This is a genomic window from Eisenbergiella porci (genome assembly GCF_009696275.1).
GTDB classification, from domain to species: Bacteria; Bacillota; Clostridia; order Lachnospirales; family Lachnospiraceae; genus Eisenbergiella; species Eisenbergiella porci.
The window spans coordinates 1-57,671 of the sequence record NZ_VUMI01000028.1 but is presented as its reverse complement, the minus strand read 5'-3'; the positions used below and the strand labels follow the sequence as shown (position 1 = coordinate 57,671).

49 protein-coding genes (1 of these 49 running past the window's edge) are annotated in these 57,671 nt (G+C 48.9%); 41 read left to right on the top strand and 8 right to left on the bottom strand.

The annotated features are described in order from the left end of the window. The 4 genes from glgA to FYJ45_RS16745 form a co-directional block, all read left to right on the top strand. On the top strand, positions 1-1,098 hold the 3' portion of the coding sequence (gene glgA, locus FYJ45_RS16760) for a glycogen synthase GlgA (protein WP_021636689.1). It extends 348 nt beyond the left edge of the window; only the last 1,098 of its 1,446 coding nucleotides appear in the window; its start codon lies off the left edge, out of view; the stop codon is at positions 1,096-1,098. Between the two features lie 141 nt (positions 1,099-1,239). Beyond that, on the top strand, positions 1,240-2,157 hold the full coding sequence (locus FYJ45_RS16755) for a DUF3298 and DUF4163 domain-containing protein (protein WP_154465941.1): 918 nt from the start codon (positions 1,240-1,242) through the stop codon (positions 2,155-2,157). 82 nt (positions 2,158-2,239) lie between these two features. Continuing rightward, complete coding sequence (locus tag FYJ45_RS16750; RefSeq protein WP_025491128.1) at positions 2,240-2,425, top strand: hypothetical protein; 186 nt, start codon at positions 2,240-2,242, stop codon at positions 2,423-2,425. A gap of 18 nt (positions 2,426-2,443) precedes the next feature. Beyond that, positions 2,444-2,698 (top strand): spore coat protein, encoded by a 255-nt coding sequence (locus tag FYJ45_RS16745; RefSeq protein ID WP_025491129.1) that lies wholly within the window; start codon positions 2,444-2,446, stop codon positions 2,696-2,698. Positions 2,699-2,849: 151 nt separating this feature from the next. On the opposite strand, the gene FYJ45_RS16740 is transcribed toward FYJ45_RS16745, so the two are convergent. From FYJ45_RS16740 to FYJ45_RS32750, 3 genes are all read right to left on the bottom strand, one after another. Beyond that, complete coding sequence (locus FYJ45_RS16740) at positions 2,850-3,545, bottom strand: GNAT family N-acetyltransferase (RefSeq protein WP_154465939.1); 696 nt, start codon at positions 3,543-3,545, stop codon at positions 2,850-2,852. Between the two features lie 19 nt (positions 3,546-3,564). Beyond that, positions 3,565-5,301, bottom strand: a complete 1,737-nt coding sequence (locus tag FYJ45_RS16735; protein ID WP_154465937.1) for an Rqc2 family fibronectin-binding protein — start codon at positions 5,299-5,301, stop codon at positions 3,565-3,567. A gap of 185 nt (positions 5,302-5,486) precedes the next feature. Continuing rightward, complete coding sequence (locus FYJ45_RS32750; protein ID WP_235930854.1) at positions 5,487-6,128, bottom strand: TraX family protein; 642 nt, start codon at positions 6,126-6,128, stop codon at positions 5,487-5,489. A 688-nt stretch (positions 6,129-6,816) separates the two neighbouring features. On the opposite strand from FYJ45_RS32750, the gene FYJ45_RS16725 reads away from it, so the two are divergent. From FYJ45_RS16725 to FYJ45_RS16645, 17 genes are all read left to right on the top strand, one after another. Continuing rightward, entirely contained in the window at positions 6,817-7,695 is an 879-nt protein-coding gene (locus FYJ45_RS16725) for a YicC/YloC family endoribonuclease (RefSeq protein ID WP_154465933.1), read from the top strand. A 15-nt stretch (positions 7,696-7,710) separates the two neighbouring features. Further along, complete coding sequence (locus FYJ45_RS16720) at positions 7,711-7,971, top strand: DUF370 domain-containing protein (RefSeq protein ID WP_154465931.1); 261 nt, start codon at positions 7,711-7,713, stop codon at positions 7,969-7,971. After that, on the top strand, positions 7,961-8,593 hold the full coding sequence (gene gmk, locus FYJ45_RS16715; RefSeq protein WP_154465972.1) for a guanylate kinase: 633 nt from the start codon (positions 7,961-7,963) through the stop codon (positions 8,591-8,593). The genes FYJ45_RS16720 and gmk overlap by 11 nt, the downstream gene beginning before the upstream one ends. Positions 8,594-8,595: 2 nt before the next feature. Beyond that, a complete protein-coding gene (rpoZ, locus tag FYJ45_RS16710; RefSeq protein ID WP_035322025.1) occupies positions 8,596-8,841 on the top strand; it encodes a DNA-directed RNA polymerase subunit omega in 246 nt (81 codons plus the stop codon). 58 nt (positions 8,842-8,899) lie between these two features. Further along, positions 8,900-10,237, top strand: a complete 1,338-nt coding sequence (gene rimO / locus FYJ45_RS16705; RefSeq protein WP_154465929.1) for a 30S ribosomal protein S12 methylthiotransferase RimO — start codon at positions 8,900-8,902, stop codon at positions 10,235-10,237. After that, positions 10,221-10,754, top strand: a complete 534-nt coding sequence (gene pgsA / locus FYJ45_RS16700; RefSeq protein WP_154465927.1) for a CDP-diacylglycerol--glycerol-3-phosphate 3-phosphatidyltransferase — start codon at positions 10,221-10,223, stop codon at positions 10,752-10,754. The genes rimO and pgsA overlap by 17 nt, the downstream gene beginning before the upstream one ends. Positions 10,755-10,770: 16 nt before the next feature. After that, positions 10,771-12,048, top strand: a complete 1,278-nt coding sequence (locus FYJ45_RS16695; RefSeq protein ID WP_154465925.1) for a competence/damage-inducible protein A — start codon at positions 10,771-10,773, stop codon at positions 12,046-12,048. 80 nt (positions 12,049-12,128) lie between these two features. After that, positions 12,129-13,595, top strand: a complete 1,467-nt coding sequence (locus FYJ45_RS16690; protein ID WP_154465923.1) for a zinc ribbon domain-containing protein — start codon at positions 12,129-12,131, stop codon at positions 13,593-13,595. A gap of 516 nt (positions 13,596-14,111) precedes the next feature. Next, positions 14,112-15,245, top strand: a complete 1,134-nt coding sequence (recA, locus tag FYJ45_RS16685) for a recombinase RecA (RefSeq protein ID WP_021636669.1) — start codon at positions 14,112-14,114, stop codon at positions 15,243-15,245. Next, positions 15,242-15,880: a regulatory protein RecX gene (locus FYJ45_RS16680; protein WP_021636668.1), complete on the top strand. Its 639-nt coding sequence runs from the start codon at positions 15,242-15,244 to the stop codon at positions 15,878-15,880. Before recA ends, FYJ45_RS16680 begins: the two co-directional genes overlap by 4 nt. Before the next feature lie 179 nt (positions 15,881-16,059). Next, complete coding sequence (gene rny, locus FYJ45_RS16675) at positions 16,060-17,607, top strand: ribonuclease Y (RefSeq protein WP_021636667.1); 1,548 nt, start codon at positions 16,060-16,062, stop codon at positions 17,605-17,607. Between the two features lie 66 nt (positions 17,608-17,673). Then, positions 17,674-18,216, top strand: coding sequence for an NUDIX domain-containing protein (locus FYJ45_RS16670; protein WP_154465921.1), 543 nt, complete (start codon positions 17,674-17,676; stop codon positions 18,214-18,216). Positions 18,217-18,433: 217 nt separating this feature from the next. Further along, positions 18,434-19,033 carry a stage II sporulation protein M gene (locus FYJ45_RS16665; RefSeq protein ID WP_195841856.1) on the top strand — a complete coding sequence of 200 codons (600 nt, stop codon included), beginning with the start codon at positions 18,434-18,436 and terminating at the stop codon, positions 19,031-19,033. A gap of 186 nt (positions 19,034-19,219) precedes the next feature. Further along, entirely contained in the window at positions 19,220-20,104 is an 885-nt protein-coding gene (gene xerD / locus FYJ45_RS16660) for a site-specific tyrosine recombinase XerD (protein WP_154465917.1), read from the top strand. 241 nt (positions 20,105-20,345) lie between these two features. Next, positions 20,346-21,932: a DUF1538 domain-containing protein gene (locus FYJ45_RS16655; RefSeq protein ID WP_154465915.1), complete on the top strand. Its 1,587-nt coding sequence runs from the start codon at positions 20,346-20,348 to the stop codon at positions 21,930-21,932. An 11-nt stretch (positions 21,933-21,943) separates the two neighbouring features. Beyond that, on the top strand, positions 21,944-22,630 hold the full coding sequence (locus FYJ45_RS16650) for a P-II family nitrogen regulator (protein ID WP_021636662.1): 687 nt from the start codon (positions 21,944-21,946) through the stop codon (positions 22,628-22,630). A gap of 123 nt (positions 22,631-22,753) precedes the next feature. Further along, positions 22,754-23,155, top strand: a complete 402-nt coding sequence (locus FYJ45_RS16645; protein WP_154465913.1) for a hypothetical protein — start codon at positions 22,754-22,756, stop codon at positions 23,153-23,155. A gap of 52 nt (positions 23,156-23,207) precedes the next feature. Here the strand turns inward: FYJ45_RS16645 and FYJ45_RS16640 are convergent, their stop codons facing one another. Together FYJ45_RS16640 and FYJ45_RS16635 are read right to left on the bottom strand one after the other, a co-directional pair. Further along, positions 23,208-24,236, bottom strand: a complete 1,029-nt coding sequence (locus FYJ45_RS16640) for a 3-deoxy-7-phosphoheptulonate synthase (RefSeq protein ID WP_154465911.1) — start codon at positions 24,234-24,236, stop codon at positions 23,208-23,210. A 340-nt stretch (positions 24,237-24,576) separates the two neighbouring features. Continuing rightward, positions 24,577-25,956, bottom strand: coding sequence for a putative polysaccharide biosynthesis protein (locus FYJ45_RS16635; protein ID WP_154465909.1), 1,380 nt, complete (start codon positions 25,954-25,956; stop codon positions 24,577-24,579). 209 nt (positions 25,957-26,165) lie between these two features. Between FYJ45_RS16635 and nifS the strand changes: the two genes are divergently transcribed. From nifS to FYJ45_RS16605, 6 genes are all read left to right on the top strand, one after another. Beyond that, complete coding sequence (gene nifS / locus FYJ45_RS16630; RefSeq protein ID WP_154465907.1) at positions 26,166-27,347, top strand: cysteine desulfurase NifS; 1,182 nt, start codon at positions 26,166-26,168, stop codon at positions 27,345-27,347. Positions 27,348-27,380: 33 nt separating this feature from the next. After that, positions 27,381-27,824: a Fe-S cluster assembly scaffold protein NifU gene (gene nifU / locus FYJ45_RS16625; protein ID WP_154465905.1), complete on the top strand. Its 444-nt coding sequence runs from the start codon at positions 27,381-27,383 to the stop codon at positions 27,822-27,824. Positions 27,825-27,827: 3 nt separating this feature from the next. Next, positions 27,828-28,904 carry a tRNA 2-thiouridine(34) synthase MnmA gene (gene mnmA / locus FYJ45_RS16620; protein ID WP_154465903.1) on the top strand — a complete coding sequence of 359 codons (1,077 nt, stop codon included), beginning with the start codon at positions 27,828-27,830 and terminating at the stop codon, positions 28,902-28,904. 195 nt (positions 28,905-29,099) lie between these two features. Next, on the top strand, positions 29,100-29,504 hold the full coding sequence (locus tag FYJ45_RS16615; RefSeq protein WP_154465901.1) for a hypothetical protein: 405 nt from the start codon (positions 29,100-29,102) through the stop codon (positions 29,502-29,504). Next, entirely contained in the window at positions 29,501-29,995 is a 495-nt protein-coding gene (locus FYJ45_RS16610) for a DJ-1/PfpI family protein (RefSeq protein WP_154465899.1), read from the top strand. Before FYJ45_RS16615 ends, FYJ45_RS16610 begins: the two co-directional genes overlap by 4 nt. A 136-nt stretch (positions 29,996-30,131) precedes the next feature. Further along, on the top strand, positions 30,132-30,656 hold the full coding sequence (locus FYJ45_RS16605; RefSeq protein ID WP_021636651.1) for a hypothetical protein: 525 nt from the start codon (positions 30,132-30,134) through the stop codon (positions 30,654-30,656). A gap of 142 nt (positions 30,657-30,798) precedes the next feature. Here FYJ45_RS16605 and FYJ45_RS16600 read toward each other — a convergent pair whose 3' ends face one another. After that, positions 30,799-31,617, bottom strand: coding sequence for a histidinol-phosphatase HisJ family protein (locus FYJ45_RS16600; RefSeq protein ID WP_154465897.1), 819 nt, complete (start codon positions 31,615-31,617; stop codon positions 30,799-30,801). Between the two features lie 403 nt (positions 31,618-32,020). On the opposite strand from FYJ45_RS16600, the gene gap reads away from it, so the two are divergent. From gap to FYJ45_RS16580, 4 genes are all read left to right on the top strand, one after another. Then, complete coding sequence (gene gap, locus FYJ45_RS16595) at positions 32,021-33,040, top strand: type I glyceraldehyde-3-phosphate dehydrogenase (protein ID WP_154465895.1); 1,020 nt, start codon at positions 32,021-32,023, stop codon at positions 33,038-33,040. A gap of 91 nt (positions 33,041-33,131) precedes the next feature. Then, positions 33,132-34,340 carry a phosphoglycerate kinase gene (locus FYJ45_RS16590; protein ID WP_021636647.1) on the top strand — a complete coding sequence of 403 codons (1,209 nt, stop codon included), beginning with the start codon at positions 33,132-33,134 and terminating at the stop codon, positions 34,338-34,340. A gap of 82 nt (positions 34,341-34,422) precedes the next feature. After that, positions 34,423-35,172: a triose-phosphate isomerase gene (tpiA, locus tag FYJ45_RS16585; protein WP_021636646.1), complete on the top strand. Its 750-nt coding sequence runs from the start codon at positions 34,423-34,425 to the stop codon at positions 35,170-35,172. Positions 35,173-35,981: 809 nt separating this feature from the next. Continuing rightward, complete coding sequence (locus FYJ45_RS16580) at positions 35,982-37,991, top strand: 2-isopropylmalate synthase (RefSeq protein WP_154465893.1); 2,010 nt, start codon at positions 35,982-35,984, stop codon at positions 37,989-37,991. A 180-nt stretch (positions 37,992-38,171) separates the two neighbouring features. Here FYJ45_RS16580 and FYJ45_RS16575 read toward each other — a convergent pair whose 3' ends face one another. After that, positions 38,172-38,732: a TetR/AcrR family transcriptional regulator gene (locus FYJ45_RS16575; protein WP_195841854.1), complete on the bottom strand. Its 561-nt coding sequence runs from the start codon at positions 38,730-38,732 to the stop codon at positions 38,172-38,174. Between the two features lie 395 nt (positions 38,733-39,127). Here FYJ45_RS16575 and FYJ45_RS16570 point away from each other — a divergent pair, with 395 nt between their 5' ends. Both FYJ45_RS16570 and FYJ45_RS16565 read left to right on the top strand, forming a co-directional pair. Continuing rightward, entirely contained in the window at positions 39,128-39,508 is a 381-nt protein-coding gene (locus FYJ45_RS16570; protein ID WP_021638553.1) for a MerR family transcriptional regulator, read from the top strand. A gap of 162 nt (positions 39,509-39,670) precedes the next feature. Further along, entirely contained in the window at positions 39,671-42,208 is a 2,538-nt protein-coding gene (locus FYJ45_RS16565) for a glycoside hydrolase family 2 protein (RefSeq protein ID WP_154465889.1), read from the top strand. A 188-nt stretch (positions 42,209-42,396) separates the two neighbouring features. Here the strand turns inward: FYJ45_RS16565 and FYJ45_RS16560 are convergent, their stop codons facing one another. After that, complete coding sequence (locus FYJ45_RS16560) at positions 42,397-42,561, bottom strand: hypothetical protein (RefSeq protein ID WP_154465887.1); 165 nt, start codon at positions 42,559-42,561, stop codon at positions 42,397-42,399. A gap of 180 nt (positions 42,562-42,741) precedes the next feature. Between FYJ45_RS16560 and FYJ45_RS16555 the strand changes: the two genes are divergently transcribed. The 8 genes from FYJ45_RS16555 to FYJ45_RS16520 all read left to right on the top strand — a co-directional run bounded on the left by FYJ45_RS16555 (position 42,742) and on the right by FYJ45_RS16520 (position 57,552). Then, positions 42,742-43,161 (top strand): hypothetical protein, encoded by a 420-nt coding sequence (locus FYJ45_RS16555; RefSeq protein ID WP_102288453.1) that lies wholly within the window; start codon positions 42,742-42,744, stop codon positions 43,159-43,161. 52 nt (positions 43,162-43,213) lie between these two features. Beyond that, entirely contained in the window at positions 43,214-48,406 is a 5,193-nt protein-coding gene (locus FYJ45_RS16550; protein WP_154465885.1) for a DUF4132 domain-containing protein, read from the top strand. A 162-nt stretch (positions 48,407-48,568) separates the two neighbouring features. After that, the gene (locus FYJ45_RS16545; RefSeq protein ID WP_154465883.1) at positions 48,569-51,271 is read left to right on the top strand and encodes a DEAD/DEAH box helicase; all 2,703 of its coding nucleotides are present in this window, start codon (positions 48,569-48,571) and stop codon (positions 51,269-51,271) included. Positions 51,272-51,396: 125 nt separating this feature from the next. Further along, positions 51,397-51,732: a cytochrome C biogenesis protein gene (locus FYJ45_RS16540; RefSeq protein ID WP_276924981.1), complete on the top strand. Its 336-nt coding sequence runs from the start codon at positions 51,397-51,399 to the stop codon at positions 51,730-51,732. A gap of 151 nt (positions 51,733-51,883) precedes the next feature. Continuing rightward, the gene (locus FYJ45_RS16535) at positions 51,884-53,050 is read left to right on the top strand and encodes a hypothetical protein (protein WP_035323273.1); all 1,167 of its coding nucleotides are present in this window, start codon (positions 51,884-51,886) and stop codon (positions 53,048-53,050) included. Positions 53,051-53,312: 262 nt separating this feature from the next. After that, positions 53,313-55,454 carry an ATP-dependent helicase gene (locus FYJ45_RS16530; RefSeq protein ID WP_154465879.1) on the top strand — a complete coding sequence of 714 codons (2,142 nt, stop codon included), beginning with the start codon at positions 53,313-53,315 and terminating at the stop codon, positions 55,452-55,454. Between the two features lie 185 nt (positions 55,455-55,639). After that, positions 55,640-56,236, top strand: a complete 597-nt coding sequence (locus FYJ45_RS16525; protein ID WP_154465877.1) for an SOS response-associated peptidase — start codon at positions 55,640-55,642, stop codon at positions 56,234-56,236. A gap of 101 nt (positions 56,237-56,337) precedes the next feature. Continuing rightward, positions 56,338-57,552: a metallophosphoesterase family protein gene (locus tag FYJ45_RS16520; RefSeq protein WP_154465875.1), complete on the top strand. Its 1,215-nt coding sequence runs from the start codon at positions 56,338-56,340 to the stop codon at positions 57,550-57,552. Positions 57,553-57,671 lie beyond the last annotated feature (119 nt).

Here is a 57,671-nt window from a genome sequence, read left to right as displayed (position 1 = left end):
GCTGCGCTTTCCATACTGCCTGTCATCGACTTCCGCCCGGATTTAATCCACTGCCACGACTGGCAGACCGGACTGATTCCCGTATATCTGCATGAACGCTTCCAGGGAAGCGATTTCTACCGTGGAATCAAGACGGCCATGACCATCCATAACCTGAAATTCCAGGGAAAATGGAGCATTAAGGAGGTGCAGGACATAACTGGCTTACCCATGTCCTTCTTCACTCCTGATAAGCTGGAGGCCTACAAGGATGCCAACCTTCTCAAAGGCGGCCTTGTCTATGCGGACGCGATAACCACCGTAAGCGATACCTATGCGGAAGAAATCAAGACCCCCTTCTACGGAGAAGGGCTGGATGGCCTAATGCGTGCACGCAGCGGCGATCTCAGAGGTATTGTCAACGGCATTGACTACGACGAATACAATCCGGAAACAGATAAATTCATCACCCATCACTTTAATGCGGTGAATTTCAGAAAAGAAAAAATCAAAAATAAACGGGCGCTTCAGGCAGACTTCGGACTGGATCAGGATGACAAGGCCATGCTGATCGGCGTAGTATCCAGACTGACCGACCAGAAGGGCTTTGACCTGGTAGCCTATGTCATGGATGAGCTGTGCCAGGATAACGTTCAGCTTATGGTGCTTGGTACCGGGGAAGAACAGTATGAGAACATGTTCCGCCACTTTGCATGGAAATACCCGGGCAAAGTATCCGCCCAGATCTACTATTCGGAAGCTGTATCCCACAGAGTTTACGCTTCCTGCGATGCCTTCCTTATGCCTTCCCTGTTTGAGCCCTGCGGACTCAGCCAGCTGATTGCCCTGCGCTACGGCACCGTGCCCATTGTCAGGGAAACCGGCGGCCTGAAGGATACTGTACAGGCATATAACGAATTTGAAAGCACAGGAACCGGCTTCAGTTTCATGAACTACAATGCCCATGAAATGCTGGGGACCGTCCGGTATGCGGAACGCATTTATTATGACAAAAAGAGAGAATGGAATAAGATCATTGACCGCGGAATGGCAATCGATTATTCCTGGCAGGTATCCGCCAAGAAATACCAGGAGATGTATGACTGGCTCATCGGCTGATAAAAGCTGCATAGATAAGAACACAAGGGGGGAACCATCTGACACAGGAGTAAAAATCCTGTGCCGGATGGTTTTTGTACGTTTAAAATTCCCCTCACAGGGAAGGCTAAAGATAAAATAATTCAAAGAGAGGAAGAAATTATGAAAAAATTTGCATGTTTTGCTTTGACTGCGGCGCTGCTCCTTGCAGGCTGCGGCGGCACAGACGGGGATAATGCAGCACAGAGCCAGACCGAGACCCAGACCGGAAGCGCCGCTCAGGAAAGCACAGCCCAGGAGGGCACTGGCCAGACAGAGCAGGAGGGCACACAGACGGAAGGTACACAGACAGAAAGCACAGAAGCAGCTTCCGTAAATGGAGCCAGCATTAAGGCCGGAGATTACTCTTATCATGTGGAATCCCTGGAAAAAGAATGGACGACGGACAATGGAACGCTTGCGTGCACAGTTAGGCTGGCCTACCCTGTGTTTGAAGGCGATACCGAAGGAGAAAAGAATATCAACGCATTTTTCAAAGAATGGGCTGATGATAAACTGGACTATTATGAAAACGATAAGGATTCCATCGTAAATATTGCCCTCCAGTACCAGACAGAGATGGAAACCGAACAGAATTCAACGCAGGAAGACTCCACGCTTCCGCCTGTCCCGCCCAGTGAAGAAGATTTTTCAGTGGGAGGCGTAACGGTCCGCGGCAGTGTGATTTCTGTTTTCATGGAATCCTACAGCTATGAAGGCGGCGCACATGGTATGCCTGGCCGGGCTAATTACCTCTTTGACAAGACAACGGGTAAGGAAACCACGCTGGCTTCCCTCATCAGCATTTCCGAAGAGGAACTGAACCAAAAGGTACGCGGCCTGTTCCAGGAGCAGGTAAAGGGCAATACGGAAGGCTTCTTTGAGGATGCGGAAGAAACACTGAATAACAAAACGGATTTTATTGACAACTATTATTTCAGTGAAGACGGCGTTGTTTTTTATGCCACACCCTATGAAATCGCCCCCTATGCGGCCGGTTATACTGAGATCACGGTTCCTTTTGAAGAGCTGGGATTGTAAAAAAAGAAAAAGTTCCCTGCATATTCAACCTCTGTTCGGCGCACAATAAAAAGGCAGAAGCAAATTGAATGGAGGTATGGATATGGCAAATTTATCAGAACTCGATCTTCAGAACCTGCGCCATCTGATTGGCGGTTATGACACTACTCACTGCAAGATGAAGGAATACGCATCCTGTGCGGAGGATCCAAAAGTAAAACAGTTCTTTGAACAGGGCGCAAAGTCCGCTATGGAAAACAAACAGCAGTTGATGAAATTTTTGCAGTAAGGAGGAAAACTGACCATGATGCAGGAAAAAATAATGGTATCTGATACACTGGCAAGCATTAACGGCGAACTGGTAAGATTCGGGGAGATGATTCCCCAGACAGAAAACAAAGAACTGAAAAGCGCACTGAAGCAGATGCGCACAACCTGTGAGCAGTCACAGGAACAGCTCTATGAAATTGCACGCGAGAAATCCTATTATGTGCCTGCCCAAAAGGCATCCCAGGAAGAGGTTGATCACGTTAAAGGCCTGTTTACTTCAGGAACCCTGTAAAATACTTTAGATGTTAACAGCGGCTGATTGATATCCGAAGCCGCCCCGGAAACCTGGCTGCCTTTCCAAAACGGCAGCAGGTTCAGCCAAAAAGCCACCCTGCAGCGGCAGATGCCTGTGCAGGATGGCTTTTTTACCGTTGGTTGCATTATCAGTTTTCCGGAATCCACAGCCTGAAATTTTTTTCAAATACGGAGATCGGATAAATAGAAAGATAGAAATCCCGAAGCGCTTCAAGAAAGGCCTCCTGATTAAACTGTCCATCACAGAAGGCCTCCTTCTGCAACGTTTCCCGGAGTCCTGTTTCCCCGCCGTTTTTACATGCTGTTTCCTCACAATTTTCTCCGGGCAGCTCTTCCTTCAGGGGAGATAACACGAGCATCCGGTAAGTAACACCGAACAGCTGCGCTCTGACCTGCGTCAAAACTGCCCCGTTTCTCTCATAAAAACGAATCCGCCTTTCCCGAAGCTCCCTCTGCTCAGCGCAGTCTGCAGTTTCAGGCGCTTCACACTCAATAAAGCATCCCGGGAAATCTTTCTGCTTTTGGATTTCGTGAAGAAATACACTGCCAAGCCCCCGGCAGCGATACTCTTCCATAAAAGCATAATAATCCAGCAGCATTTTTTCCCTGTCCTTATCATGCATCAGCAGGGCATAACCGAGCAGGCCGCCCTCCGCTGCGGCGGATCCGTCATAAAGGCCGTAGCCGGAGTATTGCCCACGCTCCAGCAGCATTTTCACCGAAGAAAGAGGCTTTAATTCTGAATCCGGAAAATGCTCCGGCCCCCAGGCATCATAAACTGCCATAATTTCCTTCGGTGTCAAAGCCTTACATAATTCCTTCATAAATATCCTGACCTGCCTTTTACTCAATTTGTTTTAACGCGCTGATATCCGAATCGATCATCATCGAATAATTGGTATAGTACACAACGAAGCCGGGTTTACCGCCGCCTGGCTTTTTCACGTTCTTTTTTTCCGTATAATCGATTTCCACCTTCTCCTGCCCGCGCCCCCTGGAATAATGGGCGGCCAGCCTGGCCGCATCTTCAAAGGTGCTGTCAGGAAGCTCGTCGCCCCGGGATTTCACCACGACATGGGAACCGGGCATCCCCTTGGCGTGGAACCACCAGTCATTTCCGGAAGCGAACCTGAAGGTCAGCTCATCATTCTGATAATTGTTCTTCCCAACATAAATGTCATAACCATCGCTGCTTACATAATGAAAGGGACGGCTGGTAACTTTTACTTTTTTTGAACCGCCTTTTCTTCGGATATACCCGCTCTCGATCAGTTCCTCCTTGATCTGCACCAAATCCTCTTCCTTCTGGGCAATATCAAGCGCATTGCTCACCGATTCCAGATGGTCGATTTCCGATTTTGTCTCCAGCGTCAGCTGTGAGAGCGCCTCAAAGGTTCTTTTCAGCTTGTTGTACTTATCAAAATACTTCTTCGCGTTTTCCCCTGCTGTCAGCATGGGATCCAGCGGTATGGCAATATCCTCATTGGTATAATAATTCAGGGCGGTCATGGACTTCGCCCCTGGCTCCACCCCATAACCATAGGTATTCAGAAGCTCTCCATAAATGCGGTATTTATCCTTCTTTTCCGTATCCCTCATCTGCTTCAGCTGCAGATCATATTTTTTAATATTCCTTTCAAGCGCTGTGGAAACGATCCGGCGCAGGTCGGAGGAACGCTGACGAATCCGCGTAATCGTATTCTTTTCCGCATAATAATCCTCCAGAAGAGCACTGATGGAAGCATAATCCTTTCTCTGCGCCTCAGGATAAGAGGTCAGCCGCAGCGCCGCATACTCAGCAGGAACCCCGTTTTCATACACGATGCAGGGAGAAAAGTCCCCGCTGCGAACATCCCTCATCATCTCAGAAAAAGCGCGGTAAAGCGTCTTGCGTCCCGCCTCATCCAGCGCGGCGGTGGAAAGATCCGCATCCCCTCCCGCCCGGCAGCAAATCTCATGGGCGATGGCCGGAGACAGGCCCGTAAAACCGGAATACAGCGCCTTAAAACACGGCATGCTGCCCGCAAATACCCTGTCCATAAAATCCGCCTCCGAAGCCGTGAGCGGATTCAGTTTATCCTGCGTATGCGGAATAAAATATTCCTTCCCGGGAAGCACCTCCCGCACAGAGCTGACAAGTCCCGAAATATGCTTGATGCTGTCAATGATAACCCCGGAATCATTACAGAAAATAATATTGCTGTGCTTTCCCATAAGCTCCACAATCAGTAGCTTCCTGCACACATCCCCCATTTCATCCAGATGCTCAATTTCAAAATTAATAATACGCTCCATACCCGGCTGGCTGATACTGATGATTTTCCCGTTCTGAATATGCTTACGCAGCAGCATACAGAAATTCGGAGCCGTCATGGGGCTGGTTTTATTCTTATCCGTCAGATAAATTAAAGGAAGGGAAGCGGAAGCGGAAAGCGTGACCCTCTGCTGCGTTCCATTATTCTTAATCGTAAGAAGAAGCTCATCAGGCTCAGGCTGCGCGATTTTATAAACCCGTCCCCCGGTGAGCGCCTCGTCAAGTTCTTTCCTTATATTTGCAATCGTAATACCGTCAAATGCCATGACCTTACCCTCTCTGTTTCCATAATAAAGATACAACCCCCAGTATATCAGAAAATCCCTCCTCGCGCAATTGCATGAAAATCCGCCCCTGATCATAAAATCCCCTGCCGGCAGCCTTATCAGAACAACTCCGATAATACCGCCGTCAGGGGGACAGAACCATAAAACTATGAAAACCACCAAATCTAAAAGCCCATAAAGTACCGCACCAATGCAATGAGAGCCAGGTGAGCCGGATAAAACACATAGAAAAACCACTTAGGAAGCTTAATGGAAGTATTCGTATGGAAATAAATGAAAGGCAGCGCAAGCAGCGAGAAAATTTCAAAACCAACAGGATGCCCGCCAATCACCCAACACAAAGGATCCTCAAGACTGCCTCCAAACAGAGCCGGAAGGTAACTCAACGTATACAAAACAGCCCCCAATACCGGTTTTTTCCGGCAAAGATAAAAAATAAGCATAAGGAGAATTCCGGTAAAAGAATAATCAAAATTCCAAAAACAGATAACAAAGGTAGAAACTGCAAAAAGCCACCATTTTTTCTCCTTAAAACCCCACACAGCCAAAAGACTGATAAACAAAGTAAAAAATATATTCCAGTTCGTCAGATTCCCCCAAAAATCATGCGGATTAAAAGCAAGAATCCAGAACGGCTGGGAAATAACCGCAAACACCGCAATCCGCCCCAAATACCTCTTAATATCTCTCGTATAAAGCATCCCCACAGTCATACAGTAACAAAATATAGGAAACGCCAGCCTCCCGATCCACCGGAACACAGGATATTCAGGAAAAAAAGTCCCCCCCACATGATCCAAAAGCATACTAATAACAGCGACCACCTTTAAAAAAGTAGTATCCAAATTCGTATCCAGCAAAGCTCCACTCTCCAATGTACCATTCCTCATATTCATATTTATCATTTCCTTTCTTCTGTTCTTTTGATACCCCAATTCTACCTCACCCTGCCATCCCCAACCACCCCTCCAAATGTCAAGAACAACCATCTTAATGTAAAGTTTGGACATATAAAGTTTTATATAATGTAAATATAAAAAGACCTCCCTGCACTACCAGGAAAAAGGTATCGGGGGCGTGCTTTGCTCCGGTGGCGGCCGGCGGCTGGTTTCCCCTGGGCGGGGCGGCTGTGATGTTTTTTCAGATCCATTGGAAAAAAAGGTGTTGTTTCTTACTGCTCCTGCCTGCCGGAATTCTGCCGCCCTTAGCAGCCTGTCTGACGAACACAGCAGGCCAACGGCCGCTGTGAGAGGAGTTTTGGCTGCGCTGGCAGAATTCCGACAGACAGGAACAGTTAGAAACACCCCTTTTTTGAGACCGGATCCGAAAAAACATCACAGCCGCCCCGCCCAGGGGAAACCAGCCGCCGGCCGCCACCAAAGCGAAGCACGCCCCCGATACCTTTTTCCGACCTCCCTCAAAATCCTTGACTACTCACATGCATTGCTTTATAATAAAATGAATTATGGGAATGTATTTTCTGGAGGAATACTGATGATAAAAAGTATGACAGGCTTCGGCAGATGCGAAATCAGCGAGGCCGAACGTAAAATTACCGTAGAAATGAAGTCCGTAAACCACAGGTATCTGGATGTAAGCATAAAGATGCCAAAGAAGCTGAATTTTTTTGAAGCTTCCATAAGAAGCGTGCTGAAAGAATATATCCAGCGCGGCAAAGTGGATTTGTTCATTACCTACGAAGATTTTACAGAGAACAATGTGACGATCAAGTACAACAGGGATATTGCCGGGGAATACATGCAGTATCTGAAGCAGATGGCAGAGGATTTTTCACTGGACAACGATATCCGTGTTTCCTCCCTTTCCAGATTCCCGGAGGTTTTCTCCATGGAGGAACAGGCCATTGATGAGGAAGGCATCTGGAAGACGCTGGAAAAGGCGCTGAGGGGAGCGGCAGAAGGACTGTCACAGACCAGGATTACCGAAGGGGAGAACCTGAAGGAGGATTTGATTTCCAAGCTGGACGGCATGCTGGAAAACGTGGCTTTTATTGAGGAAAGGTCGCCGCAGATAATAGCGGAATACAGACAGACGCTTAAGGATAAGGTAAAAGAGCTTCTTGAGGATGCCCAGGTGGATGAGAACCGTCTTCTTATGGAGGTTACTATTTTTGCCGATAAAGTGTGTGTGGATGAAGAACTGGTGCGCTTAAGAAGCCATATTGAGACTACGAAAAAAACTCTTGGTGAAGGCGGAAGCATCGGAAGGAAGCTTGATTTCATTGCCCAGGAAATGAACCGGGAAGCCAATACCATTCTTTCCAAGGCCAATGATCTGGAGACCTCCGACCGGGCGATTGAGCTGAAGACGGAAATTGAGAAGGTCAGAGAGCAGATTCAGAATATTGAATAATGGCGGAGGCGGTCAATGAGTCAGTTTATCCATGTCGGTTTTGGCAATATTGTAAATACGGAAAAGATTATCGCGGTGGTCAGCCCTGATTCTGCACCCATCAAGCGTATGGTGCAGACAGCCAGAGAGACGGGGACGGCCGTGGACGCGACGCAGGGACGTAAGACAAAGGCGGTGCTGGTGATGGAGAACGGTCAGCTTGTGCTGTCGGCGCTTCTGCCGGAAACCATTGCAAACAGGGCGCAGGCCGAACGGGAGGATAATGATGAAGCATAGGGGAATTCTGATTGTCGTATCCGGTTTTTCCGGGGCAGGCAAGGGAACATTGATGAAGGAACTGCTCAAAACCTATGATAATTATGCGCTGTCGGTTTCCATGACGACAAGAAAGCCCAGGCCGGGCGAGGAAGAAGGCAAATCCTATTTTTTTGTGGATAAGGATACCTTCGAAGAGGCGATTGCAAAGGACGGGCTGATCGAGTATGCCAGCTACTGCGGCAACTATTACGGAACGCCCAGAGAATATGTGGAGGCCTGTCTGGATAACGGACGGGACGTAATCCTGGAAATTGAAATCCAGGGCGCGCTTAAGGTGAAAGAAAAATTCCCGGAAGCCCTTCTTTTATTTATCATGCCGCCCAGCGCGGAAGAATTAAAAAGAAGGCTGGAAGGAAGAGGTACCGAAAGCGAGGAGGTCATCTGCCAGCGTATTGCGCGCGCGGCAGAGGAAGCGGAAGACATTGAAAATTATGATTATATCATAATCAATGATAAACTGGACGACTGCGTGAAGGAAATGCATTCCATTATTTCCGCATCTCGCAGAAGTCCGAAAAGAAATAAGGAATTGATAGCTGATATGCGTTCCGAGCTGGACGCGTTAGTGAAAGGAGAATGAAAATGTTACATCCCTCTTATACCGATTTAATGAAAGTCGTGAACAGCGATGTGGAGCCCGGCGAAACCAAGATTGTAAGCAGCCGTTATTCCATCGTTATGGCGACTTCCAAAAGAGCAAGGCAGATCATCGGAGGCGATGAGCCGTTAGTAAATATGAAGACAGGCATGAAGCCTTTATCCGTTGCTGTAGAAGAACTGAATGAAGGCAAAATCAAAATTCTCGGAGATGAAGAAACCGAAGATTAAAATGGGGGAAGGGAGAAGAGAAATTGCCGTGTGCATTTCTCTTTTTTCATAAGAAAGCATGAAAATACTATTTATTTCCCTGGGCTGTGATAAAAATCTTGTGGATACCGAGATGATGCTTGGGATGCTGGCCGAAAAGGGGCATACCTTTACGGATGACGAGGCGGAAGCGGAGGCTGCGGTAATCAACACCTGCTGCTTTATCGGCGATGCCAAGGAAGAAAGCATAAACACCATTCTGGAAATGGCCGAATTAAAAAAGAGCGGACAGCTGAAGGCGCTTATCGTGGCCGGCTGCCTGGCGCAGCGTTATAAGGAAGAAATCCAGACGGAAATCCCGGAGGTGGATGAAATCCTGGGGACCATGGCCATTGATGCGGTGACAGCCGCCATTGATGAGGTTTCGGCAGGAGAGAAGCACAACCATATTACGGACCCGGATGCGGCGCTGGTTTACGGTAAGCACCGCAGCGTCACTACAGGCGGCCATTTTGCCTACCTGAAAATTGCGGAGGGCTGCGACAAACGCTGCACCTACTGCATTATCCCAAAGGTGCGGGGCAATTACCGCAGCGTCCCCATGGAAGTGCTGGAAAAGGAAGCGCGGGAACTGGCTGAGGGCGGCGTTAAGGAACTGATTCTTGTGGCCCAGGAAACCACGGTTTACGGGAAGGACATTTACGGCGAAAAGAAGCTGCCGCAGCTGCTTCACAGGCTCTGCGCCATCCCTGGTATCTACTGGATAAGGATTTTATACTGCTATCCGGAGGAAATTACGGATGAATTAATAGAAACGATAAAAACAGAACCGAAAGTCTGTCATTATCTGGATATGCCAATCCAGCATGCTTCAGACAGGATATTGAAGCAGATGGGCAGGCGGACCGATCAGGCCGAGCTGCGGGAGCGGATCGGCAGGCTGCGGGAGGAAATTCCGGATATCTGTCTGCGTACCACGCTTATCAGCGGATTCCCCGGAGAGACGCAGGAGGATCATATAGAGCTGTATAATTTCGTGGATGAGCTGGAATTTGACCGGCTGGGGGTATTTACCTATTCCCAGGAGGAAGGAACGCCGGCGGCGCGGATGGAGAATCAGGTCCCCCAGGAAGTGAAGGAGGACAGACAGGCCGAGCTGATGGAGCTGCAGCAGGAAATCGCCTTTGAGAAGGCGGAGAACATGAAGGGAAAAACGCTCATTGCCATGATAGAAGGCAGGGTGGACGGGGAGAATGCCTATGTGGCAAGAACCTATAAGGACGCCCCCAATGTGGACGGACTGCTGTTTGTCAATACCTCAAGAGAACTGTTGACGGGTGATTTCGTAAAAGTGCGGATTACCGGATCTTATGAATATGATTTGATAGGAGAGCTGGAAGATGAATTTACCGAATAAGCTTACGATACTGAGAATGCTAATGATCATACCCTTTGTGGTATTCATGCTGGTTCCCATCGGCGGTGCCGGGAAGTGGATTGCGCTGGCCCTGTTTGTCATCGCCAGCCTGACAGACCTGCTGGACGGTAAAATTGCCAGAAAATATAACCTGGTAACCACCTTTGGAAAATTCATGGATCCCCTGGCGGATAAACTTCTTGTATGTTCTGCCTTGATCTGCCTTGTGGAAATGGGAAAAATCCCGTCCTGGATTGTAATTATTATAGTCAGCAGGGAATTTATCATCAGCGGCTTCCGTCAGGTGGCATCCGATAAAGGCGTGGTGATTGCGGCCAGCTACTGGGGAAAATTCAAAACCACCTTCCAGATGGTGATGATTGTGCTCATGATAGCGGATATTCCGGTGCTTTCCCTGGTTACGACGATTGTAATGTGGGCGGCTCTGATTCTTACGGTAGTGTCCCTTGTAGATTATCTTGTGAAAAACAAGGATTGTCTGAAGGACCAGAAATAGAGAAAAGAGGTTCGGTATGGTAGTTGAATTAATTTCGGTAGGAACTGAGCTTCTGCTGGGGAACATAGTCAACACCAACGCAGCATACCTGGCGGAGAAATGTGCGGGGCTGGGATTGTCCTGCTATTATCAGACAGTGGTGGGCGACAATAGCGGAAGGCTTGCGGGGACAATACGGACGGCGCTGGAACGGGCGGATCTTGTGATTATGACGGGAGGCCTTGGGCCGACCCAGGATGATCTGACAAAGGAAACCGCCGCCGGCGTATGGAACAGGCAGCTTGCCATGGACCCTCATTCCCTGGAAAGAATTGAAACTTATTTCCGGGAACGCGGTTTGGAAATGACGGAAAATAACAAGAAGCAGGCGCTTGTTCCCGAAGGAGCCATTGTTGTGGACAATGACAACGGCACTGCTCCGGGTATTATCATGGAAAAGGAAGGAAAACGGATGATTTTGCTTCCCGGTCCTCCCAATGAATTGAAGCCGATGTTTGAAAACAGCATCGCGCCTTTTCTGACGGGCCTGGAGAACCCTGATGCGCCGGGGATTATTTTTTCCAAAACCGTAAAAATATGCGGTATGGGCGAAAGCAAGGTGGAAAGCCAGATTACAGATCTGGAGGCCCTTGCCAATCCCACGGTGGCTCCCTATGCCAAGACCGGAGAGGTGCATCTGCGTGTTACCGCCCGCGCTGAGGATGAAAAGGAAGCGAAGAAGCTGGTAAAGCCGGTGGTGAAGGAACTGAAATCCCGGTTCGGCAGCGCCGTATATACCACGGAAGAGGATGTGACGCTGGAAAAGGCGGTGGTTGACCTGCTTTTGGCCAACGAGCTGACTGTATCAACCATTGAATCCTGCACGGGAGGCATGCTTGCCGCCCGCCTGATTAACATACCTGGGGTTTCCGAGGTCTTCAAGACAGGTTATATTACTTATTCCAATAAGGCAAAAAGAAAAATCGCCGGCGTAAAAAAAGGCACGCTGGATAAATTCGGCGCGGTAAGCCCGCAGACGGCCAAGGAAATGGCGAGAGGAACTGCGCTTCTGACGAAAGCGGACGTTACCTTTTCCATTACGGGAATTGCGGGACCTGACGGCGGCACTGCTGAGAAGCCTGTGGGACTTATTTATATGGGCTGTTATGTGTGCGGCACCACGAATGTAAAGGAATTCCATTTCAGCGGGAACCGGGCAAAGATAAGGGAAACAGCGGTTTCGGCCGCATTAACGATGATGCGTCAGTGTATACTGGAATATTACAGTCAGAAGACTTTCGGGAAAAAAGTATGATTCCGGCTTTGCGGGGAAGAGGGGAAAGAAGGAAAAAGCTTTTGGCAGATAGAACCGGCCTGAGTAATGGAGGATAATGTATGTACGAGGATGAAGAATATGGATTTTGTCCGGAATGCGGGGCGCTGATGAAAAACGGTGTCTGTATAAGCTGCGGATATGACCGGAATAAAAAGGATGCAAAAGCAGAAGGAGCAGCGGAGATGGAAGCTCCTGATGGGAATGCCGTTGAACAGGCTGCGGTCCCTCCCTGTGGGACGGGCGGTGAAGCTTCGGTACCTCCTTATGGATACGCTGCCGGGCAGGCGCCGGTCCCCCCTTATGGAAATGCCGGTTCACAGGCTCCTGTGTCTCCCTGTGGAAATGAAAATATTCCGACCGGCGGCCAGGGAATGCCTCCCTGCGGCGCGCAGAATATTCCGCCCTATGGAAATGTGCCAGGAGGCCAGGCAGGCCCGGGTGCGCCCGGCGCCGCGCAGGGCGGACAGAATAATACCCGGTATGGCTCTTCGCAGCAGTATGGACCGCAGCAGAACGGCTACTATGGACAAATCCCTCCGGGAGGAGTGCCTCCATATGGCCGGCAGCCTTATGGAGCCTACTCCAATATGCCCCCTCAGAAGCGTAACAACAGCAGAACCGTGGCGGCGGTTATTGTAGCGGTAATTGCGGTGCTTCTCTGCATCGTCATGGTTCTTATTTTTATTATTGTCAAGGGTGCGGTCAGGGAAGCCAGCAGCGGTATTTCCAATTCCAAGAATTACGGAGGGGCAGTTCCTGAGGAAACGATACCCTTTGGTTATGACAGCGGCGATGACAGCCAGCTTCCTGATTTCAGCGGCGGTGGAACCTATGAACCGGAAACAGAGGAAGGGGATTATGTTCCCAGCCCGGAGGATGATTACTATGTAACAATTGCCAATTCCATCCGTGACGACCTCAGTTATACGGTGGAATGGGAAGATTACAGCTATGTGGATGACGAGACGGGCGCTACGGCAACCGGAAAATACCCGCAGCTGAAGGGTGGGAATATTCCCCATCTGGACGAGCTGAACCAGGAGATTGAATACGAGGCCACTTATTACAGCAAGCTTTACAACTACTATAAGGATGCCCAGGGTGAAGATGAGCAACTCTCCTACGCAACCTCCAGCATTGGTTATGTAACCTATATGGATGAGGAAAAAATCAGCATTGTCCTTCAGGAAAAATATGCAATGAACCAGGAATCCTACATTTCGCTTTACTGCATTAATATCGATCTGGTAAGCGGCGAACTTTTGGACAACGGTGAAATGATAGAGTATAACGAGCAGCTGGCCAAAGAATTCAGGGATCAGGATGCTTACCAGAACGGAACGGCCGAGGCTGTGGAACGGATGGATGACGAACAGCTTCAGGATTTCCTTTCGGATTCGGATACCAATATTATTTTCTATACCCCTGTAGGCCTGGAAATCGGGTTTAATTATACCACCAGCACGAGCAGCGGCTGGGTTACAGCCACTATTAAAGATTATGGACGTTATATGAAGAAAATATAGGGAGGGCATGGATTGCTGCCCCAACACTACGGCATGTGCGGCAGTTCAGATAAACTGAACTGTTGCGGACATCCGGCCATTTAATTTGCCTCACAACAGGCCGGATGCCTGCTGCCGCTATATATTTGTACAGTATGCGCAGCTAAATTCGCAGACCCGTCTGAACAGTATCCCGGCATGTTCCTTTTTTTATGGAAGCATGCTTTTTTTAGTGGCATTTGGATGAAGTTTATGTTACAATCAAAAAAGCATATCTTTGCTGGAGGCGTTCCAAACCGGTGCACCTTTGTCTGAAGGAATTCAGCCATGTCCATTCCATCTATAGAGCGGACAACTAATCGGGCATTTCGCCAATCGTTTCAATGCAATAAAAAATAAAGGAGGGATACCTGTTGAGGGAGTTTTATCGGACACCTGATATTGTATATTATATTTAAAGTTGGGAATTGACAAATACGAACAGATGTTTTATTATAGAAAAAGAGAACATCCGTTCTGGATAAGAAGGAGAACATAATGGAAAAAGAAGACAAACTCAAAGCGCTTGACGCCGCACTGGCACAGATTGAAAAGCAGTTTGGAAAGGGAGCAGTCATGAAGCTGGGGGATCCGGCTACGCAGATGAATGTGGAGACGATTCCCACAGGCTCATTAAGCCTTGATATTGCACTTGGCCTGGGCGGAATACCCAAGGGAAGAATTGTTGAAATATATGGACCGGAATCCAGTGGTAAGACCACCGTCACCCTGCATATGATCGCTGAGGTTCAGCGCAGGGGCGGCATTGCGGGCTTTATTGATGCTGAGCATGCGCTGGATCCTGCCTATGCGAAGAATATTGGTGTGGATATTGATAACCTGTATATTTCACAGCCTGATAACGGAGAACAGGCTCTGGAGATTACGGAGACCATGGTGCGTTCAGGCGCCATCGATATCGTTGTTGTTGACTCTGTGGCGGCTCTTGTCCCCAAGGCTGAAATAGACGGCGATATGGGTGACAGCCATGTGGGCCTGCAGGCCCGTCTGATGTCCCAGGCGCTGCGTAAGCTTACTGCAGTAATCAGCAAGTCCAACTGTACAGTTATCTTCATCAACCAGCTGCGTGAGAAGGTGGGCGTCATGTTCGGCAATCCGGAGACCACTACCGGCGGCCGTGCCCTGAAGTTCTACTCTACCATCCGTCTGGACGTAAGAAGGATCGAATCCCTGAAGCAGGCAGGGGAGGTGGTAGGAAACCGTACCCGTGTCAAGGTGGTAAAGAATAAAATAGCGCCGCCCTTCAAGGAAGCGGAATTTGACATCATGTTCGGAGAGGGCATTTCCAAAGTCGGGGATATTCTGGATCTGGCAGCGGATATTAATATTGTCAATAAGAGCGGCGCATGGTTTGCCTACGAAGGAAACAAGATCGGACAGGGAAGGGAGAATGCGAAGAACTTCCTGAAAGAAAATACGAAGATCTGCGATGAAATCGAGAAGAAAGTACGCGCATACTATAAGCTGGACGAGAAGAAAGAAGCCGATGCTTCAGACAGGAAGGAAGAACCTGTGAAGGAAGCTGCCGGAGCCAAAGCTGCAAAGGACAGCAGGGAAGTGAAGGCGGCCGCCGGCGCTGCGGTTAAAGCCGTGCAGGCAGAACAGAAATGATTGTTACCAGGACAGAACCAATAAATAAAACGAAATATGCAGTCAGCATCGATGGAGAATTCGCCTTTGTATTATACAAAGGCGAACTTCATAAATACGGTATTGCACAGGATAGAGAACTGCCCCCTCATGTCTATGAGGAGATTATGGAGAACGTACTCCCCAAGCGGGCGAAGCTGCGCTGCATGAACCTGCTGAAGTCCAGGGAATATACAAGACAGCAGATGGAAGAGAAGCTGCGGCAGGGAAAGTATCCTCCTCCGGTCATTGAAGAGGCTATTGCTTATGTGGAATCCTTTGGGTACATAAATGATGAGGCTTATGCAAGAAGATATGTGGAAACCTACATGGAAACGAAAAGCCGCAGGCGGATGGAGGACGATCTGAGACGCAAAGGCGTTGACAGAAGCTGTATTGAGGAGGCGTTTTGCACCGTTCAGGAAGCGGATGGCCTTCAGAATGAGGAAGCTATGATTAAAGAGCTCCTCAGAAAGAAGCATTTTGATGCGAAACAGGCGGATTTAAAAGAAAAAAGACGGATTCAGGCTTTCCTGTACAGAAAGGGTTTCTCGCCGGATAAGATAAGAAAAGCCATGAATTGCGATGATTTGGAAGAAGGGGACTCCTGGGAATAACAGGTTATCTTGTGCAAAAGTTATGAAATTTGGTCAAAATATGCTTTTCTACTTGACATAATACCTGTTATTTATTAAAATTGAAGTGTTGTAAAATCGCTTATAAGAATGTTTGGCGTACATACATTCTATAACAGATATTCGCACAATGAAAATTTAATAAGGAGGTGCTCCTGTCTATGCTTAGTTATGTAATAGCAGTAGCGGTCACTCTGTTGATTTCTATCCCGGTTACATTTGTAGTAACCTCTGCATATAGGAAGAAAGAAACTGAGACCAAAATCGGCAACGCCGAAGACAAGGCAAGAGAAATTATTGATGATGCGGTGAAAGCTGCTGAAACCAAAAAGCGTGAGGGACTGCTGGAAGTGAAGGAGGAATCCATTCGTGCAAAGAACGAATTGGATAAGGAGATCAAGGAACGCAGAGCCGAGGTGCAGCGCTTTGAAAGAAGAGTGCAGCAGAAGGAAGAGAACGTGGACAAGAAGTCGGATGCCATTGAAAAGAAGGAATCCGTACTGGCAGCCAGGGAAGAGGAGTTAGCAAAGCAGAAAGCAGAGATCGCGAAGCTGAACGAGCAGAGAGTACAGGAACTGGAACGAATCTCAGGATTAACCTCCGAACAGGCAAAAGATTACTTATTGAAAATTGTTGAAGATGAAGTAAAACATGAATCGGCCGTGATGATCAAGGATATGGAAAGCAGGGCCAAAGAGGAAGCAGACAAGAAAGCCAGGGAATATGTGGTAACCGCCATTCAGAGATGTGCGGCAGACCATGTGGCTGAAGCTACGATTTCCGTAGTACAGCTTCCGAATGACGAGATGAAGGGGAGAATTATCGGGCGTGAGGGAAGAAATATCAGAACCCTTGAAACGCTGACCGGTGTGGATCTGATTATAGACGATACACCTGAAGCAGTAATTTTATCTTCTTTTGACCCTATCAGAAGGGAAGTAGCGAGAATTGCGCTGGAGAAGCTGATTGTTGACGGACGTATCCATCCGGCAAGAATCGAAGAAATGGTGGAAAAAGCGCAGAAGGAAGTCGAAGTAATGATTAAAGAGGAAGGAGAAGCCGCGGTACTTGAAGTTGGGGTACACGGTGTTCATCCGGAACTCGTAAAGTTACTGGGCAAGTTAAAGTTCAGGACAAGTTATGGACAGAACGCTTTAAAGCATTCAATAGAGGTGGCTCAGCTGTCAGGGCTTCTGGCATCAGAGCTTGGTTTAGATGTGAGAATGGCCAAACGTGCCGGCCTGCTGCATGATATCGGCAAGGCAGTGGATCACGAGATGGAAGGTTCCCATATTCAGCTTGGCGTGGAACTTTGTAAAAAGTATAAGGAATCCGCTACGGTTATCAATGCGGTGGAGTCCCATCATGGTGATGTGGAGCCCACTACGCTGATTGCGTGCATTATTCAGGCTGCAGATACAATTTCCGCAGCAAGGCCGGGCGCGAGAAGAGAGACTCTGGAGACTTATACCAGCAGATTAACACAGTTAGAAGACATTGCAAACAATTTCAAAGGTGTAGACAAATCTTTTGCTATTCAGGCAGGTAGAGAGATTCGGGTAATGGTAGTTCCTGAACAGGTGTCAGATGCGGACATGATTCTGATGGCACGCGATATTTCCAAGGCGATTGAAGCAGAACTGGAATATCCGGGACAGATTAAAGTGAATGTTATCAGGGAGAGCCGTGTTTCTGATTATGCAAAATAGCGATTGCAAAAGCCTTGCAGGGTTTTCCCTGCAGGGCTTTTAAAAGTTTAAGAAGGGAGAAATATTATGGCTGACGAATTCAAACGGTTGGACAGGGAACTGGTTTATAAGGGTTCCATTATTGATTTTTATAAGGATACGGTGCAGGTGCCCAATGGAAATATTGTAAAATGGGATTTTATCAAGCACCAGGGTGCGGCGGCAGTGGTGCCGGTTACCGCGGATGGAAAGCTGCTGATGGTAAGGCAGTACCGGAATGCATTGGACAGGTATACGCTGGAAATCCCGGCCGGAGGTCTGAACGGGCCGGGAGAGCCGACGATGGAGGCCGCTGCCAGGGAATTGGAGGAGGAAACGGGCTGCCATGCCGGAAAAATGGAGTGGCTGATTACCATAAGGACCACCGTGGCTTTCTGCAATGAAAAAATTGACATTTATGTGGCTACGGATTTGACACCGGGAAGCCAGCATCTGGATGAGGATGAATACATTAATGTGGAAGCTTACACAGTTGATGAACTCTGTAAGAAAATCCTGTCAGGGGAAATAGAGGATTCCAAGACGATTTCCTCGATTATGAGCTACAGGGCGAAATATTTATGTAAATAAGAGCGAAAGTATTTTATTCCCGCGAGCAACGAGCCAAGTAGCCATGCTTGCATGGCTATTTGGCGACTGCCGCGAGGGTCAAAGACCCCGCTGCTCTGCAGCGGGGTCTTTGATTTGCGGCCTGGCCGGAGTATGAACCGGCAGGGTTAACCCCTTTGCATGCATGTGTGCGTTGACCGACGCATATATTAAAAAAAGCAGGCAAAGGGGTTTTTATATGGAAAAAGGTAGTTTGGCAGATGCAAAACTTAACGGGCGCATTCTTGTGCTCTTTACAGCCGGTTTTCTGACAGGACTTGCTCTTATTTACATAGGACAGGAAAGCCTGGTGGTAAATGCGGATTTCCTGGACAGCTTCAGTGTGGGAAGAATGGGGGTATTGGATATCGACAGCTCCATGCTTTTCTTTTACAGCATCAAGCAGAGGCTGGCGCCTGCGGTGCTTCTTGCGGTGCTGGCTGTGGCGGGTATTGGAGGTATGGCGGTAAGTCTGTATCTGGTCTGGACCGGATTTTGTGCAGGGACGATTCTGTCGGTGCTCTCTATCCGGTACGGCATCCGCGGGATTCTCCTTTTCTCTGGAGGAATTTTCCCGCAGGTCCTGCTTCTGGCGCCGGCCTATCTGTTCCTTTTCCGGTGGTGCCAGGGTTTTCAGGATAGGGTATACAATGGCCGTTACGGAAGCGGCGCAGGAGGAAAACGGGGAGCGCTTCGTTTAGGCACTTTGCTTGTAATCCTGGGAATGCTGCTGGCAGGCTGTCTGGTGGAGAGCTATATCAATCCGATAATATTACAAAAAGTATTTTTCTTTTTCTGAAAACAGGAACAATATCTGGTACAAACATAATTTCGATTACCGATATCTTGTGCTTCAAGCAAATTGTTGTAAAAATCCCCGTAAAATCGGCAAAAATGCGCATTGCTTTTCTTCGAAAAACTGATTATAATATGTTTTGAATCTTTTTTGGTTTACATAAACAACGAAGCAGGAAGGCATTGGAGCATGGAAAAAGAGATACGGGAGTTTGTTATTTATCTTCATGATGTGAAGAAGACGTCGGAGAACACGGAGCTTTCCTATAAAAGAGATCTGCAGAAGCTTCAGAGCTTTTTGAAGGAGCAGGGGATTGAGGAGCCGGGCCGGATAACGGAGACTTCCCTGAATTCCTACATCCTTTTTCTTGAGAAGAACCAGTTCGCAACGGCTACCGTATCCCGGCATATAGCGGCTGTAAAGGCTTTTTTTCATTTTATGGTCAAAAAGGGCATGGTTTCGGAGGATGTGTCTGAGAATCTGAAGGCTCCCAGGATTGAGAAGAAAATGCCGGAAATTCTGACAATGGGAGAAGTGGTCCGGCTTCTGGAGCAGCCGGGCAGGAATACGCCCAAGGAGATTCGGGACAGAGCCATGCTGGAGCTGCTGTATGCCACCGGTATCCGGGTTTCCGAGCTGATTTCTCTGCAGGTAACTGATTTGAATCTCAGGCTGGGCTATATAATATGCAGGGATTCGTCGAAGGAACGTGCCATACCTTTTGGGAACCAGGCGAAGGAGGCGCTGCTTCTTTATCTGAAGGAAGCCCGGGATATCCTGATAAAAGGGACGCAGACTGAGACTCTTTTCGTTAACTGCTCCGGTAAGCCCATGAGCCGTCAGGGGTTCTGGAAGCTGATTAAATATTATGCCGCTAAGGCCGGGATAGAAGCGGACATAACGCCGCATACGCTCCGGCATTCTTTTGCGGCCCATCTGGTGGAAAAAAGGGCGGATCTGCACAGTGTGCAGGAAATGATGGGGCATTCCGACATTTCTTCCACGCAGGTTTATGCCAACATAGGCGGTTCCCGCATCCGAAGCGTGTACCAGCAGGCGCATCCAAGAAAATAATCACAAGGGAATAAACATCGGGAAAATAAATACCTGGAAATAAACATTGAGGAAATAAACTATTAACGCGATACATCCTTTCTGCTGTATCGCGTTAAAAAAATGTTAAAAGTTGTAGGAGAGGGCAAATTTTTGCTATCCTGTTTTTCACTGTTCATGCTATAATGAAAACAGATTATGACTGTAACGCTACCGGACAGTTATGGCAGTCCATTATTCTTTTATCGTGTAACCTCAAATCATGTTGGCGTCGGCGCCGATAACACAACAGAAAGGCAGCGTATTTTTGAAGTTTTTTCGCACAAATCTCCAGGAAAAGTTAAAAGAAACAGGAAAGGCAGTGTTTCCTGTCATCGCAATTGTATTGATTTTATGTTTATCCATAGCCCCGGTTTCTCCGGGAATCCTCATGGCATTTCTCATAGGGGCGGCGTTGCTTACCGCGGGAATGGTACTGTTTACTATGGGCGTGGATATGGCTATGACGCCTATGGGGGAACGGGTGGGAACGTGCATGACACAGTCAAGAAAGCTGTGGGTTGCAGTGCCCATGAGTTTCATTCTGGGCTTCATCATCACGATATCCGAGCCGGATCTCCAGGTTCTGGCGGAACAGGTGCCATCCGTACCCAATCTGATTCTGATTCTGGCAGTGGCCTTTGGCGTGGGAATTTTTCTTGTGGTTGCTCTGCTGCGTATGCTGTTCAGCATGGCCCTTCCTCCGTTGCTCCTTTTTTTCTATGGAATCGTATTTTTACTCACTTTTTTTGTACCGAAGGATTTTCTGTCCGTGGCTTTTGATTCCGGCGGCGTTACCACCGGGCCTATGACAGTGCCTTTTATTATGGCAATGGGTATCGGTATTTCTGCCGTAAGAAATGACCGTCACGCTTCGGATGACAGCTTTGGGCTGGTTGCCCTGTGTTCCATCGGGCCGATTCTGGCAGTGCTTCTGCTGGGAATGATTTACCGCCCGGGAAGCGGGGATTATGTGCCTGTGGAGATACCGGAAATAGCGGACACGGTAGAGCTGTGGAAAGTTTTTCAGGCAGGCTTTCCGTCTTATTTGAAGGAGATGGCTGTTTCCCTTCTGCCGATTGTGGTTTTCTTTTTCCTCTTCCAGATGATTTTCAGGCTGGTTCCCGGAAAAAGCCTGGTTAAAATAAGCGTGGGGCTCATCTATACCTATGTGGGTCTTGTGCTGTTTCTTACGGGTGTGAATGTGGGCTTTATGCCTGCGGGAAATTATCTGGGCAGAGTGATTGCCGGACTTCCATACCGCTGGATTATTGTGCCTATCGGTATGCTGATTGGGTATTTTATTGTACTGGCAGAGCCTGCCGTATTTGTGCTGACCAAGCAGGTGGAGGAGATAACGGACGGAGCCATTTCGGCAAAGGCCATGAGCATGAGCCTTTCCATCGGTGTTTCCGTGTCTCTGGGGCTTGCCATGATACGGGTGCTGACCGGTATTTCGATTCTGTGGTTCCTTGTTCCGGGATATTTTATAGCGCTGGGCCTGTCCTTTTTCGTACCGAAAATATTTACGGCCATCGCTTTTGACTCCGGCGGAGTCGCCTCCGGGCCTATGACCGCCACCTTTCTGCTTCCCTTTGCCATGGGAGCCTGTTCGGCGGTGGGAGGAGATATTATTGCGGACGCGTTCGGCGTGGTCGCCATGGTTGCCATGACGCCGCTGATTACCATACAGATACTGGGCCTTGTTTTCCGGCTGCGCGCGGGCAAAGCGGAGATCGGGCAGGCAGGGATTGCCGCTGTTGCCGCAGATGCTGCTGACTGGGGTGATTATGACATTATTGACCTGTAGGAGAAACGTATATGAGTAAAGTATATTTAATGGTTACGATTACAGGGCGGGGCCAGGGCGAGCAGTTCGCCGCGCTGAATCGGACGGAGAACCTTCCTGTTATGATGGTGGCTCTGGGCAAGGGGACGGCCGGTAATGAAATACTGGACTGCCTCGGACTGGAGGGAAGTGAAAAAATAGTGCTTTTTTCCATGGTGACAGGAGATGTGTGGAAGCGGGTAAAGAGAGGGATGGAACACAAGCTGGGCATAGATGTTCCGGGAATGGGAATTTCCTTTCTCGTTCCCGTGAGCAGCATCGGAGGGAAAAAGGCGCTTCAGCTTATGCTGGCAGGACAGGAATTTGAAAAAGAGGAGGAGACATCATTGAAGGATACGGAATATGAACTGATTGTGGTGGTTTCCGATTTCGGGTATACGAATCTGGTGACAGATGCCGCCAGGGAAGCTGGGGCAGGCGGCGGAACCGTCATTCATGCCAAGGGAACCGGAATGGAGAGGGCGGAGAAGTTTCTCGGCGTTTCCCTGGCATCGGAAAAGGAAATGACTTTCATTGTAACCAGGACTGAAAAGAAAAAGGAAATCATGAAGGCCATTATGGAAAAAGCAGGGCTGGAAAGCAAGGCAAAATCAATCCTGTTTTCCCTGCCGGTGGTGGATACGGCAGGACTGAGAATTTCCGAAGACTGGGAAGGATAAAAAGATGAATTCAATGGAAATATGTGTTAAAATGGAAACAGAAAGGCATTATTTCCTTTTTTGCGGTAAAGCTGCTGATTGCTCCGGGTTTTAAAGCGGAGGATCAGGAGAAGGAGGAAAAGCATGAATAGAAAAGTACTGGCGGCCATTTTCTCTACAGCGGTCCTGGCCGTTATTGTGATGACGATTATCCTGTATCATTTAAGCGGTTTTTCTCCCTTTGTGTGCATGGGCTGCACGGCGGAAGGGTATGAGCAGAAAGACGGGACAGGATATCTTACCATCGGGCTGGAGGGCAGCCCGGCCAGGGACAGCGCAGTAAGCAGGGTATCGCAGGAAGCGCTGCAGAAAGAACTGTCGGAAGGGGAACTGTCAGATATCATCGGTGTAAATATGGTTCTGGAAATCCCCGCCCATGTGGCAAGGAAAAACAATATTGACAGGAATACCGATGTATTCGGCCTGCTGTATGCGTCGGATGCTTATGATAAGTATCTGACCATAACTGCCGTATTCAGACGCTGAAATCCCGGAGAAACTGCCGTTTCTCCGGGATTTCCTGTTTTTTGCTTCTATTCTATTCGTATTCGGCAATATCATAAATCAGTCTTTCGGAATCCTCCCAGGACAGGCAGGGATCAGTGATGGATTTACCATATACCCCGCCGCCGACCTTCTGGCAGCCCTCCTCGATGTAACTTTCCACCATAACGCCTTTTACAAGAGAATGGATGTCTCTGTTCAGCTTGCGGCTGTGCATGACCTCCTTGACGATACGTATCTGCTGTTCATGCTTTTTGTCGGAATTGCTGTGGTTGGCATCAATGATGCAGGCGGGATTCTTCAGATCCCGTTCGTTATAGAGGGTGAGAAGCGTATTCAGATCCTCATAATGGTAGTTGGGAATATTACGGCCGTGCTTGTTGGTGGCGCCACGCAGCACGGTATGCGCAAGCTCATTGCCTGTGGTGTTGACCTCCCAGCCCCGGTAGATGAAGGAATGGGGATGCTGCGCTGCATATACGGAATTGAGCATCACGGAGAAATCGCCGCTGGTAGGGTTTTTCATACCTGCGGGGACGTCAAAGCCGCTGACGGTAAGGCGGTGCTGTTGATCCTCCACGGAGCGCGCGCCGATAGCCACATAAGAGAGAATATCGGAAAGATAACGCCAGTTTTCAGGATAAAGCATTTCATCTGCAGCGGTAAGGCCGGATTCATCGATGGCGCGAATGTGCATTTTCCGCATGGCGATGAGTCCCTGCAGGAAGTCGGGCTTTTTCTCCGGATCAGGCTGGTGCACGATTCCCTTATAGCCTTCGCCGGTGGTGCGGGGTTTGTTGGTGTAAATCCGGGGAATCAGGATTAGCTTGTCCTTTACTTTTTCATTTACCTTTGCAAGTCTTGCTATGTAATCACAGACAGCGTCTTCATTGTCTGCGGAGCAGGGGCCGATAATCACAAGTAATTTATTGCTTTTTCCGGTAATGACATCCCTTATTTCCTGATCCCGTTCTTCCTTCAGCCTGACCAGCCTTTCCGGCATGGGATATTCTTTCCTGATTTCATCTGGGGTGGGTAATTTCCTTATAAATTCAAAACTCATAATACATAATCTCCTCTGTAAAAATAAAACCGTCCGCCGGCAGTTATTGCTCCGCCGTCAGAACGATATCGCTGCCGGAAATGAAAACGCGTCGTCCGGATAAACGAAAACCATCCGGCCTTCGGGCAGCCTCCTTCACGGACAGGCAGTCTCCGCCGCAGGCGGTATCGGATGCAACTGTCCGCGTACATTATAATATAGAAAAACGTAATGTGCAAGTTTTCCCGGGAAGCTTTCAGGCAGGTCTGCGCAGACGTGTTACTGTTCACACCCCGTTTGGGCTCCTGCCATCGCCGCCCTGTGGCCGCGCCTCTGTGTCCGCCAGCCGGCATCGGGCTGTTCAGCCCGGCAGCAGATATTTGCGCAGAGGGATCAGGCAGCAGAGCGTGGTGTAAAGCTGGCTTAGCAGCATACCGGCCAGATATCCCCTGATTCCATAGACCGGTATGGCCTGGAAAACAAAAAGCAGACGCAGCAGAATGCTGGTCAGGTTGAGGAAAAAGGAATAGCCGGTTTTGCCAAGGCCGTGGAGAATGCTGGTCAGGGTGGTGTTCAGGTACAGAAAAGGGCACATAAAGCTGAGAATCATAATAAAATGGCCGGCCATTTCACTGTTGTACAACATCCTTCCCACCGTGGGGCCGAACGTCAGAAAGCACACAAGGCAGATACAGCCCAGCAGAAGGCAGTATCCCAGGCATTTGCGGACGGCTTTGCGGATGACCTTCTGGTTATTTGTGGCATCGGCCTCGGATATGGCGGGCATGAGCAGTACGGAAACAGAGTTGGTCAGTGTGCCCGGGAAAAAAATAAGCGGCAGGGCCATTCCCGTCAATACGCCGTAAACACTCAGGGAATCACTGACTGAATGGCCGTAAACCTGCAGCTTTGCCGGAATACAGGCGGCTTCAATAGCCTGGAGGACATTCAGGCACAGCCGGTTGGCGCTTAATGGCGCAGCAAAACCAAGAATCTGACGGCTCAGCCTGCCGTAAGCCTGAACGAGCCGGGCCGGGCCGGAGCCTGTGGTTTTCCGGTGCAGCGTGCCGGAGGGCGGCCTTCCGCCGGGGTATGCTTTTTTTACAAAATGAAGGTATGCTGCGGGAAGAGCAAGAAGCATGGAGGAAAGCTCTCCAATGGCGAGACCGGCTGCGGCAACCGCGATGGTAGGCTCCTTTCCCTCCTTTATGCACATGGAAGCGATAAGGAAGACGCTTCCCACCCGGAAGAGCTGTTCGGTAAGCTGGGTTGCCGCAGGGACGCCGGTTTTCCTGACACCGTAAAAATAGCCGTTTATGCAGGAATGGACGGAGGCAAACGGGAAAGACAGCGCTGCAATACGCAGAAGCGGCGCGCATCTGGGTTCAAACAGCAGATAAGAAGCAATAAAATCAGAAAAATTATAAACGCCAATGAGGCAGAAGGTGGATAAAGTGAGCGAGAATGTAAATCCTACTAGCAAAATGCGCAAAGATACTTTATAATCATGGGTAGCTGTTTCACCTGCCACGAACTTGGAAATGGCGTTCTGCAGCCCGGCCGCGGACAGGGAAAAAACGAGAGCCATGACCGGCCCGATCAGCTGATAAATCCCCATATTTTCTTCGCCGAACAGCCGGGAAAGAAAGATGCGGTAAAAGAAACCGATGAGACGGCTGGCAAGGCCTGTGACTGTAAGAATGATCGTTCCGGTGATCAGGGTATTTTTCTTAATGCGCATACTGCTCCAATCTTTGCGCGGACAGTGACTGTAAACAGTGACCGCAATGGCTCTTTTGGTAAATATATGCAGAGGAGCCTGTTGACAGAACGCAGAGGCGGTGTTATATTAACCATAGAAAACGAAGCGGTTTAGTAGGAATTGATGTTTTCCCAAAACCGTCTCCATATAGAAAAAGATGCATTTCATGCAGACAGGAGAGTAGAATAATGAATAAACTGATTTATCTGGATAATGCGGCAACCACGAAAACCGCGCCTGAGGTGGTACAGGCCATGCTTCCCTGGTTCACGGAGAACTACGGGAACCCCAGCAGCATTTATTCCCTGGGCACGGAGAGCAAGAAGGCCGTGAGCGAGGCGAAGGATATCATAGCCGGTTCCCTGGGCGCTGCCAGCAATGAAATTTATTTCACAGCCGGAGGCTCTGAAGCGGACAACTGGGCGCTGAAAGCTGCTGCGGAGGCCTATGCATCCAAAGGAAAGCATATCATCACCTCCAAAATAGAGCATCACGCCATTCTCCATACCTGTGAATATCTGGAGAAGAAGGGCTGTGAAATTACTTATGTAAATGTGGACGAAAATGGTATAGTAAAGCTGGACGAGCTGGAAAAAGCCATCCGGCCGGACACTATCCTGATTTCCGTCATGTTTGCCAATAATGAAATCGGCACAGTCCAGCCCATTAAGGAAATCGGTGAAATCGCGTCCAGACACAATGTCCTGTTCCATACGGACGCAGTACAGGCTTATGGCCAGTTGCCAATAAATGTGGATGAATGCCATATCGATATGCTCAGCGCCAGCGGGCACAAGCTGAACGGACCGAAGGGAATCGGCTTCCTTTATATCAGGAAAGGAATCAAGATCCGTTCCTTTATCCACGGCGGGCAGCAGGAGCGTGGCAGAAGGGCCGGCACGGAGAACGTTCCGGGCATCGTAGGCATGGGCGCCGCTGCCAAACGGGCATTTTCCATTCTGGAAGAGAAAAGGGCAAAGGAAACCGAACTGAGAGACTATCTGATAGAGCAGATTGAAAAGGAAATCCCTTACTGCCGCCTGAACGGAGATCGTAACAGAAGGCTTCCAAACAACGTGAATTTCAGCTTCCGTTTTGTGGAAGGGGAATCCCTTCTTATCATGCTTGATATGAAAGGCATCTGCGCTTCCAGCGGTTCTGCCTGTACCTCGGGTTCCCTGGATCCCTCCCATGTCCTTCTTGCCATCGGCCTTCCTCATGAAATCGCGCATGGTTCCCTGCGTCTGACATTGAATGAAGAAAATACGAAGGAAGAAATGGACACAACGGTGGCCGCAATTAAGGAAATCGTAACCAAACTCAGAAATATGTCTCCTCTGTACGAGGATTTTGTAAAAAAACAGAAATAAGGAAATCAATCAGGAAACGGAAAGGATAACGATATGTACAGCGAAAAAGTAATGGATCATTTTGAACATCCCCGTAACGTGGGGGAAATAGAGAACGCAAGCGGCGTTGGCACCGTAGGAAACGCCAAATGCGGCGACATCATGAGAATTTATCTGGATATTGACGAGCAAGGCATTATCCGCGACGTTAAATTCAAAACCTTTGGCTGCGGCGCGGCTGTTGCCACCAGCAGTATGGCAACCGAGCTGGTAAAGGGCAAGAGCATCCAGGAAGCCATGGAAGTGACCAATAAGGCGGTTATGGAGGCGCTGGACGGCCTTCCGCCCGTAAAGGTACACTGTTCCCTGCTCGCAGAGGAAGCCATCCATGCGGCGCTCTGGGATTATGCCCAGAAGCATGGCATTACCATTGAAGGACTGGAAAAACCCAAGTCCGATATTCACGAAGGAGAAGAAGAAGCAGAGGAAGAATACTAAAATATGAGCAAAAAAGTAGTTGTGGGCATGTCCGGAGGCGTGGATTCCTCCGTGGCTGCCCTTTTGCTGAAAGAACAGGGTTATGAGGTCATCGGCGTCACCATGCAGATCTGGCAGGATGAGGCGGAGGAAACCAGGGAAGAAAACGGAGGCTGCTGTGGTCTGAGCGCTGTGGACGATGCCAGGAGGGTTGCCGAAAAGCTGGATATTCCTTACTATGTTATGAATTTCAAGAAGGAATTCAGACAATATGTGATGGATTATTTTACGGCGGAATACCTGAAGGGCAGAACCCCCAACCCATGCATTGCCTGCAACAGGTATGTGAAATGGGAATCCCTGCTCACCAAAAGCCTGGGACTGGGTGCCGATTATATCGCAACCGGCCACTATGCCCGCATTGAACAGCTTCCCAACAAAAGATACGCCATACGCAATTCCGTTACGGCGGCAAAGGATCAGACCTACGCCCTTTACAACCTGACCCAGAAGCAGCTTGCCCATACCCTGATGCCCGTAGGCGCCTACCCTAAGGATGAGATCCGCAGGATAGCCCGGGAAGCGGGGCTGCCGGTAGCGCACAAAAAAGACAGCCAGGAAATCTGTTTTATACCGGATCACGATTATGCCGCTTTTATCGAAAGGGAATGTACAGACTCTGTCCCCAGCCCCGGCAATTTCGTATCCGTCACCGGAGAAATCCTTGGAAAACATAAAGGCATCACCCACTATACCGTAGGCCAGAGAAAAGGCCTGAACCTTTCCATGGGCCATCCGGTCTTTGTCACCCGGATCAACCCGGAAACCAATGAAGTTGTCATCGGGGAAAATGAAGATGTTTTTTCACGCACACTCACCTGCAGCGGCCTGAATTTCATGTCCGTCTCGGATCTGGAGCAGCCCATGCGTGTGAAAGCCAAAATACGCTATGGCCACAGCGGCACCTTCTGCCTCATAGAAAAGACAGGAGAGGACCGAATCAAATGCACCTTTGAAGAGCCGGTCCGCGCCGTAACCCCGGGCCAGGCAGTTGTTTTCTATGACGGCGAATATGTACTGGGCGGCGGAACCATAGAGTAAAAAGAAAGACGGCTTGATGCTGCAGACTCGGACGTCGGGAAGGACAGCGCCTATGCTGATGCGTTTATCCTGGCGCTGTCCGTTCAAGCCGCAGCCTGCGGAAAAAATAGAGAGACAAAACGGCATAGTCGCGCAGACTATGCCGTTTTGCCGTTGATGGCTCTGTCAGGTTTTGTGCAAGGAAGGAGAACCTTTGTGGATAACAAATTTATGTTAACTAAAGAACAAAGAAGGTATCTGGGGCTGGAACCTGTGGAAGCGCATTGGGAAGTGATGGATATCAAAGGCACCCTATATTATTTTGACGGGAATATTATTAAAAAGGAAATTATAACTTCAGACTGCCGGGAGGAAAATTTCAGATACAGGGAAAGTGAACTCTATGTAGAGACTGCAGAAAACAAAAAGCTGGTCCTGCCCAAAACAGCAAAAGGAAAGCCTAAGAAATTGAATTTTACCGCCACACAGTCCTTCAGGCCTGTTAACGTATATTTTGCATGCGAAGGAAGCTATATAACGATAGCAAATTATACGACACAAAAGACCTTCTATTTTGAAGATATCAAAAACGGATTGGTGCCACAAAGACTACAGGGATGAAGGCATTAGCCTGTATTTATGAAATAGTAATCCTGAATTATTTTTTGAAATTCACCGGCTCGGAGGTTGTCTTCTGCTCCATTGACGGCAGACGGATTACCTCAATGGAAGGATACTCCATAAATGTAAACGCAAAGCTGCCGGATATAAATGCCGGTGAAATAAGAAGCATCATTATTCCGGGCGGCGATGTTTCAGGCATTAAAAATGAGATGGTCTATGAACTGCTTAAAAACATTAAAAAAGGCGGAAAAGTAATTGCAGGTATTTGCGCCGGCGTCGATGTGTTGGATGCGGCGGGCATCTTACAGGATGTGAAATCAATCCACTCGGAGGATGCCGACATAACGAGGGATAACCATATCATAACCTCCCGGGCCAATGCCTACGTGGATTTTGCAATCGAAGTGGGAAAAGAATTTTCACTCTTTGAAAATGAAGCGGATTTACAGGAAACCATAGATTTCTGGAAATATTTTAAGCGAATGTAGCAAACTTCCCTGTCCCGGCAGCAGACGCCCTGCCCGATAGGGCGGTTTTGGCCGGAAATGGGATGCTACAGGCACTTCTTTCCCTTTACCGCATAAATATAAGAAAAAGGCCATAAAGGAAAACAGAAAATTGGATATGGATTTTAATTCGTACAGAATGAGACAGAGACCTGTCTACATGGTATTTGAAGGCGTCGTCACCCACCTGGAAATTGCACCGGGAATGATGGGACGATATGACGGATGCACCCAGATGGTGACCGTAGAAAATGAAGCGGGAAATACCGTAAATTTTTTAATGAACGCATCTACCTTCGTGGTAGACTATACCACCCTTTATGAAAGCATGCCCGTTACCGTTTTCTACAGCGGCGACACAGCAGTCCCTGCGATTTACCCGCCCCAATATGAAGCGGCGGTCATTGCGCCCCGCCAGGAAGGCCAGAATGTATTCGTGGGATACTTCAACAACCTCCTCATGAGCAGCGACCAGAGCCTCAAGCTCAACCTGGCTCCCACCACCCAGGTAGTTACCTCAAATAACCAGACCTTCATGGGAAACCCGGGAAACCATACCCTGGCCGTACAATACAGCCAGACCACCAGAAGCATACCCGCACAGACAACACCGGAACGAGTCATCGTCCTCTGCGGCATGTAACCGCCTCTTCTGGGAAATTACCACTGTCTGTCCGGCTCCAAAGGAAGCCTCCCCGAAAAAAGTTCCCCGGAGAAAACTCCCCGGAAAAGACCGCCTTAGGAGCCCTCCTGCAAAACCGTATAAGGAGCCGGAAAAAGACAGCCTACAGCTTTATAAAAGAAGCAGTACGCCTATCAAACACCGTATAATAAGAAAAACCACAGTCCCTGAGAAAATCCTCAGCCCTCTTAAACTCCCTGCAAATATCCGCAGGCCTGTGAGCATCCGACCCGACCGTCACAATTTCCCCGCCCAGATCATGATAACGCTTCAGCACCTCCCGACAAGGATGAAGCTCCTTCAGCCCATAACCGATTCCCCCGGTATTGACTTCCACGCCAATCCCATTCTCCAACAGCAGCTCCAGCATCCTCTCAAACAAATCCCGATACTTTTCATACGTATAAAACTTATCCTGATCCGGACCATACCGCACCACATAATCCAGATGCCCATAAATATCAAAATTATGAAACACCTCAAGATTGTCAATTATGGATTCGAAGTACTCCCTGTAAGCCGCCTCCTCACTTCTCCCCGCAAAGAACCCCGCATCATACGGATCCTTCCCATTACACAAATGCGAAGACCCGATAATAAAATCAAAAGGAAAAGAATTCACATACCCTTCCTGCACCTCGGCCAGATACGCCTGCAGCCCCAGCTCCACCCCAAAGCAAAGCTTAATCCTGTCCCCATAAACCGCCCTGCACCGCAGCAGCTCATACAGATAAGCATCCGTATTCACCTCAAAAAACCCCTTCGGAATCCCCTCCGAAACCGGGAAATCAAAATCCATATGCTCCGTAAAACACATCTGCCGAAGCCCCATCGCAATCCCTCTCTCAACCATCTCCACCATAGGAGCCTTAGAATCCCCCGAAAAAGAAGAATGCAAATGAAAATCCGCCCGAATCGCCATACAAAAACCGCCTTTCTTATCATTATTAAACAATCCACTATTATATATAAAAAGTGAAATCCTTCTAAAAAGTATATCCTATCCCCCAAAAAAACGCAAAGAAAATTACCCTCCTCAAACTATTTCCAAACCACCCCTTTCCTTTTATTTTTACGATAGCCCCAGCCCTCCAATTATAAACTTTTTGTAAAATAATGGGCGATTTCCAATAATTTTTTAATTACGTCTTGATATTTTTATGCAGATTAGGTAAAATGATTGTGCTGATAAAATTTTGTCAAGCTTTTGGGACAGGCCCGGATGCCAATCCGCAATGTCCAAGGTGAGGACTTACGCTGGACGTGGGTCCATTTGCTGTGCTTGATAAAAGAATATAAAAAAACATTTTTAGGAGGAATTAAAAATGGCAGTAAAAGTAGCAATTAATGGTTTTGGCCGTATTGGACGTCTTGCTTTCAGACAGATGTTCGGAGCAGAAGGATTTGAAATCGTAGCAATCAATGATTTAACATCTCCCGAGATGCTGGCTCACTTACTGAAATATGATTCAACACAGGGCAGATACGCTCTGGCAGACAAGGTATCTTTCGGCGAAGATTCCATCACTGTTGATGGAAAAGAAATCAAGATTTATGCAAAAGCTAACGCTGCAGAGCTTCCTTGGGGAGAAATCGGAGTAGACGTAGTTCTGGAATGTACCGGATTCTACACCTCCAAAGCAAAAGCACAGGCTCATATCGATGCCGGCGCTAAGCACGTTATCATTTCCGCACCTGCCGGAAGCGATCTTCCTACCATCGTTTACAATGTAAACCATGAAACCCTGAGCAAAGATGATCACATCATCTCCGCTGCTTCCTGCACAACAAACTGCCTGGCTCCCATGGCTAAAGCTCTTAACGACGCTTTCCCGATCCAGAGCGGTATTATGTGCACAATCCACGCTTACACAGGCGATCAGATGACTCTGGATGGTCCTCAGAGAAAGGGTGACAAGAGAAGAAGCCGTGCAGCAGCAGTGAATATCGTTCCCAACAGCACAGGTGCTGCTAAGGCTATCGGCCTGGTAATCCCTGAACTGAACGGCAAGCTGATCGGTTCCGCTCAGCGTGTTCCTACCCCTACAGGATCTACCACAATCCTGACAGCAGTAGTTAAAGGACAGCCTACAAAAGAAGCTATCAACGATGCTATGAAGGCTGCTGCAAACGAATCCTTCGGTTACAATACAGACGAAATCGTATCCAGCGATATCATCGGTATGAGATATGGTTCCCTGTTTGATGCTACTCAGACCATGGTTCTTCCTATTGACGAGAATACATCTGAAGTACAGGTTGTTTCCTGGTACGACAATGAGAATTCTTACACAAGCCAGATGGTTCGTACAATCAAACACTTTGGCAAGCTGCTGGAAGCATAATTTAATCCAGCTGGTGTAAAGGCATAGGCTCATAAAGGGTCCGGTCTGATGAGGGCCGGATCCTTCTTTCATTTTTAAGGAGGTTTTTACCATGTCATTGAATAAGAAATCCGTTGATGATATCAACGTAAAAGGAAAACGCGTCCTTTGCAGATGCGACTTCAACGTACCGCTGAAGGAAGGCAAAATCACAGATGAAAACCGTCTGGTTGCGGCGCTTCCCACTATCAAAAAGCTGATCGCAGACGGAGGAAAGGTTATCCTTTGCTCTCATCTTGGAAAGCCTAAGGGAGAACCCAAGCCGGAGTTGTCTCTGGCACCTGTTGCAGCACGTCTTTCCGAGCTGCTTGGCCAGGAAGTAAAATTTGCAGCAGATCCTGAAGTGGTAGGACCTAATGCAAAAGCAGCAGTAGAAGCTATGAAGGACGGAGACGTTATCCTTCTTGAGAATACCCGTTACAGAGCAGAAGAAACCAAGAACGGCGAAGCTTTCTCCAAAGAGCTGGCTTCCCTGTGCGACGTTTTTGTAAACGACGCTTTCGGTACCGCTCACAGAGCACACTGCTCCAATGTTGGTGTGGCACAGCTGGTTGATACCGCAGTTGTTGGTTATCTGATGCAGAAGGAAATCGACTTCCTTGGAAATGCCGTAGAGAATCCCGTAAGACCTTTCGTTGCTATTCTTGGCGGCGCAAAGGTTGCAGATAAGCTGAATGTTATCTCTAATCTGCTTGAAAAATGCGATACCCTGATCATCGGCGGCGGTATGGCATTTACCTTCCTGAAAGCAAAAGGATATGAAATCGGCGCATCCTTAGTGGATGATGAAAAAGTTGAATACTGCAAGGAAATGATGGAAAAGGCTGAGAAGCTTGGCAAGAAGCTGCTTCTTCCCGAAGATGCTGTTGTTGCAAAGTCCTTCCCCAGCCCGATCGATGCAGAAATCGAAGTTGAGGTTTATGCTGCAGATGCAATCCCTGCCGACATGATGGGACTGGATATCGGACCCAAGACGGCAGAGGCTTATGCAGACGCTGTTAAGTCCGCCAAGACCGTTGTTTGGAACGGGCCTATGGGCGTATTTGAGAACCCTGTTCTTGCAAAAGGAACCATTGCAGTTGCAAAGGCTCTGGCTGAAACTGATGCAACCACCATCATCGGCGGCGGCGATTCCGCAGCGGCTGTTAACCAGCTTGGCTTCGGTGACAAGATGAGCCACATCTCCACCGGCGGCGGCGCTTCCCTGGAATTCCTGGAAGGCAAAGAGCTTCCCGGAGTAGCAGCGGCAAATGACAAATAATATTATTTGACGCGGGGAGACAGCCTGCGAGCTGCCTCCCGCAAACGATAAAATTCACTTTTATATTAAGGAGACCATAATCATGGCAAGAAAGAAAATCATCGCCGGAAACTGGAAGATGAACATGACTCCCAGCCAGGCTGTTGAATTAATCAATACCTTAAAGCCTCTTGTAGCAACAGAAGATGCTGACGTAGTATTCTGTGTGCCTGCAATTGATATCATCCCCGCTATTGAAGCTGCTAAGGGAAGCAACATCGAAATCGGTGCTGAAAATATGTATTATGAGGAGAAAGGTGCTTACACCGGAGAAATCGCTCCTGATATGCTTACTGATGTTGGCGTTAAATACGTTATCATTGGACATTCTGAAAGAAGAGAGTATTTTGCAGAAACGAATGAGACCGTTAATAAGAAGGTTCTCAAAGCTTTTGAGCATGGCATTACTCCTATTATCTGCTGCGGCGAGTCCCTTACTCAGAGAGAGCAGGGAATTACTATCGACTGGATTCGTCAGCAGATTAAGATTGCATTCCTGGGCGTAACAGCGGAGCAGGCTAAGACAGCCGTTATCGCTTACGAGCCTATCTGGGCAATCGGAACCGGCAAGACTGCAACCACAGAGCAGGCGCAGGAGGTTTGTGCCGCAATCCGTGTATGCATCGGTGAAATCTATGACGAAGCAACTGCAGAAGCTATCCGCATCCAGTACGGCGGATCTGTAAACGCAGCTACCGCTCCGGAACTGTTCGTTCAGCCTGATATTGACGGCGGCCTGGTAGGCGGAGCAGCTCTGAAGCCTGACTTCGGAAAGATCGTTAACTGGAAATAGTTTCAGTTATGGGAAAGTAAAGTATTAACCGGAAAGAACTCCATGAAATTCTTTCCGGTATAAAAATCCGCATCTGCCTTGGAAAAAAGGGGATGCGGATTTTTTATACTGCGGGCAATGCTTTAAACGGAGGCGTGAATGCGCTTGTATGGCGGAAGCCGTGGGCTTTGGCCTGGAAATTTAGTTTCACAGGATGGATGTGGCCGCTTTCCCGAAGGCTTTAGTAAAAATGAGGGTAAAAACTGTCTTCTCACCAGTTAATAGAAGGGAAGGAACTGCTGCTGTACTCCCCTGTCAGATATAAATGTTAAAATAAATCAATAATATTGATTAAAATTATACCTTGTAGGATTTTTTAATCTGTGTTACTATTTACAAAACTGAATATGAAACAAATGCTGAGAAGAGGAGTAGTAGCCAGAAGCTGGAAAACAGAGAACTGCCGGGTGGTGCGAGACAGTCAGAAGCGGATTGTGAACTGACCTTGGAGCAGCTGACTGAAGACCCTCAGGGGCTGTGTAGGTGCAGACGGAATACCCGCCGTAGAAAGGGGAAAGGCATGTTAGTGCCGTTGAGTGCATGGTGCGTAAGCAGCATGAAATAGAGTGGTACCGCGTAAAGGTGAATTTACGTCTCTATAAGAATGACCGGATTTTCGGGAAGTCATTTTTATAGAGACTTTTTTTGTCCCGTAAAACAGATGGCCGGCAGTAAGGCGCACTTCTGGCAGGGCTTTTGATTAAAAGCATCCTGGAAAAAGCCTTCTGCAGACGCAGCCGGAAATCCGGAACCGGTAAGGAGGAAAAGGAATGAAAGCAGCAGAAAAGTATGGCAGAGCTTATTTTATACCGCCCGAGGTTACTTATGACTGGGTGAAAAAGAATACAATTGAAAAAGCGCCGATTTGGTGCAGCGTGGACCTCAGAGACGGGAACCAGGCGCTCATTGAGCCGATGGGACTGGAAGAAAAGCTGGAATTTTTCAGGATGCTGGTGGAAATCGGCTTTAAGGAAATCGAGGTGGGATTCCCGGCGGCCTCGGATACGGAATATGCGTTTATCAGGGCGCTAATCGAAAGAAATATGATTCCGGAGGATGTGACGATTCAGGTGCTTACCCAGGCGAGGGAGCATATTATCAGAAAGACTTTTGAAGCCGTGAAGGGCGCGCCCCATGCCATCGTCCACCTTTATAATTCCACCTCTGTGGCACAGCGGGAGCAGGTGTTTGGAAAGAGCAGGGAAGAGGTGAAAAAGCTGGCAGTGGACGGCGCGAAGCTGCTTAAGACGCTGGCGGAAGAAACAGAAGGGAACTTTACCTTTGAATACAGCCCGGAGAGCTTTCCCGGGACAGAAGTGGATTACGCGGTGGAGGTATGCAATGCGGTGCTGGATGTGTGGAAGCCGGATAAGGAGCATAAGGCCGTTATCAACATACCTACCACGGTTCAGGTTGCCATGCCGCATGTATTTGCCTGTCAGGTGGAATATATCCATAAAAATCTGAAATACAGGGATGGGGTTGTGCTCAGCGTACATCCTCATAACGACAGGGGCTGCGGTATCAGCGACGCAGAATTCGGAATCCTGGCCGGCGCGGACAGAGTGGAGGGCACCTTATTCGGGAACGGAGAGCGGACCGGGAACGTGGATCTTGTTACGGTGGCCATGAATATGGTCTGCCATGGCGTGGAACCGGGGCTGGATTTTGGAAATATTATGAAAATCCGGGAGACCTATGAGCTTTTGACGGGAATGAAGGTAAATGAAAGAACGCCTTATGCCGGCGACCTGGTATTTACGGCATTTTCTGGCTCCCATCAGGACGCGATTTCCAAGGGCATGGCCTGGTGGAAGGAAGGCAAGAGCGGCAGCCGGTGGACGGTGCCTTACCTGCCGATAGATCCCAGGGACGTGGGCAGGGAGTATGAATCCGATGTTATCCGGATTAACAGTCAGTCGGGTAAGGGAGGGATTGCTTTTATACTGAAGCAGAATTATGGGATTTCCCTTCCGAACGGCATGAAGGAAGAGGTGGGATATCTGGTCAAGGGCGTTTCCGACAGAAGGCACCAGGAGCTGGCACCGGCGGATATTTATCAGATTTTTGAAGAAAATTATATTTTGCCAAGAAGCATTTTTCATATCCCTGAATGCCATTTCCGGCAGGAGAACGGGATTACGGCGCAGGTGACCATTGAACAGGGAAAAGAAAAAAGAGTGATTGAAACTACCGGTAACGGGCGGCTGGATGCGGTCAGTAACGCCATTAAGATGTATTTTGGAATCAGCTATGAGCTGACGGTTTATGAAGAGCACGCGATTTCCAGGGGCTCCTCCTCCAAGGCGGCGGCCTATGTGGGAATTACCTGCAAAGGGAAGGAGTACTGGGGCGTGGGAATCGATGAGGATATCATCAAAAGCTCCGTTGCGGCGCTGGTATCGGCGGGCAATAAGCTGGCGGAAAATGAAAATCTTCGGGAAGGCAGGGAGGAAAGAATCGTGGACATTATAAAATATATCAATGGGCATTATTCGGAGGTGACGCTGGAGAATCTGGCTGAGAATTTTAACCTTTCAAGGCCCTATATTTCAAAATATATCAAAAGCAGAACAGGCATGAATTTCCAGGATGTGGTCAGGGAAGCCAGGATGCGCAAGGCCAGGGCCCTTTTGAAGGAATCGGGCCAGACCGTGGAATCCATTGCCGCAGACGTAGGGTATGAAAGCGTGGAGCATTTTAACCGGCTTTTTAAAAAGTCTTACGGGGTTACGCCTGTACAGTTCAGGATGCAGAAAGAGGAAAATATCTGCAACTGACCGGCAGTTAAGCGCAGAATATTAATTCCGGCGATCAGCCATACCGTGCCTGCAATAAGAAGCAGAGTTTTCTTTGATACTTTCATGGGGAACCTCCTTGTTGTGAACGATGTTCATATTGAGCGTAAATATATCCCGGCGGCGGATGGCGCAATGAGTGCAAATTCCGCTGCCGGTTTTTTAGTACAGAATCCGCTGTAGGGTTTTGGTAAAAAAGCTGCAGTTATCAGCGCCGGAGCGCAGCAGGGACATCAAATGATGGAAAACAAATTCCACAAACTGTTCCTTCGTATAGTCCGCGTTCCAGATATCCGGGGAAACAGACGGATCTCTGTCAAGGGCATCCCGGAGAAGGTTTCTGAGTACCTGGAAGCACTGTTCCTCCAGCCTGCGGCCTCTTTTCTTATCTTCCGGATCCATGGTTTCCAGTTGGGCAAGCCAGTCACGTTCAAAATCATTGAGATGGGCATTCATTATTTCATATAAGGAAGCTACAAAGTCGGTAAATCCGGCTGTTTTTGGTTCCATACCGGTAAGGGTGCGCAGAACATCCGTCCAGAAGCCTTCCACCACAGCAAAAATCAAATCCGTTTTTGTCGGGATATAATTATACAGGACACCCACTGAAATGGAGCATTTTTGGGCTATGTTGCGGATGTTCACTTTATGGACGCCTTCCGTGCGTGCAATTTCCATGGCAGCGTCAATCAGCTCCTGCCTGGAAGTGACATTTTTATTCATGCTTATACCTCTTTTATATCGCAGACATGGCTGCGATAGTGCATCAATCGTTAGTTTGAAAGAAAAATTCGCAACCGAACAATGTTCATTATATGCGCAGGGCCACTTTCTGTCAAGCATATTTCGTGCGTAAATAGCTACTGTACCATGCATTTTTTATAAGCTGTGTGCACTGGCTCTTGACCTGGAGCAGGGACAAGGTGCTATGATAGACTTGGAAACCAGGTTGATGCAATCAAAGACCCCGCTGCAAGCAACGGGGTATTAAACTTGCAGCGCTGCAGAGCAGCGGGGTCTTTGACCCTCGCGGCAGTCGCCAAATATCCATGCAAGCATGGCTACTTGGCTCGTTGCTCGCGGGAATAAATATAAGTTAAGAAGGAGCGCAAGTGATTATGACAATTGCGGAAGTGAGCAGAAAATATGGTATGACGCAGGATACCCTGCGTTACTATGAACGTATCGGGCTGATTCCCCAGGTGCCCAGGAATAAAAGCGGCATCAGGAACTATGATGAGGAATCCTGCAGATGGATAGAGCTGATGAAGTGTATGAGAAGCGCAGGGGTCCAGATAGAGGCGCTGATAGAATATGTTGCGCTGTTCCAACAGGGGGATTCCACCATTGATGCCAGAAAGGCGCTGCTGATGGAGCAGAGGGATCAGCTGACGGCCAGGATGGAGGATATGCAGCGTTCTCTGGAACGGTTGAACCAGAAGATAGAAAACTATGAAAACGGGCTGATGGCCACGGAGAAAAAACTGATGAAGCAGTGAAAAAGAGGCGTAAAGGAAGTCGGTTTTGGTTACAGCCGAAATGTAAATGTGCGGGACCGGTTATTGCGGAAAACCTTTCAAAAATTATATACTCCTTTTATAAAGCGCGCTGTCCGGCTTTTTTTGGCGGCTGCGCCTGCGGAAGGCAGAAGGAGGTAAGGTATGCTGAGAAAACAATTTAATGAGGACTGGACGGTGAGCAGCAACGCCGGGGGTTCCCTGGTTGAGGCTTTCCTTAACGGCAAAAAGGAGGAAAAAAAGGTAACGCTTCCCCATGATGCCATGGTGGAGGAGGAAAGGACGCCTGATACCAGAAACGGCAGCCAGACGGGATTTTATCCGGGAGGCCTGTACCACTATGGAAAGAAGTTTTTCGTTCCCGAGGAGTGGGAAAATGAAACGGTTATCCTGGAGCTGGAAGGCGCCTATATGAATGCCAGGGTGTACGTGAACGGGGACTATGCGGGGGGATATCCGCACGGATACTCCAATTTCTACGTATGCCTGGATCATTTTCTCAAATACGGGCAGGAAAATGAACTGAAGGTTATCGTCAATAACGGAATGGAGCTGAACAGCAGATGGTATTCGGGAAGCGGCCTTTACCGCAATGTGAATCTGCTGACGGGGAAGCGCCTCCACATCCGGACGGACGGCCTGCGCATAACAACGCCGGAAATCGATGAAAATACCGCGGTGGTTGCCGTGGAAACCAGACTGGTCAATGAGGAAAAGTGCAACAGGAAAATCTGTCTGATAACGGAAATCAGGGATGCGCAGGGAAATATCACGGCTTCGGATACGGCCCATGCCACGGTGTTCGGCGGTACGGAGATTACGGTCAGGCAGAGAATGGCGGTGGCGCATCCTCTTTTATGGGACTGCGATACTCCGAATCTGTATCACTGCGCTGTACGGGCGGTACAGGAGGAAACCGTATGGGATGAGGCGGAGGATCATTTTGGCATCAGAAAGCTTTCCCTGGATGCGGTTAACGGCCTGAGAATCAACGGCAGGGAGGTTAAGCTGCGGGGAAGCTGTATTCACCATGATAATGGGATTATCGGCGCCTGCACGCTGGAACGGGCGGAGGAGCGCAGATGTGAAATCATGAAGGCTGCGGGCTTCAACTGCATCAGAAGCTCCCATCACCCTATGAGCAGGGCAATGCTTGACGCCTGTGACAGGCTGGGAATGCTTGTAATGGACGAGCTGTCCGATATGTGGACACGTTCCAAAAACAATAATGATTATTCCATGAATTTTCAGGATTACTGGGAAAAGGATGTGGAGCTGTTGGTGGCAAAGGATTATAACCATCCTTCCGTTATCCTTTACAGCATGGGAAATGAGATTCAGGAAGCCGGAACAGCCAAGGGTGCGGAGCTTAACCGCAGAATCAATGAGAAAATCAAGAGCCTTGACAATACCAGATATACCACCAATGCTATCAACGGCATGCTGGCGGTCATGGATTCCATGGGACAGATTATGTCGGATATTCTGGGAAAAACACCGGAAGAGATGATGGCGGAGGCCGCAAAAGCGGCGCAGCAGGCACAAAACGAGGGCCAGGAGGCCGAAAAGGAAGGCGCGGGCCAGAATGAGGGCGGCAGCGACGGACTCAACAGCATGATGGGAATGATGGTGGGACCGATGGCGGACGCTATGGCCTCCCACCGCATTATGACGGAGAAAACGGATGAATTCGTGGACGCCATGGATATTGCCGGCTACAATTATATGACGGGCCGCCATGAGATGGAGCATCAGATCCGTCCCAACAGAATCGTGCTGGGAACAGAAACCTTCCCGGCGGACATTGTCAGGCTGTGGAGCATTGTAAAGAACAATAAGCATGTGATAGGCGATATGACCTGGACGGGCTATGACTATCTGGGAGAAGCGGGAATCGGGATTTTCTATTATGACGGGACTGTGAACTTTTCTTCCCACTGGCCGGACAGAGTGGCCTATATCGGTGATATTAATCTCATCGGCTATCGCCGTCCCATCAGCTATTTAAGGGAAATTGTTTACGGCCTGCGCAAAAATCCCTATATCGCGGTGGAACGTCCGGAGCATTATGGGGAAAAATGCGGGAAAACACCCTGGATGTGGAAAAATAATATTGCCAGCTGGACCTGGAAGGGGCAGGAAGGAAATCCGGTAAGCATTGATGTTTATTCAGATGCCGATGAGGTGGAGCTGTTCCTGAACGGGAAATCCCTGGGACGGAAGGCGGCAGGGGAAGGCGCGGGCTTTGCGGCCGCTTTCGAAACCGCCTATGAGCCTGGGGAACTGAAGGCTGTCAGCTATGTGGACGGTGAAATAAGCGGGACGCACATCCTGGAAACCGCGGCGGAGGAGGTTTCGCTTTGTGTGGAAGCGGATCGCCGCAGCCTTAAGGCAGATGGCGCGGATCTTTCCTTCCTCACGGTTTCGCTGCGGGATAAGGACGGCAGGGAGAACCTGCAGGCGGTAAAAGAGGTTACGGTGCAGGTGGAAGGCGCGGGGACGCTCCAGGGCTTTGGAAGCGCAGATCCCCAGGCGCTGGGAAGCTACCAGGATACCACTTGGAAAACCTACGACGGCTATATGATGGCGGCAGTGCGTGCAGGCAGAAGGCCGGGCGCCGTGAAAGTGACCTTTACTGCAGAAGGCTGTGAGCCGGCGGTTGTGGAGCTGGAAGTAAAATAATACTGAAAGCAATAGAACCGAAAGAAAATAATACTGAAAGTAAATTGAACTGAAATAGATCCGCAATAAAATAAGGCCAGGGCGGGAGAAAGACGCGGCTGCGGTTGAAATAACACTGTGGCCGCAACACCGGCAGTTGAGCTTGCCATAATAAAAAGGAACTGGGGTAAAATACAGTTCCTTTTTTTCTATTCCATCCGTTCCAGGATAGCCAGAGACAATGCATTTATAAAAATATAGTCAGGATCCCGGAACCTGATTAAGACATAGTAGTCATTGTCATGCATCTTGTCCAGACGGTACTGCAGCTGATAATCCGGCCGGTTATTCTGCTTTTGTCCCTTAACAGCCATTGCACCCCAATTATTTTCTGCGGAAAGGACTCCGGATCTCTTCAATAGCATTGACTGGGGAAAGCAGTAGATTGTATACTGTAACAAGGGGAGAACAAAAGTTCTCATAGGACAGGAAAAGGAGCGCTGCAGGATGAATGCAATTGATAAGAGAAGAAGCGCCCGGCAGGGAGGTATCGTATGAGGGTTAAAATCAATGTAAAGAAAATCGGAAAGAACCGCGGCGCAATAGAGCCTGTTTTTTATGAGTATCCGGAAGGGGTGGATACGGTGGAAAAGCTCCTTCGGGAAACGGTGCGTATAAATCTGGAGGAATTTACAAAGCGCAGGAAACGGACGGAGGTGGAAGCGGTTCTGTCCGGAGAGGATATAGAAGAACAGGCAGGGACGGGGAAGATATCCTTTGGAATCGCATATGACGGCAGAACGGCAGATTTTGAAAACGCCGTGAAGAATGCCTGCCAGTGCTTTGAGGATGGAATTGCGGTAATTTTTCTGGAGGGGAAAAGGCTGGAAACGCTGGAGGAACGGATAGCGCTTCGGGAGGACAGCGAACTGACCTTTGTAAGGATGACGATGCTGGCGGGAAGAATGTGGTAGCGGCAAAGACATTTTTTATCATTGAACGGTTACGCAAAAGGAGAGAAAAGGGATGGCATACGATTATCAGAGCAGACAGAAGCTGGTGGAAGCATACCGGGCAAAATGGAAGCGTAAACTTCTGCTCGTTCCGGGAGAGATTAAGGAAGCGGCGGAAGAAATGGAGAAATTCGGCGGGTACAGGCAGGATACCCTGACCTTTCTGAAAACGGCCCAGGAGCGGCTGAAACAGGGAAATTTCAGCACGCCCTCCGAATTTATGAAAGCATATTACCGGAAGCTGGTGCGGCTGTTTGCGGGAAAACAGTTTGAAGAGGATCTCTATGAGATTATTGATAAATTCAACCAGTTTCCCTATTCCCACAGCATATACCGCAGGACGGTGCGGACAAAATCCTATTTTCCCAGCCTGGAACAGGTATTCCGGCTTTTGTATGCTTACCGGATTATGGATTTTTATGATTGCAGCATTTCGGATTATCTGATGGACCGGCTGCCTGAGGAAAAGCTGGATTATAAAAGAAATCAGGTGTATTCATTTTCCTTGAAACATCTGGACGATATGATCGCTGCCAGAATTGACCGCGGAGATGCACAGGTTATCGAAACGGCCAGACAGCTGATACTCAGTGACAATAATACGGCGGTTATCACCGTGGATCTGATCCGCGGCATTATCAAAAGCTCCAACGATGAGCTTCATCAGCTGCTGGCGGATTTCCTGCTGGCGGCCAGACTGCAGGAGGGCGTCAGGCAGGCCGTCTGCGAAAATGCGGACTGCGGTACTATCGCGGCCTTCCGGCGGATTTTTGATACGGTTTGCGCAAATAACCTGATCCGTTTTGCTTCGGTGAAGCGGGCGGTGGCAACCTGGACGGGCATCTGCGATGTGGAAAATGCGGATCGGATTTCCGAAAAAATGCTGAGACTGATGGAGGCCTCAATAAAAGAGCCTGCCATAGCACGGGAATATGTGCAGACGAATGACAGCATACAGATTGCGGTGGGCCTGTGGACGCTGGCCTTTTATGAGCTGCAGGACGCCATTGCGGTGATGGGGGAGTATCTGGAGCAGGGCACGAGAAACCAGATTCTTACCATGTCCTATTTTAACCGGACCCTGGAGTGGGAAGCCTTTACCGAGATTACGGCAAAGAAGGCGTTTTTAAAGTATGCGTCGGATCCGGAAATCCTGGCGGCTTTTATGCCCACCTACCTGACGCGGGCGGAGGAGTATGCGGGCTGGGCGGTACAGGTGCGTCCGCAGGATAATAAGAGGGGGACGATTTACCGCCCGATTCCTGTAGAATGGCTCTTTGAAGATGCAAAGGAAGCCAGGGCGCACTATGAGGTGCTCAAAGGGCTACTTTTGGGTATGAAAAAGAAAACCCTGGAATTTTCTCCCTGTATTTTTCCCTGGTACGGCGTGGTGCTGACTAAGGGGGATATTCTGAAGCGGATGTGTGTGATTGCATACATACTGGGTGAGGAAGCCCGCATTGAGGAAACGGCTGCCCGGCTGTCGGAGATGAATTTAAGCGACGTTTACACCAGCCGTGCGAAATGGGTGGAGCTTCTTCTCCATGCGCCGGAGAATGACAGGCAGAAAAAGCTTCTGTTAAGCTTCCTGGGGGACAGGGAGACGAGTACCAGGCAGACTGCGTACCGGCTGGTGGAAAAGCTGGAGCTTTCCGATGAGGATTACAGGCAGATGGAAGCGCTTTTGAAGTATAAAAAGGGGGATATCCGCCAGAATGTTTTGAAGCTGCTGCAAAGACGGGATGACGAAGGGCTGGAGCTTTCCGTAAAACGTCTGCTTAAGGATCCTGCAGAGGAGGTACGCGAGGGCGGGCTTACGCTGGTGCGGGAAGCGAAGATCGGCGGCCGCCCGGAGGCGCTTGTCGGCCGGCTCGTACAGGAGGCCGGAAAGCTGGAGGGCGTTTCCGATAAGGAACAGATTCTTCTGGAGGAGGTGACGGGGGAGGCTTCCTCCAGCCGGATTCTGGAAGAGGAGGGTTACGGTCTATACAGCCCTTCCGCGCAGCCCGAATGTCCCGCGCTGCCTGCAGGCAGTGAGCAGCTGCGCTCCTATCTGCGTATCAATGAAGGAAAGCTTAAGGGAATCATGCGCCGCCTTTATGATCTCCTGACAGAAAATGCAAACCTGGAATACAAGGCGTGTAACGGTTATGAAATGCTGCTGGGGGACAGACTTTCCATGGTAAGCCAGGATACCGCCCTTGCGCTGGAGGACAGGTATCCCTTTAAAGAGCTGTGGATTCGTTTCTATGAAGAGAATATCGGTGATCCCCATTTGGTGAAGCTTCTTCTTCTGGCCTGGGGAAACAGTATCGGAGACGGCCGGACGAAAAATCAGGAAGTACTGTACGCTAATGCCGAACTTCTGCTGGGAGACTTTGCGGATTTCCGGGTGCCTCAGGATCGTAATTTCAGTAACGGTTATGGAAGCAGCGCGCATACGGTGCTGACCATTCTAGACAGTATGTATGGAAATGAGGAAGAAAGGCAGTGGAGAAGGAAAGCCGCGCTGGAGCTGGCCGCCTGCCTTGTCCGGGATGTTCCAGAAAAAGAACTGTGGTATGAAAAAGAGAAGGACACCCGTTTCTATTACGCCTATGATCCGGGAATGTATGCGCTGACGGATATCCCTGCGGTTTCCGCCCTGATGCGCACCCTGGCGGAAGGGAAAACGCAGGAGGAGTTCAGAGAAGGCTTTTTTGCCCTGTACCGCCTGGATCGGCGTTTTCAGTATAATGAACACCGCGGGAACCAGCGGATGTATTCCTATAATAACAGTTCCCGGACGCAGCTGACGATTCTTGAATATGTAAAAGCCTTTCAGATGGAAATGATACCGGCGGATACGGTATATCAGGCGATGTTTGAAACGATTGGCCTGGCCTCCTCCATGGAGTCACTTTCCCTCCTGGTGGCGGAGCATCTGCGGCCCTTTGAGAAAAACCGTCTGGGCGCTTATCTGACGGCGGCGGAGCTGGAAGCGGAACGGCCGGATCCGGAAAGTCCGTTTGTAAAAACAGGAAGGGAATTTTTCTTCCGCGCTGTGGATAAAATTCTGGATGTGGAGCTGAAAAGAGGGGATCTGCCCACGGTATTTTCAGGAAGCATTTCGTCCATTAAGCGGATTTTCGGTATGGATCGCCTGATTGGGATTCTGAAAGCGCTGGGAAATGATACCCTGGATCGGACCACCTATTATTACTGGTCAGGCACCGGTACGGGGAAAAGGGAATGCTTAAGCTACCTGCTTCAGAACTGCTGGCCCCTGGAGGGTGAGGATGCCGGGAAGCTGAGAGAACTGCTGAAGGGCACCCGGATCAAGGAACAGAAAATGATAGAGACAGCCATGTATGCGCCCCAGTGGCTGGACATCATCGAAGAATATCTGGGCTGGCCCGGACTGAAAAGCGGCTGTTATTATTTTATGGCCCATATGAACGAGCGCTTTGACGACAGGAAAAAGGCCATGATTGTCCGCTTTACGCCGCTGACGCCGGAAGAGCTGAATAATGGGGCATTTGATGTGAACTGGTTTGAAGAGGCCTACGCACTTCTGGGAGAGGAGCGCTTCGGCAGGCTGTATGACGCCGCCAAGTATATTTCCGACGGCAGCAAGCATGCCCGCGCCAGAAAGTATGCGGACGCGGCGCTTCACAGGGTGACGGCGGAAAAGCTGGAGGCGGAAATTAAAGCAAAGAGAAATAAGGATCTGCTGATGAGCTACGGCCTGGTGCCTGTAAAAGGGCAGGAGGAATGGCTGAAACGATATGAATTTTTGCAGCAGTTTTTGAAGGAGAGCAGGCAGTTCGGCGCGCAGCGCAGGGCAAGCGAAGCCCTGGCGGTTTCCATGGCCATGAAAAACATGGCCACCAAGGCAGGCTTTGCAGATGTGACCCGTCTGACCCTGGCAATGGAAACGCAGCTGGTGAAAAGCTACGCTGTATTTTTTGAGAAAAAAGAAGCGGAGGGCGTGTCCCTGAGCCTGTCTGTGGATGAGTACGGAAGGGCGTCCATTGCGGCCGGGAAAGACGGGAAAACATTAAAGGCCGTACCGGCCAGGCTGAAAAAGAACGAGTATTACCTGCAGCTGAAAGAAGTATATACGAAGCTGAAGGAGCAGTATTCCCGTACGGTGAAGATGTTTGAACAGGCCATGGAGGAACGGGAGCGTTACCGGTTCGGCGAGCTTCTGGAGCTGTGCGGCAATCCGGTGGCGGAGCCGGTGGTGCGCAGCCTTGTGTGGATCGTGGATAAACAGCCGGTATCGGGCGGCTCCCGGCGGGAGAATCCATCGCCGGCGAGCGGTTTCGGACAGGAAAGCCAGCTGACGGCCAGCGGGTTCCTACGGGAAAATGGGCTGCAGGATCACAGCGGCAGGATGGTTCCCCTGGATGCCGGGGATTATCTGCGTGCGGCGCATCCGGCGGATCTGTACCAGGAGGGAAGCTGGACGGCATATCAGAAATTCCTGTTTGAAGGCGGGAAGAAGCAGCCCTTTAAGCAGGTATTCAGAGAGCTTTACGTGAAGCTTCCCGAGGAACTGGAAAGGACCCATTCCCTGATGTTTGCGGGAAATCAGATCCAGCCGTCCAAAACAGCGGCCTGCCTGAAGGCCAGGCGCTGGGTAGCGGATTATGAGGAAGGGCTTCAGAAGATTTATTATAAGGATAATATCATCGCCCATATCTATGCCCAGGCGGACTGGTTTTCTCCCAGCGACGTGGAGGCGCCTGCGCTGGAATGGGTGGAGTTTACCGACAGAAAGACCTTTGAAGAGATAAAAATCGAAAAGCTTCCGGATATCGTATATTCGGAGGTGATGAGGGATGTGGATCTGGCGGTGAGCGTAGCCCATGCGGGCGGCGTGGACCCGGAGACCAGCCATTCCACCGTGGAAATGCGCAGAGCCATCATCGAGTTCAATCTGCCTTTGTTTGGGATTACGAACGTGACCCTGGAAGGAAGCCATGCGCTGATTGCAGGAAAACGGGGAAGCTACAGCATCCATCTGGGCAGCGGAGTGATTCATCAGCAGGGAGGGCACCAGATTAATGTGCTGCCCGTCCACTCCCAGAGCAGAGGAAAGCTGTTCCTGCCGTTTTTGGATGAAGACCCTAAGACGGCGGAAATTATGTCCAAGATCGTTTTATTTGCCCAGGATAATAAAATTAAGGATCCTTATATCCTGGATCAGATAAAGGCATAGTAAAGACGGAAGCGAAGCGGTAGCCGGGCCGGAGGTGAAGCAGAAGCTAAGCCAGGTGCTGGCAGAAGCAGGGCCGGAAAACCGGCGGAAGCCATATCGGAACCGAACCGGCAAAGAAAAACAAAATGATAAGCCGGAAACAGGATAAAACAGGAGTCAGGAATGGAAATTAAGGAGCTTGTGGTCTATGAAAAAGAATACCCGGAAAGGAAGGCCGTTTTTTCAGAGTTTCCGCAGGATATGCTGCCGGAGCTGAAAGGCTATCTTGAAAATGCGGGAATTCCCCGTTTATACTGCCATCAGGCGGAGATGTTTGAGCGCGCGCAGAAAAAAGAAAATCTGGTCATCACCACCTCCACAGCCAGCGGCAAAACATTGGGTTTTCTGCTGCCGGTTCTTCAGGAAATCCTGAAAAATCCCCTGGCCAGGGCAATTTTTATCTATCCAACCAAGGCGCTGGCGGCGGATCAATACAGGGCCATCCGGCCGTTGGTGGATTATTTCGGGGAGGACCGGGTCTGTGCGGGAGTCTATGACGGGGATACGCCGGCCAGCGAGCGGAGCCGAATCCGGAAGAATGCCAATCTGATACTGACCAATCCGGAAATGCTCAACGGCGCGTTCCTGCCTAACCACAGCAGGTATGGCTTTGATTTTATTTTTTCCAATTTAAAATATGTGGTCATTGATGAGCTGCACACCTACAGAGGCGCCTTCGGCTCCCATCTGGCAAACGTGTTCAGGCGTCTTTCGCGGATTTGCAGATACTACAGGAGCGCACCGCAGTTTTTGTGCAGTTCCGCCACCATCGCCAATCCGGTGGAGCTGGCGTCGGAAATATGCGGGCAGGAATTTTCGCGGATTTCCAGGGACGGATCTCCTGCGGGGGCGAGAACATACAGATTCCTCCAGCCGCCCAAGATCAAGGGGAAGGACGGAAAGGACTATGGGCAGGTGCCCTCAGCGGCGGTGGCCTCCCAGGTGATAGTGCGGCTGGTGGAGGAGAACAGGAGCTTCATAGCGTTTGCCAAATCGCGGAGAAACGTGGAGGTGGTGCTGAAGGAGGCTTCGGATATTCTGGAAGGGGAAGGCTGCTTTGCCTCTCTGGCTAATCGGATATCCGGCTACCGGGGCGGCTATACGCCTGCGGAGCGTAAGGAAATCGAAAATAAAATGATATCCGGCGCGCTCACCGGCCTGATATCCACCAACGCGCTGGAGCTTGGCATCGATATCGGTAAAGTAGAGACTACGGTGCTGGTGGGGTATCCGGGAACGAGGGCTTCCTTCTGGCAGCAGACGGGCCGCGCGGGAAGGAATGGGAAGCCCTGCTGTAATTATCTGATTCTGGAGAATCTGCCCTTTGACCAGTACGTGGCTGTGAACCCGGACTGGCTGTTTTCCGGGGCGAGCGAAAACGCAATTGTGGATAAAAACAATCTTTTCATTGAGCTGGCGCACATCCGGGCCGCCGCCGCGGAGCTTCCGCTGACGCTGGATGACATTTCCGTGTTCCCGGATCTGGGGGAGACGATTCCTGTGCTGCTGAAGGTAAAGGAGCTGAACGGGCAGAATGGGAAATTTGCCTGGTCAGGCAGCGCATTTCCCGCAGGGGATTTCAGCCTGCGTAATATTGATAAGATCAGGTACAAGCTTATCCTTAAGGACAACGGAAGGGAAATTACGGAAATGGATGAAATGCAGGCCTTCCGGGAACTCCATGAGGGAGCGGTTTACCTTCATGACGGCGTCCAGTATCAGGTGACGCAGCTGGATCCGGAGACCCATACCGCCCTGGCGGCGCCCTTTCAGGGTAACTTTTATACCATGCCGGTATCTGCTTCGGAAATCCGGATACTGCACAGCGTCAGGGAATCGGAATATAAACGGACAAAAATCGTGTTCGGGGATGTGAATGTAAATACGATTGTGACCATGTACCGGAAGCTGCAGTTCCATAATCATCAGAGCCTGGGCTTTGAACAGCTTCCCGCGCCGCTTTGCAAGGATATTGATACGGAGAGCACCTGGATACCGATACCCGCCAATGTGGCGAGGACCTACAGGCGGCTGATGCAGATCCGGGAAAACGGCAAAATCATCCGCAACAACCATTTTGAAGGCCTCATGTATGCGCTGAAGAATGCGGCGATGATGGTGACCATGACGGAGCAGGAGGATATCGGAATGGCCATGTCCTCCAATGCGGCGGGAGAGCAGGAATGGGATCCGCAGCTATCCGGAGAGGAGGAGATACCCTTTGGGGGAATGGATACCCTGTTGTTTTTTTATGATCAGTATGCGGGCGGCCTGGGCTATGCGGAAAAAATAGCGGACTGCATGCCCCGTATCATTGAGAATGCGATCATGCTGGTAGGCGGCTGTTCCTGTGAAACAGGCTGCGCGGCCTGCATCGGGGATTACCGACTGGACAAGGGGCTGGTGCTGTGGGGGCTTAAGAATCTGTCAGAGGAATCCCAGCCGCCTGTGAAAATGTACAAGGATACAAAAGAGCCGCTGCCGTTTATCCGCAGCCCTTTTACCCTGAAGGAGCTTGAACAGGCGGGAAAATGGGAGGAGTTCTGTGCTTTCCTGCAGAAAAAAGGCGATCCCTTTGCCGCCTTTCTTTCTACGGTTCCCATGGTGGAGTGGAAGGACAGCCGGCTGATACTGTATACATCCCATGCTTTTTACCGGGACTGGGTGCTGGAGGAGAGCAATTACCGCAGCCTTCAGAATATTTTCCGCTTTTATACGGATGCGCCCGCCGGCCTGCGGTTTGATATCCGTACGCAGGAGGAAGCCTCACCGGAGGAGCGGATGAGGATCCATGAGAAGCTTATGAGAAATATAAATAAGAAATAATAGTAACGGTTCAGACAGGACTGTTACAAATAATAAAGTAATCTGCGCAGCGCCCAGATGATATAGACGCAGGATAGTGGAAAAAAAGGAAGCGGCGCGGCAAGGGTAAACTGATGGAGGAAAAAGTGAATATTGATGTTACGGAAGTGAAGCTGGAAATATATGTGCCGGAAGAATATATTGAGCCGGTACGGGATGCGCTGACGCATATCGGCGCCTGCCGGGTCGGAAATTATGACCATGTGGCAGCTTTCCATTGCTCAAGGGGATCCTGGCGGCCGTTACCGGGCAGCAGCCCGTTTAACGGAAAAACCGGGGAAATCTGCTTTGGTACGGAGATGAAGATGGGGGTGCGGTGCCCGGTAGAGATTGTGGAGACTGCGGTTAGGGAAGTTAAAAAAATTCATCCGTATGAGGAGCCTGTTATTAATGTGATTCTGCTGTTAGATATACAGTGTTGATAAATGATAGGAATTGAAGTTCATTTTTATAAGAAAATGTAATATAAACATAATTTTAGTACTATTCAGGCGGTAAATACAAATGAAATAGTATAAAAAGATATATATAAGTGCTATAATACATATAAAAGTATAAAAAGGGGTGATAAAGGTGGATGAAAGGTATCAAAAAGTATTTAAACCGGGGACATATCCGGAACTGACATATGTAGTAAGACAGTCTGTAGAGACAAAGTATACTTATGAAGAAAGATTACAGCAGAGTTTAAAGATAGACGGGTATTTAACGTATATCATAGGGCCTTCCAAAACGGGGAAGACAGTACTGTGTGAGAGGGTGATTGGACAGGAACGTATTGTATCTATGTCGGGAAATGATTTTGCTAAAGCTTCGGATTTTTGGGAAATACTTGGCAGAAAAGTCGGTTTGTCCATGGATGCCCAGGTAAGCGAACAACAGTCTGATTTATCTAAAATGGAACAGAAATCAACGACGGTTAAAAAAAATTACAAAGGCAATAAGGATAGGGTAATAGAGTATTTCAAGGCAAAAGATAAAATTTTTGTACTTGATGATTTTCACTATGCTTCACCGGAAATTCAATATGATATTGCGTGCCAGCTGAAAGAAGTAATTCGCCTGGGTTTTAAAGCAGTGGTAATTTCCCTGCCTCACCGTTCAGATGACGCTATCCGGCTGAATCCGGATCTGGCAGGCAGGATTTCCGTAATAGAAATAAAGCCATGGGAGCAGAAACAGCTGGAGGAAATTGCCCGGAAGGGCTTTAAGGAACTGAATATCAGGATTGACGAGGCATTGATTTCGAGGATAGCGCTGGAAAGTATTCATTCGCCTCAGTTAATGCAGGCTATTTGTCTGAATATTGGTCTGCTGCCTTCTGATAATCCGGTTATTACGGATGAAGTAGTAGAAGAGAGCTGCAGGTTTACCTGTATAAATCTTCCATATGCGGATGTTGTACGGATATTAAAAGCAGGGCCGCCCACCAGAGGACAGAAAAGATTGCAGTATGAGTTGAAGGATCAATCTCACAGGGATATCTACGGCCTTATCCTTAAGGTTCTGGCAGATAATCCTCCGCTTGTGGAAATTGAGCTGGCGGAGTTAACGGAGCGGATTCAGAATAATCTTGTGAATTCTAAAATAGGCAGGGAAAAGGTAAAGGATACATTAAAAAAGTGGCAGGATATTTTAAACAATTTGGGTGCACTGTATCAGGTAATGGAATGGAAGGATGACATTATGCATATACAGGATAATCTCTTTTTGTTTTATATCCGCTGGGCATTTATTTAGGAGTGGGTATGTTAATACAGAAATTAATACAACAGGGGACAGCGCTTACGGAATGTTCAGATTATAACAAAGCGAAGGAAGAATTTGTCTCATGGAGTCAGGAAGTGAGAAGGACGGCGGCTTTTTGCAGATTGTCTGAAGAAACACAGGAAATTCTGAATGTAAAGCTTCATTTTCATGAAAATGAGTATTCAACGGAAGATAGCATGGTTTCTTTAAGACGGCTTTTTAAAATACGAACGATCAGACAGGAAGGATTTTCATGCAGGAACAAGTATTGCCGGCAGAATTGAATGAATATCAGAGAAAGGCGGTGTTTAACGACAGCAGCGCCTGCCTTGTCAACGCCAATGTGGGAAGCGGCAAGACCACGGTGCTTACAGCCAAGGTGAAGTATCTGCACGAGGCCTGCGGGGTGAATTGTGAGGATATGGTGGTTCTCACCTTTACCAACAAAGCAGCCGGGGAGATCAGGGAACGCCTGGGCGCTATGCGTGATCAGGGTGAGCTTGTGCAGATGCGTTATTTTGGGACCTTCCACAGCGTGGCCCTCCAGCTTCTGCGCGAAAGGCTTCCGGTGCAGCAGCTGGGCTATACGCCGGATTTTCTGGTGATGGACCCGGAAGAGGAGCTGGATATGGCGCTGCACCTGATCCAGGACAGAAAGCTGCAGATCAAATACCGGAACCGGCTGAAGAAGCGTCTTGAGCAGGAGGATGAGGAAGCTGTGCCGTCAGAAAACGGCCGGGAAAAACTGCCCTCCCCTCCCGGAAGGCGGATTCAGGATGATATGCCGGTTTTGCTGCAGGCTATGAAGGAAGAGAAGCGGGCGCGCAACCGGATGACCTTTGCCGACCTTATCCGGAATACGGAGGCTTTGCTTGCCGAAGTGGAATGGAGGCCGGCCTGGGTAATTATCGACGAGGTGCAGGACTGCGATGCATGGCAGCTTGCGCTGGTGAGGAGACTGCTTGATAAGGGAGCCAGGCTGTTTGCCGTGGGCGATCCCAATCAGGTGATTTACAGCTGGAGAGGAAGCGCCTGTAATGTTTTTTATACACTGCGCACAGAATACCAGGCTACGGAGCTGTCCCTGCCGGTAAACTACCGTTCCAGCGCCTCCATTCTGGAAGCGGCGTCCGTATTTTCCCAATATGGCAGCAGTCTTACAGGAAACAGGGAGCGGGGAAGCAAAATCGTGGTAAAGAAACACTACGATCCCTTCCAGGAGGCCTGTTATCTGGCGGATCGGATTAAAGGACTGCAGGACAGCGGCATTTCTCCTGGACAGATTGCGGTGTTTTACCGTCTCCAGAATCAGTCCGGTGTATTGGAGGAGGTATTTGCCAAGGAAGGAATTCCCTTTCAGGTTTCGGTGAAGCACACGCTCCGGGACTGTCCTGTACAATACTGGCTGCTACAGGTGCTCCGGTTTTCCCTCAGCCGGGAGGATTATCCGGCGGGGATCTATGCCCTCAGCCATAAAGAATACGGAGAACGCAGGAATGGAAAGCCGATCACGGAAAAAACGGCTGCGGCAGTGCTTCATGGGGAGAAAGATCTGAAGCTGCCATTATATGAAAGGATGCTGGCCTTTCCGGAATGCTGCCCGTCGCTTGACAGCCCGCAGGCGCTGTATGATTATTTTTCCCTGGATGGATATCTGCATCCCACCTCTGCTTCTTTTCAGAAGGATAAGGAAAGGATCCTTGCCATGCTGGAATCCTTATTTCGGCAGCAGCCCTCGGAGGGGGAAAATCTGCCGGACCGCTTGCGGAGCTTTTTAAATGATGCGGTGCTTTACGGTCTTCCGGAGCAGGAAACGAAGGAAGAAGACGGAAGGGTAAAGCTCATGACACTCCATGCCTCCAAGGGACTGGAATTTTCCTTTTGCTTTATCATCGGGGTGAATTATGGGCTGATTCCGCTGCGGACCGCGGGCTTTGAGGAAGAGGACGAGGAAAGAAGGCTCTTTTTTGTGGGAATGACCAGGGCAAAGGATTTCCTGGAGCTTTCCTATTATACCAATCCGGACAACCGCGTCATGCCGGGAGAAAGCCGTTTTATCCGCATGATTCCGCCTGAATTGATTCAGGAAGAAACAGCGGATCCGGCGCAGGAAAATTTGCAGGAGCTGAGAAAAATGGTACGGCAGGAAATAGAAGCCAGGCAAAGCAGGGCAGAAGAGACGCTGGAAGCAGATTTACCGGAGCTGCCGAAGGAACCCTCGCAGCCGCAGCCTGCCGGAAAAGAAATAATACAGCCAAGAACCGTAATCCACAGAAAATATGGCCCCGGCACAGTTATCCGTGAGGACGATGCCATGATGGAAATAGAATTTGAGGGCTATGGCGCCAAAGAATTCCTGAAAGCCTTCAGCGCCATGGAGTTTGTAGAGGAATAAAAGAAGGGAATTATGGGAAACTTAGTAAGCAAACGGGTAACTGTCCAACAGGTCTGTGCATTTACTGCACAGACCGTAAGAAAGTGATTCAGGAGTGCAAAAATCCCATCGCTGAAGGCGATTTAGGATGGATTTTTGCAATAACTGTGAAGGTACTGAACAGTTAAGAAAACGGAGAACAAAGAATGTGTGGAAGATACTATATCAATGACGAAACCGCAAAAGAAATTGAAAAACTGATCCGCCAGATAGACGATGCGCTTCTTGTTTCCTGCAAAGAGCGGGACGTTTATCCGTCTGCCAAAGCCCCCGTTATCCTTGCCGGCAGTGAGCAAAGCGATCAGCTGACCGCCGGGGAATTTACCTGGGGATTCCCTTCCTACAGTAATAAAGGAGTCATTTTCAACGCCCGCAGCGAAACCGCTCTGGAAAAGAAAACCTTCCGGGAAAGCGTAAAGCAAAGACGATGCATCATACCTGCAACCGGCTTCTACGAATGGTCGGAACAAAAAGATAAATATTTTTTCAGGGCGCCGGATCGCCGTGTCCTTCTCTTCGCCGGTTTTTACCGACACTATGAGGACGGGGACCGCTTTGTCATCCTTACCACACAGGCCAATCCCTCCATAAGTTCCGTCCATCCCCGTATGCCCCTCATACTAAGCCCCCAGGAGGTACAAACCTGGCTTTTCGACGATAATGCCACCGACTTCCTCCTCCATAAACGCCCTGCCCCTCTGGAAAAAGAACTAAAAGGCCAGCTGTCACTATTTGATTCATAATTTTTTCTGTGTGGTGGGCAGAATTAGATTTCTATTTAATAATCGGATTGTTTTAACAATATACTCAATTAGCCGTAACGGCTATACATAGGGGGATAAAAATGAGATGGATGCACATTTCTGATGTACATATGAATAAAGAATTCAACAATGTCATTTCCAATATTTTGAGGGATGAGCTTCCGGAGTTTATAAAGAGTAACGGATTTGAAGCAGATTATCTCTTTGTCACAGGGGATTACAGGGATTCGGCTTATATGGCAGATAATTCCTTGAAAGAAGATCTCTATCAACAGGCTGTTAATGTTGCTGACTATATTCGGGAAATTGCCAAAGCACTGCATGTTTCATCAGATAACGTTTATCTGGTTCCGGGAAATCATGATTTGGCCAGGCAGTCATGTGATAAGGAGCAAATAGAAAAAATAAAACAAAGCTATCCTAAATTCCGGGAAACATTAACAAATCAGGAACAAAGCTATCTATTACAAAGATTTGAATTTTTTGACATGATAGAGAAACAAATTCATCCGGAGGAGAGTAATGAATGCAGATCGTTCCACCGTTTTTATCAAGAGGACAAAGTAGATATACTATGTTTAAATACTGCAATTACATGTTACGGACAAGAAAAAGAAGGAGAATTATTTCTTGATTCAGAGTCTGTAAGAAAAATAATTTCCAATACGGGCATACAGCGTCCTTTAATTATACTTGCCCATCATGATTTAAAATTTTTAACGCCTGTGGAAATGGAAAACTTAAAATTTATGATAAGAAACAGGAGTGTATTTTATCTATGCGGGCATTCCCATAAGTTGGAATATGGCTATGACGACGAGTCAAAAATATGCAGGATTATGGTTGGTACAACAAAACATGCAGAAGGAGCCTATCCTATTATTTCCATGGGTGATATTTCTGACAGGGGAGACCAGGCTGGTTTTACATTTTATAAATATAATTTCGCCGATAAAACAGGATGGAATTTATACAATGAATTTAGTTATCGAATTAATAAAAACAGGATAGGTTTTATAGGAAGCAGCATAGTTAATGATACAAATATTAATTTTGATCTTGTGCAGCTTCCATTAAAACAGACAACGAAGTCAACAAAAGAAGAAAGAACAGTCACGCTGAAAACATTGGCAAAAATAAAGTCTGCATTATGCGTATTTGAGAGAAAGCAAACAATTACAGTATCAGCCAGGGGGCTGCCTGTTAATGCAGGGATTGTCATTGGGTATGCATTACATAAAAGACAAGGCATTCAGCTGCAATATAAAAATAATGATATATTATTTTGGTGTTAGTCCGTAAATGTGTTGGTAAGGTTATATAGTCAATATCCCAGCCGTTCTTATATCCTTATTATTGTGGTAATAGCTTGTGCCGGTTACTGCCAATACGGTTTCCGTCAACCGCCCGATTA

Coding starts and splice junctions, on each gene's coding strand:
- FYJ45_RS16755 (WP_154465941.1), top strand. CDS start 1,240: ATGAAAAAATTTGCATGTTTTGCTTTGACTGCGGCGCTGCTCCTTGCA.
- FYJ45_RS16750 (WP_025491128.1), top strand. CDS start 2,240: ATGGCAAATTTATCAGAACTCGATCTTCAGAACCTGCGCCATCTGATT.
- FYJ45_RS16745 (WP_025491129.1), top strand. CDS start 2,444: ATGCAGGAAAAAATAATGGTATCTGATACACTGGCAAGCATTAACGGC.
- FYJ45_RS16740 (WP_154465939.1), bottom strand. CDS start 3,545: ATGAAGGAATTATGTAAGGCTTTGACACCGAAGGAAATTATGGCAGTT.
- FYJ45_RS16735 (WP_154465937.1), bottom strand. CDS start 5,301: ATGGCATTTGACGGTATTACGATTGCAAATATAAGGAAAGAACTTGAC.
- FYJ45_RS32750 (WP_235930854.1), bottom strand. CDS start 6,128: ATGCTTTTGGATCATGTGGGGGGGACTTTTTTTCCTGAATATCCTGTG.
- FYJ45_RS16725 (WP_154465933.1), top strand. CDS start 6,817: ATGATAAAAAGTATGACAGGCTTCGGCAGATGCGAAATCAGCGAGGCC.
- FYJ45_RS16720 (WP_154465931.1), top strand. CDS start 7,711: ATGAGTCAGTTTATCCATGTCGGTTTTGGCAATATTGTAAATACGGAA.
- gmk (WP_154465972.1), top strand. CDS start 7,961: ATGAAGCATAGGGGAATTCTGATTGTCGTATCCGGTTTTTCCGGGGCA.
- rpoZ (WP_035322025.1), top strand. CDS start 8,596: ATGTTACATCCCTCTTATACCGATTTAATGAAAGTCGTGAACAGCGAT.
- rimO (WP_154465929.1), top strand. CDS start 8,900: ATGAAAATACTATTTATTTCCCTGGGCTGTGATAAAAATCTTGTGGAT.
- pgsA (WP_154465927.1), top strand. CDS start 10,221: ATGAATTTACCGAATAAGCTTACGATACTGAGAATGCTAATGATCATA.
- FYJ45_RS16695 (WP_154465925.1), top strand. CDS start 10,771: ATGGTAGTTGAATTAATTTCGGTAGGAACTGAGCTTCTGCTGGGGAAC.
- FYJ45_RS16690 (WP_154465923.1), top strand. CDS start 12,129: ATGTACGAGGATGAAGAATATGGATTTTGTCCGGAATGCGGGGCGCTG.
- recA (WP_021636669.1), top strand. CDS start 14,112: ATGGAAAAAGAAGACAAACTCAAAGCGCTTGACGCCGCACTGGCACAG.
- FYJ45_RS16680 (WP_021636668.1), top strand. CDS start 15,242: ATGATTGTTACCAGGACAGAACCAATAAATAAAACGAAATATGCAGTC.
- rny (WP_021636667.1), top strand. CDS start 16,060: ATGCTTAGTTATGTAATAGCAGTAGCGGTCACTCTGTTGATTTCTATC.
- FYJ45_RS16670 (WP_154465921.1), top strand. CDS start 17,674: ATGGCTGACGAATTCAAACGGTTGGACAGGGAACTGGTTTATAAGGGT.
- FYJ45_RS16665 (WP_195841856.1), top strand. CDS start 18,434: ATGGAAAAAGGTAGTTTGGCAGATGCAAAACTTAACGGGCGCATTCTT.
- xerD (WP_154465917.1), top strand. CDS start 19,220: ATGGAAAAAGAGATACGGGAGTTTGTTATTTATCTTCATGATGTGAAG.
- FYJ45_RS16655 (WP_154465915.1), top strand. CDS start 20,346: ATGTTGGCGTCGGCGCCGATAACACAACAGAAAGGCAGCGTATTTTTG.
- FYJ45_RS16650 (WP_021636662.1), top strand. CDS start 21,944: ATGAGTAAAGTATATTTAATGGTTACGATTACAGGGCGGGGCCAGGGC.
- FYJ45_RS16645 (WP_154465913.1), top strand. CDS start 22,754: ATGAATAGAAAAGTACTGGCGGCCATTTTCTCTACAGCGGTCCTGGCC.
- FYJ45_RS16640 (WP_154465911.1), bottom strand. CDS start 24,236: ATGAGTTTTGAATTTATAAGGAAATTACCCACCCCAGATGAAATCAGG.
- FYJ45_RS16635 (WP_154465909.1), bottom strand. CDS start 25,956: ATGCGCATTAAGAAAAATACCCTGATCACCGGAACGATCATTCTTACA.
- nifS (WP_154465907.1), top strand. CDS start 26,166: ATGAATAAACTGATTTATCTGGATAATGCGGCAACCACGAAAACCGCG.
- nifU (WP_154465905.1), top strand. CDS start 27,381: ATGTACAGCGAAAAAGTAATGGATCATTTTGAACATCCCCGTAACGTG.
- mnmA (WP_154465903.1), top strand. CDS start 27,828: ATGAGCAAAAAAGTAGTTGTGGGCATGTCCGGAGGCGTGGATTCCTCC.
- FYJ45_RS16610 (WP_154465899.1), top strand. CDS start 29,501: ATGAAGGCATTAGCCTGTATTTATGAAATAGTAATCCTGAATTATTTT.
- FYJ45_RS16605 (WP_021636651.1), top strand. CDS start 30,132: ATGGATTTTAATTCGTACAGAATGAGACAGAGACCTGTCTACATGGTA.
- FYJ45_RS16600 (WP_154465897.1), bottom strand. CDS start 31,617: ATGGCGATTCGGGCGGATTTTCATTTGCATTCTTCTTTTTCGGGGGAT.
- gap (WP_154465895.1), top strand. CDS start 32,021: ATGGCAGTAAAAGTAGCAATTAATGGTTTTGGCCGTATTGGACGTCTT.
- FYJ45_RS16590 (WP_021636647.1), top strand. CDS start 33,132: ATGTCATTGAATAAGAAATCCGTTGATGATATCAACGTAAAAGGAAAA.
- tpiA (WP_021636646.1), top strand. CDS start 34,423: ATGGCAAGAAAGAAAATCATCGCCGGAAACTGGAAGATGAACATGACT.
- FYJ45_RS16580 (WP_154465893.1), top strand. CDS start 35,982: ATGAAAGCAGCAGAAAAGTATGGCAGAGCTTATTTTATACCGCCCGAG.
- FYJ45_RS16575 (WP_195841854.1), bottom strand. CDS start 38,732: ATGAATAAAAATGTCACTTCCAGGCAGGAGCTGATTGACGCTGCCATG.
- FYJ45_RS16570 (WP_021638553.1), top strand. CDS start 39,128: ATGACAATTGCGGAAGTGAGCAGAAAATATGGTATGACGCAGGATACC.
- FYJ45_RS16565 (WP_154465889.1), top strand. CDS start 39,671: ATGCTGAGAAAACAATTTAATGAGGACTGGACGGTGAGCAGCAACGCC.
- FYJ45_RS16560 (WP_154465887.1), bottom strand. CDS start 42,561: ATGGCTGTTAAGGGACAAAAGCAGAATAACCGGCCGGATTATCAGCTG.
- FYJ45_RS16555 (WP_102288453.1), top strand. CDS start 42,742: ATGAGGGTTAAAATCAATGTAAAGAAAATCGGAAAGAACCGCGGCGCA.
- FYJ45_RS16550 (WP_154465885.1), top strand. CDS start 43,214: ATGGCATACGATTATCAGAGCAGACAGAAGCTGGTGGAAGCATACCGG.
- FYJ45_RS16545 (WP_154465883.1), top strand. CDS start 48,569: ATGGAAATTAAGGAGCTTGTGGTCTATGAAAAAGAATACCCGGAAAGG.
- FYJ45_RS16530 (WP_154465879.1), top strand. CDS start 53,313: ATGCAGGAACAAGTATTGCCGGCAGAATTGAATGAATATCAGAGAAAG.
- FYJ45_RS16525 (WP_154465877.1), top strand. CDS start 55,640: ATGTGTGGAAGATACTATATCAATGACGAAACCGCAAAAGAAATTGAA.
- FYJ45_RS16520 (WP_154465875.1), top strand. CDS start 56,338: ATGAGATGGATGCACATTTCTGATGTACATATGAATAAAGAATTCAAC.